Annotated in this window: 48 protein-coding genes and 1 pseudogene (1 of these 49 running past the window's edge); 26 read left to right on the plus strand and 23 right to left on the minus strand. The window is 65.2% G+C overall.

The genetic code is table 11. The annotated features are described in order from the left end of the window. On the plus strand, positions 1–42 hold the 3' portion of the coding sequence (locus tag J2W49_RS09695; RefSeq protein ID WP_310314959.1) for an LTA synthase family protein. 1953 nt of this gene lie to the left of the window's left edge; only the last 42 of its 1995 coding nucleotides appear in the window; the start codon falls outside the window, past its left edge; it ends in the stop codon at positions 40–42. A gap of 27 nt (positions 43–69) precedes the next feature. On the opposite strand, the gene J2W49_RS09700 is transcribed toward J2W49_RS09695, so the two are convergent. Genes J2W49_RS09700 through def form a run of 5 tightly spaced genes read right to left on the minus strand, consistent with a single transcriptional unit; the run spans position 70 to position 3199 of the window. Continuing rightward, positions 70–405: an AzlD domain-containing protein gene (locus J2W49_RS09700; RefSeq protein WP_310314963.1), complete on the minus strand. Its 336-nt coding sequence runs from the start codon at positions 403–405 to the stop codon at positions 70–72. Beyond that, on the minus strand, positions 398–1141 hold the full coding sequence (locus J2W49_RS09705; RefSeq protein ID WP_310314965.1) for an AzlC family ABC transporter permease: 744 nt from the start codon (positions 1139–1141) through the stop codon (positions 398–400). Before J2W49_RS09705 ends, J2W49_RS09700 begins: the two co-directional genes overlap by 8 nt. Next, positions 1141–2142, minus strand: a complete 1002-nt coding sequence (gene fmt, locus J2W49_RS09710; RefSeq protein WP_310314969.1) for a methionyl-tRNA formyltransferase — start codon at positions 2140–2142, stop codon at positions 1141–1143. Before fmt ends, J2W49_RS09705 begins: the two co-directional genes overlap by 1 nt. A 41-nt stretch (positions 2143–2183) precedes the next feature. After that, complete coding sequence (locus J2W49_RS09715) at positions 2184–2681, minus strand: hypothetical protein (RefSeq protein ID WP_310314971.1); 498 nt, start codon at positions 2679–2681, stop codon at positions 2184–2186. Then, positions 2678–3199 carry a peptide deformylase gene (gene def, locus J2W49_RS09720; RefSeq protein ID WP_310314973.1) on the minus strand — a complete coding sequence of 174 codons (522 nt, stop codon included), beginning with the start codon at positions 3197–3199 and terminating at the stop codon, positions 2678–2680. The genes J2W49_RS09715 and def overlap by 4 nt, the downstream gene beginning before the upstream one ends. A gap of 289 nt (positions 3200–3488) precedes the next feature. On the opposite strand from def, the gene J2W49_RS09725 reads away from it, so the two are divergent. Beyond that, positions 3489–4832, plus strand: coding sequence for a LysM peptidoglycan-binding domain-containing protein (locus tag J2W49_RS09725; protein ID WP_310314977.1), 1344 nt, complete (start codon positions 3489–3491; stop codon positions 4830–4832). 6 nt (positions 4833–4838) lie between these two features. Continuing rightward, positions 4839–5933, plus strand: coding sequence for a DNA-processing protein DprA (dprA, locus tag J2W49_RS09730; RefSeq protein WP_310314979.1), 1095 nt, complete (start codon positions 4839–4841; stop codon positions 5931–5933). A 193-nt stretch (positions 5934–6126) separates the two neighbouring features. On the opposite strand, the gene J2W49_RS09735 is transcribed toward dprA, so the two are convergent. From J2W49_RS09735 to J2W49_RS09755, 5 genes are all read right to left on the minus strand, one after another. After that, the gene (locus J2W49_RS09735) at positions 6127–8526 is read right to left on the minus strand and encodes a DUF1631 family protein (protein WP_310314982.1); all 2400 of its coding nucleotides are present in this window, start codon (positions 8524–8526) and stop codon (positions 6127–6129) included. Positions 8527–8608: 82 nt separating this feature from the next. After that, complete coding sequence (gene secF / locus J2W49_RS09740; protein WP_310314985.1) at positions 8609–9571, minus strand: protein translocase subunit SecF; 963 nt, start codon at positions 9569–9571, stop codon at positions 8609–8611. Positions 9572–9652: 81 nt separating this feature from the next. After that, positions 9653–11539: a protein translocase subunit SecD gene (secD, locus tag J2W49_RS09745; RefSeq protein WP_310314988.1), complete on the minus strand. Its 1887-nt coding sequence runs from the start codon at positions 11537–11539 to the stop codon at positions 9653–9655. Positions 11540–11649: 110 nt separating this feature from the next. Continuing rightward, positions 11650–11973: a preprotein translocase subunit YajC gene (gene yajC / locus J2W49_RS09750; protein WP_310314990.1), complete on the minus strand. Its 324-nt coding sequence runs from the start codon at positions 11971–11973 to the stop codon at positions 11650–11652. A 130-nt stretch (positions 11974–12103) separates the two neighbouring features. Beyond that, on the minus strand, positions 12104–15691 hold the full coding sequence (locus J2W49_RS09755) for an indolepyruvate ferredoxin oxidoreductase family protein (protein ID WP_310314993.1): 3588 nt from the start codon (positions 15689–15691) through the stop codon (positions 12104–12106). A 183-nt stretch (positions 15692–15874) separates the two neighbouring features. Between J2W49_RS09755 and J2W49_RS09760 the strand changes: the two genes are divergently transcribed. From J2W49_RS09760 to J2W49_RS09790, 7 genes are all read left to right on the plus strand, one after another. Then, the gene (locus J2W49_RS09760) at positions 15875–16384 is read left to right on the plus strand and encodes an Lrp/AsnC family transcriptional regulator (RefSeq protein ID WP_310314996.1); all 510 of its coding nucleotides are present in this window, start codon (positions 15875–15877) and stop codon (positions 16382–16384) included. Positions 16385–16598: 214 nt separating this feature from the next. Next, positions 16599–17183, plus strand: coding sequence for a hypothetical protein (locus tag J2W49_RS09765; protein WP_310314998.1), 585 nt, complete (start codon positions 16599–16601; stop codon positions 17181–17183). A 176-nt stretch (positions 17184–17359) separates the two neighbouring features. Continuing rightward, positions 17360–18028, plus strand: coding sequence for a hypothetical protein (locus tag J2W49_RS09770; RefSeq protein WP_310315001.1), 669 nt, complete (start codon positions 17360–17362; stop codon positions 18026–18028). Then, on the plus strand, positions 18025–18489 hold the full coding sequence (locus J2W49_RS09775; RefSeq protein WP_310315004.1) for a hypothetical protein: 465 nt from the start codon (positions 18025–18027) through the stop codon (positions 18487–18489). Before J2W49_RS09770 ends, J2W49_RS09775 begins: the two co-directional genes overlap by 4 nt. 1 nt (position 18490) lies before the next feature. Then, positions 18491–19333, plus strand: a complete 843-nt coding sequence (locus J2W49_RS09780) for a COG1470 family protein (RefSeq protein WP_310315007.1) — start codon at positions 18491–18493, stop codon at positions 19331–19333. After that, the gene (locus tag J2W49_RS09785) at positions 19330–21306 is read left to right on the plus strand and encodes a carboxypeptidase-like regulatory domain-containing protein (RefSeq protein ID WP_310315009.1); all 1977 of its coding nucleotides are present in this window, start codon (positions 19330–19332) and stop codon (positions 21304–21306) included. The genes J2W49_RS09780 and J2W49_RS09785 overlap by 4 nt, the downstream gene beginning before the upstream one ends. Positions 21307–21414: 108 nt before the next feature. Next, positions 21415–21897 carry a hypothetical protein gene (locus tag J2W49_RS09790; RefSeq protein WP_310315011.1) on the plus strand — a complete coding sequence of 161 codons (483 nt, stop codon included), beginning with the start codon at positions 21415–21417 and terminating at the stop codon, positions 21895–21897. 52 nt (positions 21898–21949) lie between these two features. Here the strand turns inward: J2W49_RS09790 and cysQ are convergent, their stop codons facing one another. After that, positions 21950–22774, minus strand: coding sequence for a 3'(2'),5'-bisphosphate nucleotidase CysQ (cysQ, locus tag J2W49_RS09795; protein WP_310315014.1), 825 nt, complete (start codon positions 22772–22774; stop codon positions 21950–21952). Between the two features lie 347 nt (positions 22775–23121). After that, positions 23122–24417 carry a murein transglycosylase A gene (mltA, locus tag J2W49_RS09800; protein ID WP_405001006.1) on the minus strand — a complete coding sequence of 432 codons (1296 nt, stop codon included), beginning with the start codon at positions 24415–24417 and terminating at the stop codon, positions 23122–23124. On the opposite strand from mltA, the gene J2W49_RS09805 reads away from it, so the two are divergent. Continuing rightward, complete coding sequence (locus J2W49_RS09805; protein WP_310315020.1) at positions 24350–24502, plus strand: hypothetical protein; 153 nt, start codon at positions 24350–24352, stop codon at positions 24500–24502. The two genes, mltA and J2W49_RS09805, sit on opposite strands and share 68 nt — an antisense overlap. A 119-nt stretch (positions 24503–24621) precedes the next feature. Here J2W49_RS09805 and J2W49_RS09810 read toward each other — a convergent pair whose 3' ends face one another. The 4 genes from J2W49_RS09810 to J2W49_RS09825 form a co-directional block, all read right to left on the minus strand. After that, the gene (locus tag J2W49_RS09810) at positions 24622–25251 is read right to left on the minus strand and encodes a response regulator transcription factor (RefSeq protein ID WP_310315023.1); all 630 of its coding nucleotides are present in this window, start codon (positions 25249–25251) and stop codon (positions 24622–24624) included. 126 nt (positions 25252–25377) lie between these two features. Next, positions 25378–27435 carry a PAS domain S-box protein gene (locus J2W49_RS09815; protein WP_310315025.1) on the minus strand — a complete coding sequence of 686 codons (2058 nt, stop codon included), beginning with the start codon at positions 27433–27435 and terminating at the stop codon, positions 25378–25380. Between the two features lie 188 nt (positions 27436–27623). Beyond that, a complete protein-coding gene (locus J2W49_RS09820; protein WP_310315028.1) occupies positions 27624–28430 on the minus strand; it encodes a carbon-nitrogen hydrolase family protein in 807 nt (268 codons plus the stop codon). A gap of 82 nt (positions 28431–28512) precedes the next feature. After that, positions 28513–32742, minus strand: a complete 4230-nt coding sequence (locus tag J2W49_RS09825) for a YhdP family protein (protein ID WP_310315031.1) — start codon at positions 32740–32742, stop codon at positions 28513–28515. A gap of 13 nt (positions 32743–32755) precedes the next feature. Between J2W49_RS09825 and glnE the strand changes: the two genes are divergently transcribed. Continuing rightward, complete coding sequence (gene glnE / locus J2W49_RS09830) at positions 32756–35680, plus strand: bifunctional [glutamate--ammonia ligase]-adenylyl-L-tyrosine phosphorylase/[glutamate--ammonia-ligase] adenylyltransferase (RefSeq protein WP_310315213.1); 2925 nt, start codon at positions 32756–32758, stop codon at positions 35678–35680. After that, a complete protein-coding gene (locus tag J2W49_RS09835; RefSeq protein WP_310315034.1) occupies positions 35677–36318 on the plus strand; it encodes a rhomboid family intramembrane serine protease in 642 nt (213 codons plus the stop codon). Before glnE ends, J2W49_RS09835 begins: the two co-directional genes overlap by 4 nt. 181 nt (positions 36319–36499) lie before the next feature. Here J2W49_RS09835 and J2W49_RS09840 read toward each other — a convergent pair whose 3' ends face one another. Together J2W49_RS09840 and J2W49_RS09845 are read right to left on the minus strand one after the other, a co-directional pair. After that, on the minus strand, positions 36500–37348 hold the full coding sequence (locus tag J2W49_RS09840) for a ferritin family protein (RefSeq protein ID WP_310315035.1): 849 nt from the start codon (positions 37346–37348) through the stop codon (positions 36500–36502). Between the two features lie 143 nt (positions 37349–37491). Further along, positions 37492–38511, minus strand: a complete 1020-nt coding sequence (locus J2W49_RS09845) for a MerR family transcriptional regulator (RefSeq protein ID WP_310315038.1) — start codon at positions 38509–38511, stop codon at positions 37492–37494. A 470-nt stretch (positions 38512–38981) separates the two neighbouring features. Here J2W49_RS09845 and J2W49_RS09850 point away from each other — a divergent pair, with 470 nt between their 5' ends. The 8 genes and pseudogenes from J2W49_RS09850 (at position 38982) to J2W49_RS09885 (ending at position 46572) form a co-directional block, all read left to right on the plus strand. Continuing rightward, entirely contained in the window at positions 38982–40385 is a 1404-nt protein-coding gene (locus J2W49_RS09850) for an NAD(P)/FAD-dependent oxidoreductase (protein WP_310315040.1), read from the plus strand. Next, complete coding sequence (locus tag J2W49_RS09855; protein WP_310315043.1) at positions 40382–41221, plus strand: DUF1365 domain-containing protein; 840 nt, start codon at positions 40382–40384, stop codon at positions 41219–41221. Before J2W49_RS09850 ends, J2W49_RS09855 begins: the two co-directional genes overlap by 4 nt. Then, positions 41218–42459: pseudogene (locus J2W49_RS09860) on the plus strand (class I SAM-dependent methyltransferase); the annotation flags it as partial. The gene J2W49_RS09855 and the pseudogene J2W49_RS09860, both read left to right, overlap by 4 nt. A 268-nt stretch (positions 42460–42727) precedes the next feature. Beyond that, entirely contained in the window at positions 42728–43276 is a 549-nt protein-coding gene (locus J2W49_RS09865; RefSeq protein ID WP_310315045.1) for a chalcone isomerase family protein, read from the plus strand. Positions 43277–43320: 44 nt separating this feature from the next. Further along, a complete protein-coding gene (locus tag J2W49_RS09870) occupies positions 43321–44652 on the plus strand; it encodes an MFS transporter (RefSeq protein WP_310315215.1) in 1332 nt (443 codons plus the stop codon). Positions 44653–44661: 9 nt separating this feature from the next. Beyond that, positions 44662–45204, plus strand: a complete 543-nt coding sequence (locus tag J2W49_RS09875) for a DUF3833 domain-containing protein (protein WP_310315048.1) — start codon at positions 44662–44664, stop codon at positions 45202–45204. Next, a complete protein-coding gene (locus tag J2W49_RS09880; RefSeq protein WP_310315051.1) occupies positions 45201–46091 on the plus strand; it encodes an SDR family NAD(P)-dependent oxidoreductase in 891 nt (296 codons plus the stop codon). The genes J2W49_RS09875 and J2W49_RS09880 overlap by 4 nt, the downstream gene beginning before the upstream one ends. A 7-nt stretch (positions 46092–46098) precedes the next feature. Further along, entirely contained in the window at positions 46099–46572 is a 474-nt protein-coding gene (locus J2W49_RS09885; RefSeq protein ID WP_310315053.1) for a nuclear transport factor 2 family protein, read from the plus strand. Between the two features lie 264 nt (positions 46573–46836). Here the strand turns inward: J2W49_RS09885 and J2W49_RS09890 are convergent, their stop codons facing one another. Then, complete coding sequence (locus J2W49_RS09890) at positions 46837–47451, minus strand: glutathione S-transferase family protein (protein ID WP_310315056.1); 615 nt, start codon at positions 47449–47451, stop codon at positions 46837–46839. 176 nt (positions 47452–47627) lie between these two features. Here J2W49_RS09890 and purB point away from each other — a divergent pair, with 176 nt between their 5' ends. Both purB and J2W49_RS09900 read left to right on the plus strand, forming a co-directional pair. Beyond that, entirely contained in the window at positions 47628–49055 is a 1428-nt protein-coding gene (gene purB / locus J2W49_RS09895; protein ID WP_310315059.1) for an adenylosuccinate lyase, read from the plus strand. A 247-nt stretch (positions 49056–49302) separates the two neighbouring features. Next, a complete protein-coding gene (locus J2W49_RS09900; protein ID WP_310315061.1) occupies positions 49303–50070 on the plus strand; it encodes an oxygen-binding di-iron domain-containing protein in 768 nt (255 codons plus the stop codon). Positions 50071–50192: 122 nt separating this feature from the next. Here J2W49_RS09900 and J2W49_RS09905 read toward each other — a convergent pair whose 3' ends face one another. Beyond that, on the minus strand, positions 50193–50600 hold the full coding sequence (locus tag J2W49_RS09905) for a DUF3717 domain-containing protein (RefSeq protein WP_310315218.1): 408 nt from the start codon (positions 50598–50600) through the stop codon (positions 50193–50195). Between the two features lie 130 nt (positions 50601–50730). Between J2W49_RS09905 and J2W49_RS09910 the strand changes: the two genes are divergently transcribed. Both J2W49_RS09910 and J2W49_RS09915 read left to right on the plus strand, forming a co-directional pair. Further along, entirely contained in the window at positions 50731–51780 is a 1050-nt protein-coding gene (locus J2W49_RS09910; protein ID WP_310315220.1) for a DUF475 domain-containing protein, read from the plus strand. 71 nt (positions 51781–51851) lie between these two features. Next, entirely contained in the window at positions 51852–52202 is a 351-nt protein-coding gene (locus tag J2W49_RS09915; protein WP_310315065.1) for a phage holin family protein, read from the plus strand. Here the strand turns inward: J2W49_RS09915 and J2W49_RS09920 are convergent, their stop codons facing one another. After that, on the minus strand, positions 52203–53846 hold the full coding sequence (locus J2W49_RS09920; RefSeq protein ID WP_310315068.1) for a M48 family metalloprotease: 1644 nt from the start codon (positions 53844–53846) through the stop codon (positions 52203–52205). It abuts the gene before it with no gap. Positions 53847–53904: 58 nt separating this feature from the next. Here J2W49_RS09920 and moaC point away from each other — a divergent pair, with 58 nt between their 5' ends. Continuing rightward, positions 53905–54441, plus strand: coding sequence for a cyclic pyranopterin monophosphate synthase MoaC (moaC, locus tag J2W49_RS09925; RefSeq protein ID WP_310315071.1), 537 nt, complete (start codon positions 53905–53907; stop codon positions 54439–54441). A gap of 111 nt (positions 54442–54552) precedes the next feature. Here the strand turns inward: moaC and J2W49_RS09930 are convergent, their stop codons facing one another. Further along, positions 54553–56088 carry an oligosaccharide flippase family protein gene (locus tag J2W49_RS09930; RefSeq protein WP_310315074.1) on the minus strand — a complete coding sequence of 512 codons (1536 nt, stop codon included), beginning with the start codon at positions 56086–56088 and terminating at the stop codon, positions 54553–54555. Then, positions 56088–57572 (minus strand): O-antigen ligase family protein, encoded by a 1485-nt coding sequence (locus J2W49_RS09935; protein WP_310315223.1) that lies wholly within the window; start codon positions 57570–57572, stop codon positions 56088–56090. The genes J2W49_RS09930 and J2W49_RS09935 overlap by 1 nt, the downstream gene beginning before the upstream one ends. Between the last annotated feature and the right edge of the window lie 99 nt (positions 57573–57671).

The following is a 57671-nucleotide window of genomic DNA, read 5'->3' on the forward strand; positions in this document are numbered from 1 at the left end:
CAGTACGCACAGATGGCCTACCGCGATCAGTGGCATCGCTGAGGCCAGCGCAGCCCCGCGCCGTGTGAGCTACCAGCCCAGCCCGACCTTCAAAGGCAGGTACACCACCATGCCTGCCACGATGGTGCCCAGCACACCACGCCGCCAGGCGAACCAGCACAAGCCTGCTGCCACCGCATACAGGCGCGCGTCCTTCCAGGTCTGAATCAGTTCGCCCTGCGAAATCACGATCTCTGGCACCACCACCGCAGACAAGGCCGCGATGGGCGCGTATTGCAGGCCGCGCTGCGCCCAGTGCGGCAGCGTCCAGGGCCGGTCCGACAGCAGAAAGAAGCCCCGTGTGATGACGGTCACCACGCCCAGGGCGACGATGGTGAGCAAGGTCCATGGATTGAGGTCAAACATGGTGCGCACCTCCTTCAGGACGGTTGGGGCGCATTTTGTCGAGCACCAGGCAGATGGCCACGGCGCTGGCAATGGCCACCAGGATGTTGAGCTTGAGCGGCAGCGCCCAGGCCGCCACCGCAGCGGCCCCCGCCACCCCGGCCGAGACCATGCGCAGCCTGGACGTGGCCAGCGACGCCAGTACACCCAGCAGGGCCAGGATGCCGGCGAAGCCCAGTCCCCATTCGGTGGGGATGGCGTTGGTCAGGGCGATCCCCACCAGGCTGGCACCCATCCAGGCCAGGTAATTCACAGCGCAGTTGCCTGCCAGGTAGGCCTGTTGCTGCGCCAGTTCGTCGGCGGTCTGCCCGGGTTTGGGAAAGCGTCGGGCGAAGAACACATAACTCAGGTCGCCTGTGAGGTACCCTGTGACGAGGCGCTGAAAACGCGGCAAATGCATCAGATAAGGCCTCAAATGGGCCGAAAACACGACAAATCGTAAATTTACACAGAACGCCGCCGCCAGAATCACCCACAGGGGCGCTCCCGCCGCGATCATCGGCACGGCTGCGAGTTGGGCACTGCCGGCGTAGACGATCAAGGTCATCAGCACCGCCTCCAGCCCTGAGAGGCCCGACTTCACCATGGCCACGCCGGTCATCAGGCCCCAGGCGGCAATGCCCATGCCCACCGACGTCTGATCGCGCATGCCTTCCCAGAATTCGGGATGGCTGCGATGCACGGACTGGTAGAACATCAGCCTACCGCCGTGGATGTGTCGGCGGCGCTCAGCACCTGACCAGGCGCCAGCGAGAAGCCGCGCAGGAAGTCACCCACCGGCAGGCGCTTGCCGCCAGCACGCTGCAGGGCGGTGAGCACCAGCACGCCTTCGCCCGTTTGCACACGGATGCCATCGTCGGCCACCGCGAGCACCGTGCCAGGCGCGTCCGATGCGGTGCCAGGCTCTGCGCGCGCGGACCAGAGCTTGACGGCTTCACTGCCCGCCACGAAGCTGGCGCCAGGGAAAGGGTCGAAGGCGCGCACACGCCTTGCCAGGACGGTTGCAGACTGGCGCCAGTCAATGAGCGCTTCGGCTTTTTCGATCTTGTGCGCGTAGGTGACCCCTTCGGCGGGCTGCGCGACCGGGCGCAAACCGCCACAGGCCGCCAGCTCCAGCGCTTCCACGATCATCCGCCCGCCCAGCTCAGCCAGCCGGTCATGCAAGGTCGCCGTGGTTTCCTCTTCACCGATGCGCAGACGCTCGGTCAACAACATGTCACCCGTGTCCAGTCCGGCGTCCATCTGCATGATGGTCACACCGGTTTCCGCATCGCCTGCCTCAATGGCCCTGTGGATGGGCGCGGCACCGCGCCAACGCGGGAGCAGGGACGCATGGATGTTCAGGCAACCCCATTTCTGGCGTGTCTCGTTGCCGCCCATCCCATCCAGCACCCACTGCGGCAGGATCAGCCCGTAGGCGGCCACGACCATCACGTCGGCGTCAGCCTCTTCCATCATCCGGCGGGCGGCCGCGGCGTCTTCCGGGTACTTGCCGTCCAGCCGCAGGCTGCGCGGCTGCGCCACCGGGATGTGGTGTTCGAGCGCAAACTGCTTGACCGGCGACGCCTGCAGCTTCATGCCCCGGCCAGCGGGTCGGTCGGGTTGGCTAAGCACCAGGGCGATCTCAAAGCCTGCCGCGTGCAAACGCTGCAGGGCCACGCTGGCGAACACCGGCGTGCCGGCAAAGATGATTTTCATGGGTTGCAGTGTCGGTTCGCACGCTGTGCGCCCGTCCGTCGTCAGAATCGGTCGCCTACGTCGTCCAGCAGGGGTTCGTCGGTGTACACCAGCTTGCGCACCACGCCCTGGGAATCGATATGGATGTGAGCCAGGCGGGCCAGCGAAAAGGGTTCCAGGTACCTGTAGGTCCAGACGTCGCCATCAAACCGGGCAACACGCTCCACCACCGCCGGTCTGCCGAACTGGCGCAGCACATCTTCCCGGGTCCAGCGATCCACCTCGATGCGCTGCAGCCATGCGACATCCAACACCTGATCCATGCGCGCCAACCGCCCCTGGGCGTCCAGATCCAGATTGAAGACCTGCTGCCTGGATGGCTGACGCGAATACTGAAGTCTTGTGCCCTCCGGAAGCGCGTGGACCGCCGTGGGCGTGCCCAGACGCTGTTCGATGGCGACGCGCGACGTGCCCAGCGCCACGGTTTCGGGCATGCCGCTGCAAGCCGTCAGCACAAGGGCAAGCACGGTGGTGATCAGCGTCAATGCGCCACGCATCATGCGCGTACCGCCTCCCGTTGAGCCTTGACCAGCTTGCTTTTGATGCGGTTGCGCTTGAGCGGCGACAGGTATTCCACAAACACCTTGCCGATGAGGTGGTCCATTTCATGCTGGATGCACACCGCCAGCATGCCCTCGGCTTCGATCACCCGGGACTGGCCCTCGCCGTCCAGCGCCCTGACCTTCACCGCCAGCGACCGCTCCACGCCGTCATAGATGCCCGGCACCGACAGGCAACCTTCTTCGCCCTTGCGCTTTTCCGGGCTGGCCCATTCGATCTCGGGGTTGATCAGCACCATGGGCTGGTTGCGCTCTTCGCTCACGTCAATCACGATCAGGCGCTCGTGCACATCCACCTGTGTGGCCGCCAGGCCAATGCCGTTGGCGTCGTACATCGTGGCCAGCATGCGAGGAATCAGGGCCTGGATGCGTTCGTCGACCTGCGCCACCGGGCGCGCCACGGTGTGCAGGCGCGGATCGGGGTAACACAGGATGGGCAGCAGTTCAGCAGAGGTCATGGTCGAAAACAGCGACGAGCGGGGAACAACAACGGGCCGCCAGGGCCCTTCTACTGGCAAGCGTGCCGCGACCCATTCGTGGTGGCGCGGGCACGCACTTGCGCGTTTGTCGGTATTTTCGCCACTTTTAGCGGATGGCGCTGGGCGTCGCCTGCATAAACATTGCCTAATCAAAGCCTTGCGCGCAAAATCAAATGCGAATTATCAAGACCAAAGCGCTGTCACGAACAGGCCGCTCGCCCTTCCGGGGCTGGCCCTGCCGGGAGCGTGCATGCCCCAGGGGCCCTACATGCCATTGAAGATCCGTTCGAACGCCTCCTTCTCCTTGCCTCACGGCCTACGCCCCCTGGCTTGCGCCACAGCGCTGCTGGCTGCCACCCTGGCCTCCGGTGTGAGTGCCCAGAATTTCCCCATCACCCCCGGTCAACGCGCCACCGCCACCCAGGTGGCCCAGGCCGGCGTGCCCCTGTCCGAACTGGCACCCAACGCACCCGACAGCTACACCGTCAAGCGCGGTGACACCCTCTGGGCCATTTCCGGCATGTTCCTCAAGAGCCCCTGGCGCTGGCCCGAGCTCTGGGGCATGAACCTGGAAGACATCCGCAACCCGCACCTGATTTTTCCCGGCCAGGTGCTGTTCCTTGACACCAGCGACGGCACCGCCCGCCTGAGCACCCGCCGGCCCGGCGACGGCGGCACGCCCACCGTGCGGGTTTCGCCCCGTGTGCGTTCGGAAAGCCCGTCCGACTCGGCGATTCCGCCGATCTCGCTGCAGGCGATCGAGTCCTTTCTGGCCGAGCCCATCATCGTGGACCAAGGCACTTTCGCTCGCGCACCGCGCATTGTCTCTGCCACCGACAGCCGCGTGCTGATGAGCATGGGCGACCGCGCCTATGCCCGCGCCCTGTACGGCAGCAGCGAAGGCGGCGACGCCGAGCCCCTGAGCATTGGCGAAGGCAAACCACGCAACTTCCGCGTGTTCCGCAACGCCACGCCGCTCAAGGACCCGACCACCGGTGAAGTGCTGGCCTACGAGGCACAGTACGTGGGCAAGGCCTACCTGGTGCGCGAAGAGACACGCAGGGTTCCCGCGCCCGTTCCGAGCCAGCCGGCGGCACTCACCAAAGACGTCTATACCCCGCAGTTCGAGAACACCGCGCACAACGTCGAGCGCACACAAATGCCCGGCAAGCCCGCCGCCGAGGCCGGCGCGGAGATCATCCCGGCCACCATCGACATTGTTCAGGCCAAGGAAGAAGTGCGCATCGGCGACCGTCTGCTGCCCGAGCCGCCCCGCGAACTGCCCAACTACGTGCCCAGCGCACCCGCGTTCACCCTCACCGGGCAGATCGTCTCGGTCTACGGCAATGCGGTGACCTTCGCCGGCCAGAACCAGGTCGTGGCCATCAACCGCGGCATCGAACATGGTGTTGAACGCGGTCACGTGCTGGCCTTGCAGAAGGACTCGCAAGTCGTCGTCGACAAGACCGATACCGCCCGCACCCAGATTCGCCTGCCTGGCGAACGCAACGGGCTCATGATGGTGTTCCGCACCTTCGACAAGGTGTCTTACGCCCTGGTGCTGCAAATCACCGACGGGGTCAAGGTCGGCGACGCATTCGTGAACCCCTGACCCCGCATGAGTGGGGAGGAGTTGGCCGCCTGGCTGCGGCTGCTGCTCACGCCTGGCGTGGGCACCGACTCGGCACGCAAGCTGCTCGCTGCGTTTGGCCTGCCTGAAGCGATCTTCGGGCAAACCAGCAGTGCGCTCGAGGCCGTAACGGGCTCACAACGCGCACAAGCGCTGCTGACCGAGCCAGAGGAACTGCCCGCCGCCCTACAGCGGTTGCAAGACTGGCTGGCCGCAGGGCCCGATCGCCATGTGCTGACCCTGGCGGACAAGCGGTTTCCCGCCGAATTGCTGGAAATGGCCGATCCGCCGCTCATGCTGTACGTACTGGGCGACGTGAACGCGCTGCACCACCCCCAACGGTTGGCGATCGTGGGCAGCCGCAATCCGACACCCCAGGGTCAGGCCAACGCGCGCCAGTTTGCCCTGGCACTGTCACAAACAGGCGTGTGCATCGTGTCCGGCCTCGCATTGGGGGTGGACGGGGCGGCCCACGAAGGTGCACTCGAAGGCGGCAGTCCAACCATTGCGGTGGTCGGCACCGGGCTCGATCGGGTGTACCCCAAACGCCATCTGAACCTCGCCCACCGCATCGCCGCGCAAGGCGCCATCGTGAGCGAATATCCCCTGGGCACACCACCTCTCGCGGCCCATTTTCCCCAGCGCAACCGCCTGATTGCCGGCCTCTCGCAGGGCACACTGGTGGTGGAGGCTGCGGTGCAATCAGGCTCACTGATCACAGCCCGGCTCGCCGCCGAACAAGGCCGCGAGGTGTTCGCCATTCCCGGCTCCATCCATGCACCGCAGTCCAAAGGCTGCCACGCACTGATCCGCCAGGGCGCCAAACTCGTCGAATCCGCCAACGACATCCTCGAAGACCTGCGACTGCCCACCAGTCCACCACTGCCCTTTGACACGCCTGCAAGCGCACAGGAAGACACCCTGCTGGAAGCCCTGGGCCACGACCCCGTGAGCCTCGACGCCCTGCAAGCCCGCACCGGCCTCGACACCGCCACCCTGCAAGCCCGGCTACTGGAACTCGAACTCGAAGGCCACGTCGGCCGCCTGCCCGGCGGACTGCTGCAACGCATCGGCCGCAGCTAAGGCACCCAGGAGGGGAGGCTCAGCCTCCGGAGCGAAGCGCCGCATCCAAAGGCAGGTAAAGTCCGGCGCGAAGTGTCTCAATTCCAGGGGCAGCAAGGGACGGCTCCGCCGGCCCAAGATGCCGTCCCCCCTCCAAGCGCCGAAGGCGCGCAAGAGAGGGGGGAAGCCGCGTCAGCGGCGCAGGGGGGAGTACCTAATTAAGCAGACGCTCAGGATTGGCATCCAGCTTGGCCAGCGCATCGCGCGTGGCGCGAACGGTGAGGGCCTCGTCTTCGCTGGGAACCAAAAGCCCGGCCTGCAAGTAAGCGGCCACTCTCGCAGACTGGATCAGGAAGCAGCGACCGCTGTTGGTCACAAAGAGGTACAGCTGGCCCCGCTGACTGCGCCAGGCCAGCTGCACGCTGTTGAGCTTGCCGTTGTGGTCCAGTCCGAACCAGGAGCCGATCTGCAGCTCCACCGCCCAAGCCCGCATGGCTTCGCTCGGCTGGCTGCCACCCTGGTTGATCACCTCGATGTTGCTGGCGTCCACGCCGGTGATCATCTCGATGCTCTCGTTGTCGAGGTCCAGATCGCCCACCCCGCTCTCGGGCAGGAAATCTTCCAGATTGGCCAGCCGCTTGGCCAGCTTGTCCATGCTTTCTTCCGGAATGGCTTCGGTGCGGGACATGAAGGCATCGGCCAAGGTATCGCTCACCGATTTGATGTGCTGATCCTGCAAGCCAGCCGGGAAGCCCAGCAGCCCCATGCCCTGACGCAGGCGCTGCAGCAGGTTCGGCAATTGCTGGATCACGCGCGCCCGGTCGTTGCGGTTGGGCTTGGCGCTGGCTGCCCAGAGCAGTTCGCTGGCCACCTGCTTGAGCGAACTGGTTTCTTCGTGTTTGAGTCCGTATTTCACGCTGGCCACGGCCAGCACGTCGACCCAGACCTTGAACAGGAACTCGCGCACCTCTTCGCGCACCGGCACATCGTCGAGCAGCTTGCGCAGTTCGATGGTGTACTGCACCGAGAGGGTTTCCTTCTGTTCGATCTGCTGCGCCACACTGACCACACGGCTGGTGCTGTCCTGCTCGCTGAGGTAGGTCGACAGAAACTTCTGGAACTCGTCAAACACGAGCTGGAACACACGCCGGCCCGTCTCGGGGTACTGCTCGATCACCTGCACCACCCGCTTGATTTCTGCTTCAAGTGCGGCAGACCCCACGTTGGTCTCAAAACCCATCACACACGAACCCATGCGGTCGATGAGCTTGCGTGCGGGATGCTGCAGGGCACTGAAAAACTCGGGCTCAGCCAGTGCCACGCGCAGCACCGGGATCTGCAGACGGGCAAACCAGACCCTGACACTGGGCGGAATGCGCTCCTCGGCCAGGATGCTCTGGAACATCAGCGCCACGACCTCGATCGTGGCTTTTTCGGTCGAGGTGGTGGCCGCCTGCTTGAGCTCTGTCGTGCGCTGTCGCAAGGCACTGGAAGCCCGCTCCACATGGCTGGCATCCATCTGCATCGCAACACCGCCGGCGCCTGTTCCGCCATAGGCGGGATCCATGCTACCGGTTGAAGGTGTACCCACCTCCCTGCGGACCACCGCCATGCTCTGCTGCATGGCCTGCTCCAGCCTGGGCGACGGCGGGAGAAGCTGGGTGGCCTCGAAATCACCACCAATCTTGTCCATGAGCAGGCGTTTGAGCCGCCCCACCACGCCCTGGGCCCGCATGCGAGCCCGCGCCAGGGGGGTGGCACTGGTCAGCATGCGGGTTTCTTCGTGCACGCCCATCGATGATGAACCGGCACGCGAGGGCCCGAACGCCCCAGGTGCTGAGCTGCCTGCTGGGCCAAACGCGGGCGCCGACGAAAGGCTGGAGCCGAACGCGTCGCGTGGCGGCGCGTCGCCAGAGCGGCGGCCTGCCGCCGGAGGCACGGGCGCGGGAGATGACCCCGTGCGCGTGCCAGGCGCGCGCTTCACCAGCGACTGAAGATCGATTTCCTTCATGACCCCACTGGACACCAGGAATTCGTTGGCGGCCTTGTACCCCTCGTGCAGCTTGGTGGCCATGATGGGCAAGAGCGCATCCTGGATCAAGGCCCAGGCTTCGCGGGTCATCTGGGCGTCCAGCCACTGATCGACCAGAATTCGCGCTGTCACGTCGGGCAGCAACACATCGCCGCGCGGCAACTCCTGTCGCTTCTCCAGGTGCTGGATGCGCAGACGCAAGTCGTTGAGTTCGGAGGACGATTTGTCAAGCACCCGCATGGCCAACCGGGAGGCCATGATCTGGTCGTCAATCGTGCCTTCGGCCACCAGCTCCAATCTTCCCGTGCTCAAAGGGTTTCCGGAGGAACTGAGCTTGGGCAAAAGCGTGCGCTGAAGCTCTTTGCGGCTGCCGTTGAGCCAGGCGGTCTGGTGTTTCTGGAAGGCGGTCCAGGCGTCCCGCCGCTCCTGCATCTCGCGAGCCGGACCTGCCTGGTCGAGAAGAGAGGTCAGCCGCGTATCGCAGGCCCTGACCATTTCGGGAAGCGCACGGCCCACGTGAACCACGAACAGTTCACGCGCCTGTTTGGCAAGGGATGAGACGTGCTGATCAGGCGAAACCACAATAGTTTCAGTATGACACGAAAGAACACCGCCCCATCAGGGGGCCCGGCCAGGCATGACAGTTGCCCGGCCGCCATGGCCGTTATACAACAGCACCAGCGTTCGGGTCATCGGGATCGCCATCCTTGCCATCCTTGCGGGTGCCTGGCTTGACCAGATCCTCGCGAGACACGCCCAGCCACATCGCCACGGAAGCCGCCACAAAGATCGACGAATAGATGCCGAACAAGATGCCGATGGTGAGCGCCAGCGCAAAGTAGAAGAGCGTGGGGCCGCCGAAGAGGAGCATGGACAACACCATCGCTTCGGTCGAGCCGTGGGTGATGATCGTGCGGCTCATGGTGGAAGTGATGGCGTGGTCGATCACCTGCGCGGGGGTCATCTTGCGCTGGCGCCGGAAGGTCTCCCGGATGCGGTCAAAGATCACCACCGATTCGTTGACCGAATACCCCAGCACCGCCAGCACCGCTGCCAGCACCGCCAGCGAGAACTCCCACTGGAAGAAGGCGAAGAAGCCGAGGATGATGATCACGTCGTGCAGGTTGGCGATGATGGCCGCGATGGCAAACTTCCATTCAAAGCGGAACGCCAGGTAGATCACGATGCCGATCACCACCATGGCCAAGGCAAGCAAACCGTCCTCCACCAGCTCGCGGCCCACCTGCGGGCCCACGAACTCCGTGCGTCGCAACTCGACCGCCGGATTCTGGGCCTTCAATGCCGCCAACACAGTCTCGCTCTGCTGGCCTGCCGTCTGGCCTGCCAGTGCCGGCAGACGCAGCAGCACCTCTCGCGAGGTGCCGAAATTCTGTACCGGCACATCAGCGTAGCCGAGACCTTCGATGACGTGGCGCACCGCGTCCAGATCGGCCGGTTGCTCATAGGCCACTTCCATGACGGTACCGCCGGTGAACTCGACCGACAGGTTCAGTCCCCGAGTGACCAGAAAGAAAACCGCCAGCACAAAGGCGATGGTGGAGAACGCGTTGAGGGCCAACGCGTGCTTCATGAACGGGATGTCCCGGCGAATGCGGAAAAACTCCATGGTATTTATTCCTTGTCAGGAGTCTTCAGAAGAAGCGCATGTGAAGTTGCAACATAAAATTCCATGGTCTTGTTCCGTGATTCAGTTGGACTTGGTGGTCACCGAGCTGCCGGCATCGGGTTTCCAGACGGTACCGATGGAAAGGGCCTTGAGCTTGCGCTGGCGGCCATACCACATGTTGACCAGGCCACGGCTGAAGAACACGGAAGAAAACATGCTGGTGAGAATGCCCACGCAATGCACGACGGCAAAGCCGCGCACAGGGCCGGAACCAAACAGCAGCAGGGCCACGCCAGCGATCAGGGTGGTCACGTTGGAGTCCAGGATGGTCGCCCAAGCGGTCTCGTAGCCGTTCTGGATCGCTGTCTGCGGGGCGGCCCCACGGCGCAGTTCTTCCCGGATGCGTTCATTGATCAGCACGTTGGAGTCAATCGCCATACCCAGTGCCAGCGCCATGGCGGCAATGCCGGGCAGGGTGAGCGTGGCCTGCAGCATCGACAGCACCGCCACCAGCAACACCAGGTTGAACGCCAGCGCAATGCTGGAGAACACGCCAAACAGCATGTAGTAGATGCTGATGAACACGACGATCACCACAAAGCCCCACATCACGCTGTTGAAACCGCGCTCGATGTTCTCTGCACCCAGGCTGGGGCCAATGGTGCGTTCTTCGATGATTTCCATGGGCGCGGCCAGCGAACCGGCGCGCAGCAGCAAGGCGGTGTCGCTGGCCTCGACCGTGTTCATGCTGCCGGAAATCTGCACTCGGCCGCCACCGATTTCGGTGCGGATCACCGGCGCCGTGACGACCTCGCCCCGTCCCTTTTCAAACAGGATGATGGCCATGCGCTTGCCCACGTTCTCGCGGGTCACATCGCGAAAGACCCGGGCACCCTTGGCATCGAGCGTGAGGTGCACAGCGGCTTCCTGCGTCTGGCTGTCAAAGCCAGCCTGGGCGTCGGTGAGGTTTTCGCCCGTGAGCAGCACGTCGCGGCGCACGATGACGGCACGGCCCTCGCGATCAAGGTAGCGCTCTGAACCAAAAGGCACCGCACCGCCACCGCGCTCGGCCGAAAGACCGTCTGCGCTTTCGTCGACCAGGCGCACCTCCAGCGTGGCGGTGCGGCCCAGGATGTCCTTGGCTTTCGCGGTGTCCTGCACACCCGGCAACTGCACCACGATACGATCCAGGCCCTGCTGCTGGATCACCGGCTCGGCCACACCCAGCTCGTTGATGCGGTTGTGCAGGGTGGTGATGTTCTGCTTGAGGGCCTGTTCCTGCACCAGCCGCGCCGCCTCGGGCTTGATGCTGGCCTGCAGCCGGGCGCCGGCCGCGTCGGACACGTCATTCACCTGCAGATCGGCAAACTGGTCCTGAATCAGGTTGCTTGCGGCCTCCAGGGTCTGGGCGTCGGCGGCGCGCAATTCGATGGTCTGCCCATTGCGGGTGATCCCGCCATGGCGCACGCCTTTTTCGCGCAGGGCCACGCGAAGATCGCCGGCGAGCACGTCCGTGCGGCGCACCAGTGCCGCCGGCATGTCGACCTGCAGCATGAAGTGCACGCCGCCCCGGAGGTCCAGCCCCAGGTACATGGGCGAAGCGCTCAGTCCGGCCAGCCATGCCGGTGTGCGGGGCAGCAGGTTGAGCGCAACCACGTGGGATGGGTCAGCCGGATCGGTGTTCAGCGCGCGATCGATGGCGTCGCGCGCCTTGATCTGGTCGTCGGTGGTCTCAAAGCGCGCACGAACCGAATTGCCCTCGAACTGGATCATCGAGGCCGCGACGCCTTGTTCCGCCAGCACCTGTTCCACGCGAGTGGCCGTGGCGCCATCCACGCGCACCGACGACTTGGCCGCCGAGACCTGCACCGCCGGTGACTCGCCAAACAGGTTGGGCAGCGCGTAGATCAGGCCGATCAGCAGCGCGACAAATATGATCGCGTACTTCCACAGCGGGTAACGGTTCATGGTGAGGGCAGGCCGCAAAGGCCTTCAAATAGGACGACGGGGTGCTGTCGCAGGCCTTGTCCGGCACCAGACAGGCAGCGCGAGAACCGCACCCATGAAAGTGACGGGTCTCAGACGGCCTTGAGCGAGCCCTTGGGCAGCACTTGCACCACGGCAGAGCGTTGCATCTGGACTTCCACGCCATCGGTCAGTTCCACGCCGATGTAGGCCTCACCGATCTTGGACACCTTGCCCAGCAGGCCACCTGCGGTGATCACTTCATCGCCCTTGGCGAGCGCCTCGACCATGGCCTTGTGCTCTTTCTGACGTTTCATCTGGGGACGGATCATCACGAAATACAGCACCACGAACATCAATACCAGGGGCAAAAGGCCCAGCATGGTGGACTGGGTGTCGCCGCCAGCGGCTTGGGCGTAAGCAGGGGAAATGAACACGGGCAATCTCCAACAGGTTCGGTTCAATGAAAAACGCCGAAGGCCCGGGAGGGCCTTCAGGAAAACCGCCCGGGCGAACTGGTCGCAACAGGGGATTGTATGCGGCGCCCCGTCGGAGCGCCGGCAAGGTTCAGGCGGCCTGTGCGGCACCCTGTTGGGGCTGGCGCCATTGCGCCATCAGCGCGGCCCACCGGCTGCGGGTGGCCGCCAGATTGCGCTCTTTCACATGGCCAAAACCCTTGATCTGATCGGGCAATCGGGCGATGTCCAGCGCCAGTGCATGGTTGCCAGCGTCGAGCTGCTCGAGCAGCTCTTCCACGGTGGCGCGGTACTCGCCGATCAGCGCCCGCTCGGTGCGCCGTTCTTCGGTGCGGCCAAACACATCCAGCGCGGTGCCGCGCAGGAACTTAAGAGGCGCCAGCAGGCGGAAGGCAGTGAACATGTACGAACCGAACTTCTGTTTCACCAGCTCGCCCTTTTCATTCGTCTTGGCGATCAGGGGTGGCGCCAGATGGACCTTGAGCTTGTAATCGCCTTCGAACTGTTTGGCCAGGCGCGCATGGAACGCGGTGTCGCTGTGCAGTCGGGCGACCTCGTATTCATCCTTGTAGGCCATGAGCTTGAACAGGTTGCGGGCCACCGCTTCGGTCAGGCTGGATTTGCCAAACGGCGCTTCGCGCTCGCGCACGCGCTGCACAAAGGCCTGGTAGCTGGCGGCGTAGGCGGCGTTCTGGTAGCCGGTGAGGAATTCCACCCGGCGCTGAACCAGGCTGTCCACCGTTTCGCGCTTCTTGAACTGAATGATCTGGGCGCCAGAAGACGGTGAATACAGGGCTTCCACGGCCTTGGCATCGTGCGCGGCACGGCGGCCCCATTCAAAGGCGGCTTTGTTCTGCGCCACGGCCACGCCATTGAGCTCGATGGCCCGCATCAAGGCAGCCAGGCCCAGAGGCACCCAGCCCTTTTGCCATGCATAGCCCAGCATCATGGGGTTGGTGTAGATGCTGTCGCCCATCAGCGCACTGGCCGCGGCTTCAGCATCGAACACGCCCACGGCGGCTTCGCCCAGGCTCTTCTGCAGGGCATCCACGCAGGCCTGAGCCGGGTTCTGCCAGTCGGGGTTCTTGACGAACGCCGCCGTGGGCGTGGCGCTGACGTTGAGCGCCACGTGGCTGCGACCCGCACGCAGGCGCTGCCAGGTTTCCTTGTGGGCCGCCACGATGGGGTCGCAACCGATCACCAGGTCGGCCGATGCGGCGGACACGCGCGTGGTGCGGATCGCGTCCTGGTGGGCGCCGATGAGCACATGGCTCCAGGTGGCGCCACCCTTTTGCGCCAGGCCCGCCGCGTCCTGCGTGACGATGCCCTTGCCTTCGATGTGGGCGGCCATGCCCAGCAACTGGCCGATGGTGATGACGCCGGTGCCGCCGACGCCGGCGACGATGATGCCCCAGGCTTCATCGGCCAGCGCGGGCAGTCTCGGCTCGGGCAGTGCGCCGCCGGTCCACTGTGGCGCACCGGATTTTTTGTCCTTCTTGCGCAGTTGGCCACCTTCCACCGTGACGAAACTCGGACAGAAGCCTTTGACGCACGAAAAATCCTTGTTGCAACTGCTCTGGTTGATGGTGCGCTTGCGGCCGAACTCGGTGTCCAGCGGTTCGACCGACAGGCAGTTGCTCTGCACGCTGCAGTCGCCGCAGCCTTCGCATACCAGCTCGTTGATCACCACGCGCTCGGCCGGGTCCACCAGGGTGCCGCGCTTGCGGCGCCGGCGTTTTTCAGTGGCGCAGGTCTGGTCGTAGATGATGACGGTGGTGCCCTTGATCTCGCGGAACTCGCGCTGCACGGCGTCGAGCGTGTCGCGGTGCTGGATCGCGATGCCACTGGGCAGGCCGCTCACCGAAGCGTATTTCTCCGGTTCGTCGGTCACGATGGTGATCTTGACCGCGCCCTCGGCGCGCATGCTCTGCGCGATCTGCACCACGCTGTGGCCCTCAGGGCGCTCGCCCACCTGCTGGCCACCGGTCATGGCCACGGCGTCGTTGTAGAGGATCTTGTAGGTGATGTTCACGCCAGCGGCGATGCTCTGGCGGATCGCCAGGATGCCGCTGTGGAAGTAGGTACCGTCGCCCAGGTTGGCGAACATGTGCTGGTCGTGACTGAAGGGCTGCTGGCCCATCCACGGCACACCTTCACCACCCATCTGGGTGAAGCCCACGGTGGCGCGGTCCATCCAGATGGTCATGAAATGGCAACCGATGCCGGCCATGGCACGCGAGCCTTCGGGCACCTTGGTGCTGGTGTTGTGCGGGCAGCCGGAGCAGAACCAGGGCTGGCGTTCGGCGCCCTGCACGCCCTGAGTCAGCAGGGTCTGCATGGACTGTTCCTGCGCCGTGAGGATGGCGAGCTGGGCGTCGATGCGCGCCTGCACGTCTTCTGGCAAGCCCATCTTGCGCAGCCGACGGGCCACGGCCCGGGCGATGATGGCTGGCGACAGGTCGGCGTTGGCACGCAGCAAGGTGTGGGCGCTGGGATTGGGCATGCTCCATTCGCCGCCGGTGTGGTCGCCCTCCACCTCGTCGAACTTGCCCAATACGTTGGGGCGCACGTCGCTGCGCCAGTTGTAGAGCTCTTCCTTGAGCTGGTATTCGATGACCTGGCGCTTCTCTTCCACCACCAGGATCTCGCGCAGACCGGTGGCGAATTCGCGCGTGGTCTGCGCTTCCAGCGGCCACACCACGTTGACCTTGTGCAGGCGCAGGCCGATGCGCTGGCAGGTGGCATCGTCCAGACCCAGGTCGAGCAGGGCCTGGCGGGTGTCGTTGAAGGCCTTGCCGCTGGCGATCAGGCCGAAGCGGTCGTTCGGGCCGGCGATCACGTTGTGGTTGAGCTTGTTGGCGCGGATGTAGGCCAGGGCGGCGTACCACTTGTAGTCGAACAGCCGGGCTTCCTGCTCCAGCGCCGCGTCGGGCCAGCGGATGTGCAAGCCGCCGGGGGGCATTTCGAATTCGGGAATCACGATGTCGACGCGCTCGGGGTCGATCATCGCGGTGGCGCTGCTCTCCACGATTTCCTGGATTGTCTTCATGCCCGCCCACACGCCGCTGAAGCGGCTCATGGCGAAGGCGTGGATGCCCAGGTCGAGGATGTCCTGCACAGTGGACGGAAAAAACACCGGCAGGCCGCAGGCCTTGAAGATGTGGTCGCTCTGGTGGGCGGCGGTGGAGCTCTTGGCCACGTGGTCGTCGCCGGCCACCGCGATCACGCCGCCCCAGGGCGTAGTGCCGGCCATGTTGGCATGCTTGAACACGTCGGAGCAGCGGTCCACGCCCGGGCCCTTGCCGTACCAGATGCCGAACACGCCGTCGAACTTGTTGCTGCCCGGTGGCGCGAAACCCAGTTGCTGGGTGCCCCACAGGGCGGTGGCGGCCAGTTCTTCGTTCACGCCCGGCTGGAACACGATGTTCTGCGCCTTCAGGTGGGGCTCAGCCTTTTGCAGCGCCTGGTCGTAGCCACCCAGGGGCGATCCCCGGTAGCCACTGATGAAGCCCGCGGTGTTCTTGCCCACGAGGGCATCGCGTTGGCGCTGCAGCATGGGCAGCTTCACCAGGGCCTGCACACCGCTCATGAAGGCGCGGCCGTGGTCCAGGGTGTATTTGTCGTCCAGGCTGACGGATTCCAGGGCCTGGCGGATGTGTTCGGGCAGCGGGGCGTTCATGGTTTTTGTCTCCAAAGAGTGGGCGCCGCTTCGTGGGCTGTGGTATTGCAGCAGCCTGCGCCGGATCGGCACATGCTGCCTTGAGTTTGACGCACAGTGTATGACCCGAGCGGCGACAGGTGTTTGCTTTTCATGCCCATTTTTGCGGTCAAATAGAAAGCTTCTTGCTCAAAAGCGTCAATCATGGAAACACTGGACAAGTTCGACATCGCCATCCTGCACGAACTGCAGTCGGATGGGCGCCTGACCAACGCCGAACTCGCCCAGCGCGTCGGACTGTCGGCAGCGCCTTGCTGGCGGCGGGTGCGCGCGCTGGAAGAAGCGGGTTTCATCACCGGCTACCGCGCCGAGCTCAACCGCGAAAAGATCGGCCTGGGCGTGTTGGCCTTTGTGCGGCTCGACGCGCAGCGCAACAGTGGCGACGTGACCCGCGAACTGGAAGCCGCGATCCGGGGCATTCCGGAGATCGTGTCCTGCCACTACATCAGTGGGTCGGGCACCTTCGAGCTGCAGGTGGTCAGCCGCGATCTGAACCACTTCAGCGCTTTTGCGCGCGAGGTGCTGCTCAACCTGCCCAACGTGAAAGACCTGCACACCAGCTTCTCGCTCGGCGAGGTCAAGTCGCCGAGCGCACTGCCGCTGTCTCACCTGACTACCAAAAGCCTAGGCACGGCAGCTCGCATGAGAACTTGAGGCTTTTATGCAACCGTCCGTCACCAAACCTGCACCGTTTACACAAAAGCCTTCAGCAAGTCGTTGAATGTGTGCAGTTTTACCGGTTTACAGCTTGTTGCTTTTGGGGGCTTTCCGTACCATCGCGTCCGTCAGAGCCCCACGCAAGGGGCATGCAAAAGTACTCGGTCAGCTTACCGACCAGAGTGTTGTCCCCAGCAAAGAAGGAACCGTCGTGAAAAAATCCCTGTTTGTCCATTCCGCCGTGGCACTGGCCATGGCCGCTCCTCTGCTGGCCCAGGCAGAGTCCGAACTGATCTCCGGCAGTGGTTCCGCCACCGCCAACTTGGATCTGCGCGTGGTGATTCCCCGCGTGCTGTTCCTGGGCGTGGGCACCGGTTCCGGCACGCCACTGGCCACCAACGCCGCCATTGACGCCCTGACCTTTGACTATTCGACCAACCCTCTGGATGTAGGCACAGGCGCTGCAGCCGGGACGATCACCAACACCGGGCCAACCCCCGCTGGCGCCAGCATTCCGGTGCGCGTGTTCGGCAACAACGGTCAGGTCACCATCACCGCCACCAACCCGGCGGTCCTGACCAGCGGCAGCGACACCATTCCGTTCAGCGAACTGTCGGTGGCATCCAGCAACGCGGCCTTGGCCGCGCCCGCGTTTGGTGGCGGTACCAGCTCGCCCACGTTGGCCGGCCGGGTCACCAACCAGACGGCGACCTGGACTTACTCCTACGCCAACGCCACGGTGCCTTCCGCGGGTACCTATGCAGGCCGCGTGACCTACACCGCCACCATGCCCTGAGCGGCCTCCGCCGTCGGCTGATCCTTGTAGCACGGCGCATCCGGTGGGCCCCGCCTACCGGTCACCCAGGGAGGGTGCAAGCCACTGCAGCCGGCACCCACTGATTCCGCAACGGGTGGCGGGGCTGCGAACACCGCGCCCATCCGTCCCGCCCTGGTCTTCCCTTGCCCTCCCGCATGTCCGCTCCTAAGACATCTCCCACCTCGCGATCAAGACGCCACCTGGTACAGGTGTGCGTGGCGTTGTGCTGCCTGGGGGAATGGGCGGCGGCTCACGCCTGGTCGCTGACGGTCACCGGGGGCTCGCGCCGCCTTTACCTGCACGTGGGCAATGGCGCCCTCGCGGGGAGCTCCGGCAGGCTTGACGGCGCGGTGGGAAGCAGCGGGCCGGTCAACCTGGTGCAGGTGGCGGTTCCGGTGGCCGCCCTGGGCAACGGCGTGGACCAGGCCATGACCAGCAACAGCACCGAGAACATCAGCCGGTACGGCGACGGCTACAACACCTGCCCCGATCCGGCCAGGCAGGTCATGGTGGGGGCAGGCTACCGCCGCAACGGCAGCGCACCCGCCAGCGCCACGCTCAGCGTGTCCTCGCCGGCCGACCTCATCAACGCCAGCGGCGACACGATCCCGATTTCCGAGATCCGCTGGACCGTCTCGGCCCCGGGCAGTGGCAACCCGAACGTGATTCCGGCCGGCACCTTCAGCGCCGGCTCACAGACCCTGGCCACGGTGCCGGGCAACACCTACATCGAGAACTGTCACAGCTTCTTCTACGCCAACAGCGCCATCCGGGCCGCAGGCACCTACAACGCCCGCGCCACCTACACCCTGACGGCACCATGAAAGCCACCGCCCTGGGTCTGCTGCTCTCTGCGCTGGCGCTGCTGGCAACGGCGCCGGCCGGCGCCAATCCGCAACGCCTGGACGATTCGCTCAGCCACACCGTACCGCCCAACGTGCAGATGCAATGGCTGCCGATCCCCCGGGACCTGCGTGGCACCGCCGCCATGGAGGCCTGGGTGACGGTGAACATCCGCATCGACACCAGCGAGTGGGTGGGGCGCAGCGGGCGGGTCTACATGGTGCTGTCGCGCGACGAGGTGTCGCCGGTAGAGGCCGTGTGGACCACTCAGGGCCGACTGCAGGCGGGCCGGGTGGTCTCGGGCGAGCGTGCCCTGGTGTATGCCGGCGTGCTGCGCGGCGCCACCCTGGAAGACCAGATGCAGGTGCGCTTGCGCTCCAACGCCGATTGGCAGAGCCAGACCCGACGGCTGAACTTCCACTTCGAATTCGACGCCGACTGACGTGTTTTCCATTTCTACCCCTTCCCACCGTTTGCCTTACCGCCTGCACAGGCGTTCACCCGTTTGCGGGCTGTTGCCTTTGTTGGCCGCCCTGCCGCTGGTCTGGAGCGGCATCAGCCACGCCCAGGGTTTTGCCGCCTACATCACACCCCCGCGCTTCGAGATCCAGGCCAAGGCCGGCGTCAGCACGCGCCAGGTGTTCGAGATCCAGCATGTGGGCCAGCTCAAGGGCGGCTACCGCATCTACACCAACGACTGGACCTTCCAGCCCGACAACTCGGTGAGCTTCAGCGATGCGCTGGCGCCTGATAGCTGCCGCCCCTGGGTGGCGATCGAGCGGCGCGAGCTCACGCTGGAGGCGGGTGCACGCTACCGCTTCCGTTTCGAAATCACCCCCCCACCCGGCACACCGCCGCGGGAATGCCGCTTCGCCATCATGGTCGAAGGCATTGACCCGGCCAAGAGCAGCGTGGACGTGGGTGGCCGCATTGGTGTGATCGTGTACGCTGCCATTGGTAGCGCGGCACCGGTGCTTGAAATCACTGCCACCCGCACGGTCAAAACAGCAGACGGCAAGCTAGTGGCGATGCTCGACGTACGCAACAACGGCAACGCGCATGGGCGGCTGGAAGGTTTCGTCAATGGCACGGATGCCGGTGGTCAGCGCCTGGAGCTGACGCCGTCCGACGTGCCGATCATGCCGGGCGAGACGCGCGGCGTGTCCCTCTCGCCCGTGGGGGAAGAGGACAAACCAGCCCCCGACGTGCGTTTTCCGCTGGCTGTCAAAGGCACGCTCGAATGGGGTAAGAACCGCCTCCCACTGGACGCGAGCTTCGCTCCATGACCCGGGTATGCCGGCTGCACCCGGTCGCGTTTGCGATCCTGTTGGCCGGGTGGGCGCCCGCCCAGGCACAAGACGTGTCGCAGCCTGCCGGCGCGTACGTGGATCAGGTGATCGAGGACCTGGAGCCCGAGGTGCTGGACGACGCGCAGACCTACGACTACGACAAGACGGGCTGGCCGCGGTTCCTGAAACTGGAGGCCCGCCTGGGCACCCAGCCGTTCGACGAGCAGCGTTCGGCCAAACTGGGTTTTTCGGCCTATGGCGTGCTGGAAACGCCCAACCACGGCACGCTTTCGCTCGACGGCAACCACGCTCCCGAGGACAGTGACGGCACACTCACGCTGCGCCAGACCCAGATGCCGCTGGGCGGCGGCTGGCTGGCGAATCACAGTCTGGGGTATATCGACACGCCTGCGCCCGGCATCACGCGTCTGCCTTCGCGGGTGTTCGTGCCCACCTCCATTCTGGAAGGCCTCAGTGGCGAGTGGGAGCAACCCGCCAGAGGCTGGCAGTTGCAGGCCGCCACCGGCGAACCGGGCCGGCTGGAGATCCTGCCGGCCACCGGCTTCCAGCGCCTGCCCGGTCGACGCACGGTGCTGGGCGCGCAATGGCGCCTGGGCGCCGACGCTGCGGCCGATCCGCTGGGCCTGTCACTCAAGGGCTGGACTGTGGCAGCGCAGCACGAAAATGCCAGCGGCGTGTCCAATTTCGAAACACCACGTGCCCCTGCAGACGTGGTGGACGCCGACGCCACCCTGCTGGCGTTGCGGTTTGAGGCCGACCGGTACCGCCTGAAGGCCCATGCCGTGAGTTCGAACAACAGCGCGCTGGATGGTGGCCGCAGCGGCTACTGGATCGACGGCGAGTGGGATGAAGGGCCGCGCCAGTACGGCGCCGGCCTGTACCGGCTGGAGCAGGGCCTGAACTGGGCCAACCTGCCCATGGTCAACGATGTCTCGGGCGCCTATCTGCGCGCCAGCTGGCGCACGCGGCAATGGTCGGCCGACACCTCGGTCGACTGGCTGCGATCCATCAGCGGTCGCAGCAACGACGGCTTCTACTCCACCACGGGTGCGCGATGGCGCCTCGGTCGGGACAGCAGCTTCGGCGCGGGTTTCTCCATTCTTCGATTCGATGGCGATGCCTGGACCAGCTACGGCGACCTTCGCTGGGGCAATGACTGGGGCACCAGTGGTCTGCGGCTGGAGCTCGAAGGCGGCGACAGCCGTGGTTCGGTACAGCAGATCTCGTACGACCAGGAATGGCCGGTACACCAGGGATGGGCGCTCAACACCAGCCTGGGTTTGGGCCGCGCAGGTGCGCGGGCCAGCACCAACCAGCCGGCCGAAGACCTCTGGTCGGCTGCGCTCAGCGTGAATGCGCCGCTCAGTTCGCGAGCCGGACTGCGCGGCAATCTCGCCACGGAAAACGGCAGTTCCGGCCAGCGCCGACAAAGCATCAACCTCGGTGCCAACTGGCGCATCGACCCCCGCTGGAGCCTGGAAGGCAGCTATGTGCGCACCACGGGTCGGAGCCGCACCCGCTTCACGCTGGACCCCTTGGCACCGCCCGAGACGCAGGAGAACACCAATGCCTACCGCTCGTTTTTCGTGGTGCTGCGCTACGAATGGCAGGCCGGCAGCCGCAGCGTGCCGCTGGGGGGCAGCGCGACCGATGGCGGCGGGCGCATCACCGGCACGGTGTACTTCGACGACAACCGAAGTGGCACCCAGGAAGCCAGTGAAGCCGGCGTGCCCAACGTCACCGTGTTCCTGGACAACCGCTACGCGGTGCGCACCGACAACCAGGGTCGCTTCGAATTCCCATTCGTGGCCACGGGTGCGCGAACGGTGACCGTGCGCAATGAGACCTTGCCACTGCCCTGGTCGGTGGTGAATGACGGTCAGGTCCGGGTGGACGTGCGCCTGCGCGACAGCACCTCGATCAGCCTTCCCGTGCAGCGCAGCGAGTAGGCCCTTTCGCTTACCCATCCTCAGAACTGGGGCCCTTTTGGGCTTTTTTTTTGAGGATCGCCTTGAGAACCCCTCAAGTTGCGAGGAACATGCGCCGATACAGGATGCATGAAAGCCATGGTCCGCCCTTCACTGATTGCTCTGGCCGCACTGGCACTGGGCATGCCCAGTGCCAGCATGGGGGAGAGCGTGCTGGTCAGCGGTGCAGGCGGCACCGGCAGCAGCGCTTCGGTGGACATCCGGATCATCGTTCCCCCCGTGATGCAGGTGCTGGAAAACACCCATCCCTCCCAACTGGGTGTTGCAGTGGATGGCCAATGGAATGCCCAGCAAAAACTCGTGGTGATGTCGACCATGAAGCGCGGCTTTTGTGTCACGCTGCGTCTGGCCACACCCCAGGTGGATGACTGGCAGCTGAACACCCTGCTGGAAAGTGGCGCCACTCTGGACGCCGTGGCCGACGGCTACCGCCTGTGCACAGCGCGTGCAGGCCGCTACACCCTGTTGTTGCAGCACGCGTTCGCCGCCGACAACGCCCCGTCGGGCGAAGCCCTTCGCTGGCCGGTGCGCACCGATCTGACGGCGCTTTGACCCCTCGCACCGGGCTTCAACACCATCCCATCTTGCTCAGACCCCGAGGCTCTCAGCCTCTCAAACCCCAGGCCACGAAGTCGGGATTCTCCCAGTCGGGTTTGCCGTAGCGCAAGGCCTCACCGTCCAGCGTCAGCACAGAACCGCCCGCGCCCATGAGCACGGCCTGCCCGGCGGCCGTGTCCCATTCCATGGTGCGACCCAGGCGGGGATACACATCGGCCTGGCCTGCGGCGATCTGACAGAACTTGAGCGACGAGCCCGCCACGTGCGTGTGCGCCACCAGGGTACCCAGCCCGTCGAGGAAGCTCTTCAGACGGGCGGCATCACCATGGGAGCGGCTCGCCAGCACGGTGAGTCCGGGCGCCGGTGGCCGACGGCAACTCAGCGGGTGGCGCACAGGTGGGTGGTGGTTTTTCGCCGATGCAGGGCCATCGGCTTCGCACCACCCCCCCATGCCCGGCCCCCCGGCATACAGCAAGCCCAGCGCAGGTGCCTGCACCACGCCCAGCACGGGCTGCGCCTTGTCGATGAGCGCGACATTGACGGTGAACTCGCCATTGCGCCCGACAAATTCCCGGGTCCCATCCACCGGGTCCACCAGCCAGAAGCGCTGGCCGGGTGCGACGCCGGGCTGCTGGCCAGCGCTGACCGCCTCTTCGGCGATCACCGGTACGTCGGGCGTGAGCTGTTGCAGCGCAGCGGTGATGATGGCTTCGGCGCGGCGATCGGCTTCGGTCACCGGCGAGTCATCGGACTTGCCATGCACGTCAAAGTCGGTGCGGTAGACAGCCATCACCGCCTCGCCCGCCCGGCGCACGATGGCCACCACGGCTTCAAGAAGACGTTGCCGGTCACCGATGGGGGTGTGGTGCAAAGGGTTCACCTGGTTGCTCCACCGCGCAGCGCGCGACCCACGACGCATGAGACGGTCCCATCCAGAGGCACCGCCGAGCCGGCTTTGCCGGACGGCCAGTGCCGCCACCCTTTGAAGGGGGTGACGCGAAGCGCGGCGGGGGATGTTCCAACCCGTTTCCGGAGCGAAGTGCCCCATCCAGGGATACCGAGGATCCGGCTTTGCCGGTCCTAGGTATCGCCCCCTTGAGGGGGCTGAGGGCCGCGGCTCCGAGCCTGCCTGCGCAGGCTTGGACTGCCCGAAGAAGCATCGACTCTGGCGATGCTGCGGCCTGCAAGGCACGTGAAGCGGCGCGAGGGTATTTCATTTCACCGCGGCCACAGCGCCCACATCTGCAGCGGCTGCTTGAGCGCCGCGGCGATGACGTAGGACTCATCGCTCCAGCCACCCCAACCCGTGAACAGGTCGGCACGCACGGCGCCCACGATGGCGCCACCCGTGTCCTGTGCCATGACGAGTTTCTGCAGGTTCAGGGTCGGGCCTTGCGTGGCCAGCCAGACCGGTGTGCCATAAGGAATGCTCTGGGGATCGACCGCGATGGACCGGCCGGGCGTGAGAGGAACCCCCTGGGCGCCACGCGGACCGAAGCGGGCGTCCAGTTCGCTCAATACTTCTTCGCGGAAAAACACCGTGCGCGGATTGCTCCACAGCATGTCGTTGAGGCGATGGGGGTTGCGCGCGGCCCAGGCCTTGATGGCGTCCCAGGAGGCTTCGCGGATCGCGCGCTGATCGAGCAGCCAGCGGCCCACGCTCTGGTAGGGGTGGCCGTTGTGAGCGGCATAGGCCACGCGCACCTGGCGCTGGCTGCCGTCGGCTTCGGTGATGTTGAGTCGACCGGAGCCCTGGATCTGCAGGATCAGCGCGTCGATCGGATCGCTCAGCCAGGCGATGACGCTGCCCTGCAGGGCCGCCTTCGCGGCAGGCAGGGTGTCGATGTCACGCCGGCTGTACCAGGCCTGCCCGGCCCGCAGGCCCGGAGGCGGTCCGTAAAGCGGGGTGCGGTGGGTGGCGGTGGGCACGCGCGACGCGTCCATGATGGGCTCGTAGTACCCGGTCAGCAAACCATCGGGCACGCTACCGTCGGGTTCGGTCACCCGGTAAGGCACAAATCGCCGGACCACCCAGGCCTGTTGTTCGGCAGGTGTGCTGATCGAGAGCTGCCGCACCTCGGCACACAAGGCCGCCTGGCCAGGCGCAGGACGTTCGCAGCCACGCACCCAGGCATTCCAGACCTCGTGCAGGCTGTCTTGTCCCCAGCCTGGCAGTTCGGCCCATCGCACCGGGGTCCAGCGGCTCTTGCCGCGCTGCATCGCCGGCGGCAGCGGCTCAGTGCCGTCCGCAACGGGCGCTGGTGGCACCACCGGTGTCGTTGGCGGCGGCAGGGTCACGGGTTCGGGCAAGCTCGTGCAGGCGGCCAGGCTTCCTACAATGCAGGCAGCGGCGATCCATCGCAGGGTCTGTGTTCCAGGGCTCCTGGCCACCCCGAACCATCCATCCACGCCCACCTTTGCCCTGGCGGCACCTGAAATTTGATCCATGACCCTGTTGTTGCTGGAAGCGCTTGGCGCGCTGGTTTTGCTTGTCTTCATTGTGTGGTGGACGATGTTCTCAGGGCGCAAGAAGGGTGAACTGCCGGACGAAGTGGAGCAGGAGAAGTCTGGCGAAGACCACCGGTCGCCTCGCTCATGAGATGACGCCATCCAGGACCCCGAGGGTCCGGCTCCGCTGGCCCAAGGGCGCCGGCCCACCTCCAAGCACCGAAGGCGCGACAGAGAGGGGGGAAGCCGCGCAGCGGCGCAGGGAGATGTTCATCCCAGGCGCAGCGCGTTGGCCAGTTCCACCGCCGATTTGACGCCCATCTTGTCGAACACCCTTGAGCGGTGAACCTCCACCGTGCGCACGCTGATGTTGAGTTGGTCGGCGACCAGTTTGTTGGGCAGGCCTTCCACCACCAGCCGCATGACATCGCGCTCCCGCTCGGTCAGGCTGCTCAGACGGGCCTCCATGTCGCGCTGCTGCCGCCGCTGCGCCAGCACCTGCGCCGACTGGGCCAGGGCCTGCTCGATGCGGTCGACCAGCACGTTGTCTGAAAACGGCTTCTCGCAGAAATCGAAGGCACCGCGCTTGACGGCATCAACGGCAGTCGGCACATCGGCATGGCCGGAGAGAAAAATCACCGGCATGGCGGCTTGCCAGGGCAGGGTGAGCAAATGCTCGAACAGCGCCAGCCCGCTCATGCCGGGCATGCGCACGTCCAGCAACACACAGGAAGGCGACGCAGGTGCATCGTGCCAGCTGCTGACCTCGGCCAGAAACGCGTCGGCACTGCTGTAACCCTCGCTGAGCAACCGACGCGTGCGCAGCAACCAGGACAGCGCGTCGCGCACGCCAGCGTCGTCATCGACGAGAAAAATGCGTGCGTCGGGATACTCGGTCATGGGCGGATGATAGTGGAGACCTCGGCGCGGCTCACGCGGATGCCGAGACGCCAAACCGAAAGCCGGACCCCGGTGGTACGGAGGCCGAAGGCACATGGTCGCCACCCCCTGCCTGCCACCTCGGGTTCACCCTGCCGGCAGGGTGAATCGGAACACCGTGCCGCGGGGCTGCGCTGGCTCGTGAACCAGCGCACCGCCGTGCTGTTCGATCACGGTCCGGCACAGGCTCAGACCCAGCCCCATGCCTTCGCTCTTGGTCGTGAAGAAAGGGGTGAACAGCTGTGCCTGCACTTCCTGACTCAGGCCCTCGCCGTGGTCGGTTACCGTGAACTCGACCCAGCGCTTGTGCGCCCGGCCCGCGGCCGGCTGGCGCAGCAGGGCCACGCGCAACGTCAGCACACGCAGACCGCTGTGTGAAGGCGGGTCGCCGACCGGCATGGCCTGCATGCCGTTGCGCGCCAGGTTGAGCAACACTTGCTCGACCATGGTGCGATCGCACAGCACCGACGGGCAGTCGGCTGCCACCGAGATCTGCAGCCGGATGTCCTGCTTCTTGGCCTGCAGGCTCAGCAGCGGCTGGATCGCGTCCACGAGTGCGGCGGGTGCAATGGCTTCGCGCACGTGCTCGCGGCGACGCACAAAGTCGGCCACGCTCTTGATGACACGGCCCGCGCGATCGGCCTGCTCGCCGATGCGTCGCATGGCCAGTTGCAGGTCGGCTTGGGGAAGGCCGGCCATCGGTCCATCGAGCAGATTGAGTGTGCCGGTGGCGTAGCTCGAGATGGCCGCCAGGGGCTGGTTGAGCTCGTGGCTGAGCAGCGACGCCATTTCACCCACCGTGGCCAGCCGGGCGGTCGCCTGCAGTCGCTCCTGGGAGGTGCGGTTCAGATCCTCCACCCGGCGCTGCTCGGTCATGTCCACGATGGCGCTCATGAACCCGGTCTGCACGCCCTGGGCATCGATCAGGGGCGCCTCGATGATGAGCACCGGAAAGCGCGTGCCGTCCTTGCGCTGGAACACCGACTCGTAGCCCTCGCGCGGCAGTGTCTGGCCGGCCAGCCGGATCGCCTGGCGTTGCTGGTATTCGTCGACCAGCTCAGGAGGCCACCAGGGCGCGGGCAGTCCGGTGCCGATGAGTTCCTCCGGCGAGAAACCCACCATCTGGCAGAACGCCGGGTTGACGTAGGTGACCCGCCCCTGCATATCACGCGCCCGCAGACCGGTGACCAAGGAGTTTTCCATCGCCTTGCGAAAGGCCAGGGCATCGGCCAGGTTGTGTTCGGCGCGCTGGCGCCGGCGCATGTCGCGCCCCAGCATGGCCATCACCGCCAGCAGCGCGAGGGACAGCGCCCCCACCACGGCGGTGAGCAGGTTGGGAAACAGGCCGAAAAAGCCGGACCGGCTCACGCGCGGACTCTCCAGTTGCAGCATGAGTGAATGGCCAGGCAGGTCCAGCAAGGTGCTGGCGCGCAAGACACGCCGGTCACCCTGGACCGCGCTGTGCACCGCCAGGCGGGTGCCATCGGGCTCCGTGAACGCCAGACCGTGGCCGCGCAGCATGTCCTTGTTGCCCAGTTCGTCAAGAATGCCCGGCAGCGAATAGGTGACCACCAGGAAGCCACTGGGCACGCCCGAGCGCACCACCGGCAGGCACATTTCCATGAACTCCATGCCCATGCCCTCGCGCAACGGCCAGAAGTAGCTGGGTGAAAACGCCGGTCCCGAGAGGCGGCGTGCCGCCTCGCAGGCCTGCCGCATGTCGGGCAGGGCCACTTCCCGGCTCATGGTGCCAAACGGCTCGGCCATGTAGGGTGTGTTGCGAAAGGCGATCAGCCGGGTGGCGGTGTCGCGCCATTCCAGTCGCACCATCTCGCGGTGCCGGGCCAGCACCTCGGAGGCCGGCGCCATCCAGGAATCCGGCGTGGGCACCACACTGTGCAGCGACTGCAGCGTCTGCACGTTGCGGATCAGCGCACTGCGGATGTCACTGGCCACGGCAGCGGCATCACTCTCCACCGCCGCCTGGTCCCGCGCCTCTTCGTATTCGCGCGCCAGAAACACCATCACCCCCAGCATCAGCGCCACCAGCAGCAGCAGCGCCCCCCAGAGCAGCCAGCGGCGCGAACGCAAAGGGCTGCGTGGACGCGCAGGCGAGGAAGGGTAGGGAGGAGCGACTGCAGTCACTGGATCAAATTGCACACGCTATAAAGAAAGCACATCAAACAGTTGGACACCACCAGTCCAGTGCGAGCGAGATGTCCCCATCCAGGGGCGGCAAGGGTCCGGCTCCGCCGGCCCGAGCCGCCGTCCCCCTCCAAGCCGAAGGCGCAAGAGAGGGGGAAGACGCGTCAGCGGCGCAGGGGGTGCCTTCACTAGAGCTTGCGGTGCTGCAACGAAGGCAGCTGCTCGCGCACCCCCTGGAGGTGCTGGATGTCCAGCTCGGCCAGCACCACGCCCGGTCCGGCAGACTGCATGGCCAGCACCTCGCCCCAGGGGTCGATCACCATGCTGTGCCCCCAGGTACGCCGGCCGTTTTCATGCAGGCCACCCTGCGCACTGGCGATCACATAGGCCTGGTTTTCAATGGCGCGGGCGCGCAACAACACCTCCCAGTGGGCCGAACCCGTGGTGTAGGTGAACGCCGCCGGCACCAGCAGCACATCGGCAGCCAGCACGCGGTACAGCTCGGCAAACCGGAGGTCGTAGCACACGCTCTGCCCGACACGCCATTCGTGGCCATCGCGCGAGCGCAGGTCAAAGGTGGTGGGGGTGTCGCCTGCCTGCAGAACGGCCGCCTCGTCGTAGTGCTCACGGCCGTTGTCGTAGCGAAACAGGTGGATCTTGTCGTAGCGGCTGATCTGGGTGCCTTTGGCGTTGTAGGTCAACGAGGCGTTGGCGGCATGGCCGGGGTCGTCGGTGGCCATGGGCAGCGTGCCACCCACGATGCAAAGCTTCAGGTCACGCGCAGCGTCCGACAGGAAATCTTGCACCGTGCCCAGGCCCGGTGTCTCGGCGATCACGAGCTTGTCTTCGTCCTTCTGGCCCATGAAGCAGAAGTACTCGGGCAGCACCGCCAGCTCGGCGCCAGCGCCCGCCGCCAGGCGCAACAGGCGCAAAGCTTCACTGAGGTTGGCGTCCAGGCTGATGCCGGAGACCATCTGAATGGCGGCGACTTTCATGACAGGTCCTCACAAAAAAACAGCAAGAGCGGCAGACGCATGTGGTGGGGCGCCCACCGTTGCACGCGCTCGACGGTCGAGCTTACTCGACCGTGGGCGTTTTCCGGGTATCGGGTGGGGGTGCAGCGGGCTCGGCTTTTGTCTGCTTCTCCACCTGCGGGTCGGCCCAGCTGCCCGTGATGCGGAACTCCTGCGTGGTGGCGCTCTGCAAGGGCTGGCGCAGCAGGAACTGCGCCAGGAAGGTGCCCAGTCCGACGGCCGGGTTGATGGCGGTGGCGATCAGCGCGGCGGTGCCGGCATTGATCTCGGGCACCACCACCACCTTGAGGTCCTGCTGCTCGCGGCCGATGTCGGCCGTGCCTTCCATCAGCACCGCGGCGTTGACGCCTTTCATCTGCAGGTTGTTGGTCGACAGCACCCCCTTGTCGATGCGCGCATCACCGCGCACGAAATCAAAGGCAAACCCTTCGGAAAAGACGTCGCGGAAATCGAGCGTCAGGCGCCGGGGAAGCGCTTGCAGACTGAGCACGCCGAGCAGCTTGGCCGCGCCCGGCTCCACCTGCAGGAACTGCCCGCTGGCCACGTCTGCATGCAGCTGACCCGACAGGCTGGGATAGTCCAGGGCCAGGGGGGAGCCCAGCCAGCCAATGCGGCCCTCGATCCAGCCCTTGCCCCCGCGCACCACACCTGCCCGACCAAACCGCTCCAGCAGCTTGCCCGAGTCGTCGATGTCGAGCCGGAAATTCAACGCCGTGTGCCTGGCGGCATCTGTCGTGCCCGCACCCGCTGGCGTGCCCAGCACGGCCCAGTTGCCAGTCGCGCTCAACCGGGCTTCAGGCACTTGCATGACCAGCCGGTTCAGTCGCCATTCACGCACCTTGCCGGCGCCCCCGACGTTGACGGCCTCGATTTCCACATGACCCAGGCGGCGGTTGCCCAGCACAAGGTCATTCACCGCAATGTCCAGCGCAGGCACGCTTCCGGGTTGCTGCAAGCGCTGCTCCACATCGGTGGCAGCACTGGGTGGCAGGTCCAGCCTGGCCAGACGGGCGTAAATGCTGCCTTCGCTGTTGGCGCCGGACTGGCGGTACTCCACGTAGCCGTTGAGTTCGTCGGCGTCAACGTTGGCGCGCCATTGCGTGCCCACGCGCGAGCCGCCCACGACCACCTTGTGGAAACTGCGACCATCGGCGGTGATGCGGTTGGCCCGAACGGCCAAAGTGGTGGGCAAGTAGCCCAGGCTCGCATCGCTGGCCGAACCCGCGGTGGTGGCCGTCTCGGGCGCTGGCTGCAAGGTCACACCGGTGGCGGACGCAAACGCGCGCTTCCACTGGTCGACATCGATCTGGTCCAGCGAGATGTTGGCCAGTACCCCTTGCTCTGGCAGCGGCGCCGACTCGTCTTCCCGCAAGCCGATGGCCAGGCTACCGCGCAGCACACGGGGCTCCGCCTCGCCCAGATCGCGTTCGTACTGCAAGGCCAGGATCGGCGCCGAGGGCGAACCCAGTGAGACGCTCAGGCGGTCGGTGCGCGCCTGGTCCCCAACCACCGACACCACCGCGTTTTCGAATCGAAGCGGCAGGCGCTCCGAAGCCGTCTTGTTCAGTGGCGCGGGCAGGTTCAGTGCCAGACCCTGCAGGTCGCTCGTCACGACCAGCTCGGGCTCACCGGCCCGGAACCCCAGCTGTGCGGTGTAGCTCGTGCTGCCGCTCGCCTGCTGGAACAGGCGCGAAACAAACCCCGGCCCTGTCTGCTGCAGCCCTTCGGCGCTTGCCGTGCCCTGGCCTTGAAACCGGATGGGCGAAGGCTGGTCCGTGTCGCTCTCGGGCATGCCGCCTTCGAAGCGCACCATGCCGCCATGGAGCTTGGCCTGGGCGTTGCTGATGTTGAAGCCGCGGTCGGTGAACTGCAGCAGGCCGGTCGCGCCGCCGAGCAGGGGTGAGTCCGGACTGATCTGCACGTCGTTGCCCGGAAAGCGCACCGAGCCCCTGACCTGCGCTGCGTCCACGTTGGACAGGGGCATACTCAGGTCAAAGCCCAGATCCACCACGCCATTCATCTCCGCCTGCGTCAGCGACCGTCCGGTCATGTCGTTCAGGGGCGAGGTTTTCAGTACCTCCAGCACTTCGGTCGCCGGGCCGGCGGCATGCGCCTTCACCAGCAGAGTGGCGCGCTCGGACAGATCGTCGATGCGGACCTCACCCCGGCTCAGCCGCACGGCAGACGCCCCCTGCACGCCGGCTGTGATGTCGGTGATGCGCAACGACGCACGATCCAGCACCAGCTGGCCACTCACCTTGTTCAGGGCAGGCCAGGGCGTGTCACCCTCGGACAGCAAGAAGGGCGGCACAAATGCCAGATCCACGTCCTGAAGACGGGCCGCGATCCGGAACTCACCCACGCTGCCCGGCGCATCAAAGGGCAGATCGTCGACCTCGCCACGCACCCGGAAGACCACCTGGTCGGAGGTGCCACCCAGCACCGCCTCGCGCACATAGCGCCGCGAATCGGGGCCCACGCTCAGGGGCAGGTAGCGGTGGGTGCTGGTGCCTTGCGCACGGGTGAGCGTGGCGTCGAGCGCAAGCACACCCGGAAAACGCGAACCAGCCGGGTTGCTGGCCGGGTCGCTGGTGCGCCAACGCACTTTGGCCGTGCCTTCGGCATCGGCGTTGGCCATGCGCACCTGGTCCACGTCGACCTCGATCTGCTCGCCCTTCACGCGCCACACCGCATCGGCCTGGAGCCGGGTCAGCGGCAAGTCGGTCTCTTCAAACACCCCGGGCAACTCCAGCTTGCCATCGGTCAGCTCCAGTTTCGCCTTGCCGCCTTCGCGATTGAAATCGAAGTCCACTGTCGCGCCCGCCAGACCAGGGCGTCCCGGCAAAGGATAGTCACCTTGGGAGGACCTGCGCTCACTCTGCTGACCCTTCAGGGTCAACCCGACGACGCGCCCTTTACCCCAGTAATTGCCGCCCGGCCAGGCGGTGGCGGGGGCCTCCGTTGAACCCGGGCCATTGGCCGCGGGATCAGGTTCCCAACGCGCGTGCAATCCTTCAATGCGTCCGCCCGGTTGCAGGCTGTCCAGCAGCCGGTGCGTGGTTTCCCCCAGCGGCAGGCGGGTGGCAATGGCGCTCAGTGCCGCCAGATCCACCTGGTCGGCGTTGAGCGCGGTCGACGCAGGCTTGCCGTCCGAATGCCTCGTCACGTGCGCCACGCGCACACGCCCGCCGGGCCAGACCTGCCCTTCAGCTGTGCGAAACCGCAGGTCGTCGGTGGACACCGAGAACCCGTCGGCGCTCCACTGCGCCGCCAGACCGCCCTGGATCTCGTCAAGCGCCAGCACCGGCAGGGTCGGTCCGAGCCGCACCTGCACCTGGCGCAAGGCCAGTTCGGCGCTGGCGCTGGTGACGGTGCCCCGCTTCACATCGGCCCAGGCCTTGAGCGCGCCATGTCCGCCATCGACCTCGACATTCCACTCCGACAAGTCCACATACGCGCGCAGGCGCGCCACGTCGACTCGCTGAAAGTCGGCAAAGAGGTCCCCGTCCCACCGCCGCCAGCGCGCGCGCGCCTCGTCGCGGGCGCCCTGGGCGAGCGAGAGCAAAGGTTGCCGAAAGCGCGCCACCAGACTGAAGCGGTCGCCCCATTCGGCCGGAGGCGTGGCATCCAGCCTGAAATGGTGGTTCCGGCCGCTGTTGCGCGCCACGAAATCGAGCGCAGAGAGCGCCAGCGACGGTTGGTCGCGCAAGTCGTCGGTCCAGCGCACCGTGCCCTGCCGGATCGCGAACTCCCGCTGGGAAAAAAACCAGTCTGCGGCAGCGTCATCGCCGGTATCCCGACCCGACAGGTCCAGGCCGGCCACTTCGATCCGACCCTCGCTGGTGCGACGCACATCCAGCACCGGACGGTCGATCACCACCTGTTCCACCCCGCCGCGCCAGACCGAGGCCACCGACAGCGCCACACGCACCTCGGGCAGCTCCAGGGCGGCGCGACCCTGGGTGTCGTACAGCCGGACATCGCGCAGTTCGATCACCGGCGCGAAAGCGGGCAGCAAGCCCGGTCTGGCGGCGGTGGACTGGGCGCTGATGCTGCCCACCTTGACAGGAACCCCTACCGCTTCACTCGCCCACTGCTCCAGCTCAGGGCGCCATTCACCGATTCGCGGCACAATCCACCAATGGAGCGCTCCCCAGGTCAAAGCAAACAGGCTCCACGATGCCAGCACGAGCCACAACAGCAGCCGTGCAGCCACTGAGAGAGTCTTGAGGGTTCGCGTGGCGGGTGCGATCGACGCCGGGCTTTGTTTCATGTCCACTCAAATTATGACGGCCAGCCCACCCAACGGTTCCGCAGTTGACTCCTCCGTATCCACATCCGTGAACGTTTGCCTACCGCTGGTGGTGGGCGAGCGACAGGCCAGCCATTCGCGTTTCGTGCAGCGCCTGCGCAGGCGGTACGCCGACGACCTGGCCAGCCTGCCGCCCGGTGCGCCGGTGCACGCCACCATGCAGACCTGCCTGGCCGCCCTGCGTGCAAAGGGCCTGGCCTTGCCAGCGGCGCTGCGTGTGCTGCGCCAATTGGTGCTGGAACGTCTGGCGGTGCTCGACTGCGAACAGGGTGCGCCGCTGCACGATGTCACACGCGCGGTCACCGAACTGGCCGAACTGGCGCTGGACGCCGCCTGCGAGCTGGCGTTCGCCGAACTGGACAGCCTGCACGGTGAACCGTTGGTCGGGCCTTCTGAGGACGAGGTACCGGGCCGTTCCAGACTGGACGCCGGTCCACCGCCCGGCCTGGAGCTTGCGAAGCCGCGCCGGGCGCATCTCTGGGTGGTGGGCATGGGCAAGCTGGGTGCGCGCGAACTCAATGTGTCCAGCGACATCGACCTTATCTATGTGTACGACCACGACGGCGAAACCGCCGGGAACAGCGAAGGCCGCAACCGCATCAGCAACCACGAGTACTTCGGCAAGGCGGTCAAACACATCTACAACACGGTGGGCGAAACCACCGAACACGGCAATGTGTTCCGGGTCGACCTGGCGCTCCGGCCCAACGGCAATTCCGGCCCCAGCGCGGTGTCGCTGGGTGCGCTGGAAGAGTATTTCCTGGTGCAGGGGCGGGAATGGGAGCGCTTTGCCTGGCTCAAGAGCCGGGTGATCGCACCGGCCATCGCCGTGCGCGACGGCAGCGCCAACGCCTTGCGCGGCGCCGTGCTGCCTTTTGTCTTCCGCAAGTACCTGGACTACAGCGTCTTTGATTCGCTGCGCCAGCTGCACCGCCAGATCCGCGAGCACGCCTCCCGCCGTGCCGCTGGCCACCCCGGGCGCTCCAACGACGTGAAGCTCTCGCGCGGCGGCATCCGGGAAATCGAATTCACCGTGCAACTGCTCCAGGTGGTGCGCGGCGGCCAGTTCCCCGAACTGCGCACCCGCCCCACCCTGGACGCGCTCACGCGCTTGTGCCGCGCCAACCTGATGCCCCAGGCCACGGCCGACGCCCTCTCACAGGCTTACGACTTCCTGCGCCGGGTGGAGCACCGCATCCAGTACCTGGACGACCAGCAGACCCACGTGCTGCCCATGCGCGACGATGATCTCACCTGGTTGGCCGCCACCATGGGCTGCGCCAACGTGTGCGAGTTCCTGCACGCGCTCGATGCCCATCGCGAGGTGGTGGCCCAGGAGTTCGACACCCTGCTGGGTGGCCCGACCAAGGGCAACTGCAATGGCAAGAGTTGCGGCAATGGGGGACGCAGCGGCGTCGAGGGGCTGCAAAGCGTGTTGGCCAAATTGCCCGAGCGCTTCGCCGAGCGCATCGGCCAGTGGTGCGAAGACCCCCGGGTGCTGGCCATGCGCGAAGATGCCCGGCTGCGCCTGACGCGGCTGGTGGAGCGCACCGGCGCGTGGCTCGACGAAGGTCGTGTCAGCGAACTGGCGGCCCTGCGCCTGGCGGACTGGATCGAACACCTGCTGCGCCGGGAGAGCTACCTGGCGCTGCTGCAGGAACGCCCGTCGGTGCACGAGCGCCTGTTGCGCATCATTGGCGCGGCCAAATGGCCGGCCCGCTATCTGCTCAGGCACCCGGGCGTGATCGACGAACTGGCCAGCCAGCAACTGCTGGCCGAGCGATTTGACGCCGCCCAGTTTGAGGGCGAACTGGAAGCCCGGCGTGCTGCCCTGCAGTCCACGGGCGAGGACGACGAAGAAGCCTTGCTCGACCTGCTGCGCCGGGCGCACCATGCCGAGGTATTCCGCACCTTGGCGCGCGACATCGAAAAGACGCTCACCGTCGAACAGGTGGCCGACGACCTGTCGGCCCTGGCCGATTCGGTGCTGCGCGTGACCGCACGCTGGTGCTGGTCCCGGTTGAAGAACCGCCACCGCGAAGCGCCGTGCTTTGCCATCATTGGTTACGGCAAGCTCGGCGGCAAGGAATTGGGCTACGGCAGCGATCTGGACATCGTGTTCGTCTACGAAGACGTTGACGAAAATGCGTCGGAGATCTACGCCGGCTTCGTGCGCAAGATGATCAACTGGCTCACGATCAAGACCGGGGAGGGCGACCTTTTCGAGATCGACACCGCCCTGCGGCCCAACGGCAATTCCGGCCTGCTGGTCACCAGTTTCACCGCTTACGCCAATTACCAGCAGCAACGTGGCAGCAACACCGCCTGGACCTGGGAGCACCAGGCGATGACACGCGCCCGCATCGTCATGGACGACAACACCGACGGGGCTGGTCCAGGCGCCAGCGGTACCAGTCCATCGCTTCGGGAGCGCTTCGACGCGGTCCGCGAGTCGGTGATCACCGCCGAGCGCGACGCGCAGTCGCTGGCGGCCGAAATCGTCGCCATGCGCGAAAAGGTGCGTGCGGCGCATCCGGTGCGGGGCACACGGTTTGATGTCAAGCACAGCCCGGGCGGCATGGTCGACGTGGAGTTCGTGGTGCAGTTCCTGGTGCTGTCCCAGTCGCGCCTGCACACCGAACTGCGGGCCAACACCGGCAACATCAATCTGCTGGAGCGCGCCGAACGCGCGGGTCTGCTGGCACCCGGCATGGGCACGGCAGTCGCTCAGGCCTATCGACACTTGCGCCAGATCCAGCACCAGGCACGGCTGGATGAAGTATCGACCCAGGTCGACGAAAGCGCCGTCGCCGACGCAGCGCCTGCGGTTCGCGCCCTCTGGAATCACGTGTTGGGCCACGCGGCGACTGTCCCTGCGGGTCCTCGCATGGGTCCATGAGCGCCGCGGTGCGCAGTACTGGGGGTCCTCCTGTGAGCGCCTCGCGCAGCTGGCTGTTGTTGTGCGCCGTGCATGGCGTGGCCAGCATGCTGTTGTGGTGGGCCCGCGCGGACATGGTCGACGTGATGACCTGGCACACCGAGGGCTGGCAGCACCAACCCTGGACGTTATGGACCAGCGCCTGGGTGCACATGAACACACCCCATCTGATCGGCAACCAACTGGCGCTGGGCGTGCTGACGGCGTTCGCCTGGATGTTGCGACCGAACTGGCGCTGCACGCTGGCTTGGCTGCTGGTGTGGCCGCTCACGCAGGTGTCCCTGGCGTGGTGGCCTCAGATCGGCTATGCGGTCGGTCTTTCCGGACTGCTGCACGCGGGCGCCATGTTGCTGGCGGTGCAGCTTGTCCTCAAGCGCATCGTCGTTCGCAAGGGAACTCGATGGGGTGGTCTGCTCATGCTGGGCCTGCTCGTGAAGCTGGCGGTGGAGCGCGGCTGGTCGTATCCGGTGGTCTGGGACGCGGGCAACAACATGTCGGTGGTGCAGGCCGCCCACCTGAGCGGCGCGTTCTGGGGGCTGTTGCTGGGCTGGCTGGTCTGCGGTCGGCCCTGGCCACTGCGCCCGGTTGCCACTGGCTGACCCCCCGCGCCGCCTTCGGCGTCACCCCCCTGGAAGGGGGGGGCGCACCCAGTGGCCCGGCAAAGCCGGTTCCACGGGTGCCTTGGATGGGTTGCTCTCGCTCCACCTCCATTTGTGAACTCGGTGTCTGACTCCCTCGTCCCTCTGCCGGAAACAGGCTTCGCCTATGCGCGAGTAAAAATCAGGCGGCTGCGGGTGTGCCCGCAGCGGGGGCGAGCGACTTGCGGAAGCGGTTGAGTTCCTGCACCGACTTGAAGCTCTGGTCCATCAGCAGGCTCAGGTTGTGTAGGATGCGTTCGACCACCTTGGTTTCCCAGACCGTGTCGAAATCGATCTGCTTGTCCAGCCAGTGCTCCAGCCACTCGGGGTTGGGCAGGCGGCTCTGGATCGTGTCGTTGGGAAACAGGCCCTTGTTCACGTGCAGGTTGGTGGGGTGCAGCGCCTGGGCCGTGCGGCGGGCGCTGGCCATGAGCACGCCGACCTTGGCGAATGCGGTGCGGGCCTCGTCGCCAAATTTGCCGATGGCCCGCTTCATGTAGCGCAGGTAGGCGCCGCCATGGCGGGCTTCGTCCTGGCTGAGCGTGGCGTAGATCTTCTTGATGACGGGCTCGGAGTGCCATTCGCTGGCGCGGCGGTACCAGTGGTTCAGGCGGATCTCGCCGCAGAAATGCAGCATCAGCGTCTCCAGCGGCGGCGCCGGATCGAATTCGAAGCGGATGTCGTGCAGTTCCTTCTCGGTGGGCACAAGGTCCGGGCGGAAGCGTCGCAGGTACTCCATGAGCACCAGGGAGTGCTTCTGTTCTTCAAAAAACCAGATCGACATGAAGGCCGAAAAGTCCGAATCGTCGCGGTTGTCACGCAGGAACATCTCGGTGGCCGGCAGCGCCGCCCACTCGGTGATCGCGTTCATCTTGATGGTCTGGGCCTGCTCGTCACTGAGCCGGGCTGCATCGAACTGGTCCCATGGAATGTCTTTGTCCATGTCCCAACGGACGGATTCGAGTTGTTTGAAGAGTTCTGGGTAGAGCATGTCGGACTTTCGTTACAGCTGGGAGCCAACCTCGCATTTTAGGCGGTGGCGATTACGGAGGCGTGGAAATCAACAGGTTCCACAAGGCTTTGCCTCCGACAGCCTATATTGGACAAGGGTCTGGACCAGGCGTTCCACACGCCTCAAACCGGCAAGACGCGTGTCCGCCAGCGTGCAACCGCCCCCGCAATCTCTTCCAGACGGCTCAGCGGCCAGAACGCCGGCTGCGCCGTGCCGACACCGGGATGGGCGACGCGACTGGCGCGCTGAATCGCGGGACACCGGCCGCCGGCCCAGATTTCCACGCGGGCGGGCAGGCGTTCCCGCAGTTGGGCAAACGCAACGCGCACCTCACGGGGATTCTGGTTCGCCGTGCAGCTCAGCGCCACGATGTCGGCAGCGCCGGTCTGGGCCGCGCGCACGATGTCGGACAACGGCGTCTGGGTGCCCAGTGGCACGGTCTGACAGCCTTCCAGCACCATGAAACATTCCGCCATCAACAGACCCAGCCCGTGCGGCTCTCCCGGCAGCGTCGTCAACAACACCCTCGGGGAAGCGCCTGGACGCCCGCCACCGACCTGCACCATGGCATGGCGCAACACGACTTGCAGGATCTCCGTGTACAGGTGTTCCTCGAACACCGCCAGTTGACCGTCCGCCCAGGCCTGCCCCACGAGCACGTTCATCGGCGCGACCCGATCGATCACAAACCGCGCCAAGCCCCGCTCCAGCAGGGACTGGGTCAGAGCCAGACGCAGGGCATGGGCGTCCTGGGCACGAAGCAACGCCATCCACTCGCTCGCTTCAGGAAATGAGGTTGCGTGCGTCTGCACCTGGGTAGGTACTGAGCGCATGGGGACGTCATCCGGCGTCTGAATCCACTGCGGGAGTGGCTGCGTATTCGAGTCAAGGTCTGCCAGCGCTTCAACACCCAGCGACACCACCCGCCCGGGTCGATGGCCCGCATCGAGCAGACGCCGGATGGTCCGCAGCCGATGCAACTGGGCATCGTCGTACCGACGCTCACCCTGTCCATCACGGACCGGGTTGGGAAAACCGTAGCGACGCTCCCAGACCCGCAGGGTGTCCTTGGACAGCCCCGTGTCGCGTTCCACATCGGCGATGGTGTGCAGCGGAGCCGTGAAAGAGGCGGTACTTGTCATGGACAAACGTTTTTGACGTGTTTCTTCATTATGGAGCGGTGCACATGAAAACCCGATTTGTCCAAGGCAAGCCCAGCCCCAATCCCCTTGACTGTCCATGGGTATTGGCTGATTTCTCTCGACCAAATAGTGACCAATCAGTCACAATAAAACCGTTGAGTATATTTTTCTTCCAATCCGTCATGTCCCTCACCGCTTTCTTCCTGCGAACCATGAATGTCTGTCCCATGCGGCGAATTCGAGCTTGGAACTTTTCTGGCGAGGACATGCTCTCACCCCCCACGTCGGCAAAAAAGAGCTTCTTGTTGCCGGCCCCGGTTTCAGAACTGCGAAGCCTTCCGGGCAAGACCCCGGATGCAATCCCGAGGCGCATCTCCTCCTCCCTCCCTCCCTTGTTCGTCTCGGGGCGCTTCGCAGTCTTTTCTTTTTCCGCTGGTCTGACCGCATCGGTCCCAGCCAGGGTCTGAGCGATGTACGCCGACCCTCATGCCCGTGCACCGGGCGATCCTTACGCCGCCCATCCGCAACGCCGCCCACGCGTGGCCATCATCGGTTCCGGCATTGCCGGGCTGGGCGCCGCCCACACGCTGCATGGCTTGGCCAATGTGACGCTGTTCGAGGCGGGCGACTACTTCGGCGGGCACACCCACACAGTCGACATGAGCTTGCCCAGCCCCAGCGGCCAGCCTGTGACCTTCGGCGTGGACACGGGGTTTCTGGTGCTCAACGAGCGCACCTACCCCCAACTCCTGGCCTTGTTCGCGCAGTTGGACGTGCCGGTGGCCAAGTCCGACATGTCGTTCTCCGTGCAAGCGCCGGGCAGCGCCCCGGGCGGCGGAACGCTCGAATGGAGCGGATCGGACCTGTCCAGCGTGTTCGCCCAGAGGCACAACCTGGTCAACCCGCGCTTCTGGCGCATGTTGTCCGACATCGTGCGCTTCAACCGCATCACCACCCAGCTGGCCGAACGCGGCGAAGACCTGGCACCTGACAGCCCGCTGCTTCTGCCGCTGGGTGACTTCCTCAAGGAACAGCGCTTCTCGTCGGAATTCCGGGACTGGTATTTCCTCCCCATGATGGGCTGCATCTGGAGCTGCCCCACCGACCAGATGCTGGCGTTCCCGGTCGCCACCATGGTGCGCTTCTGCCACAACCATGGACTGATCCAGATCACCAACCGACCGCAGTGGTACACCGTGGCCGGCGGCGCGCGCCAGTACGTGGAAAAGATCGTCGCGCGCATCCCCGACAGCCGACTGATCACCCCCGTGTTGCAGGTGGCGCGCGACACCGAAGGCGTGCGCGTGGTCACTGCCGGTGCCATCGAGCGCTTCGATGCGGTCGTGTTCGCCTGCCACAGCGACCAGGCGCTGGCACTGCTGGGCGGCGAAGCGTCGGCCGACGAGCGAGAAGTGTTGGGCGCCATTCGCTACCAGCCCAACCGCGCCGTGCTGCACACCGACAGCACTGTGCTGCCGGCCAGCCGGCGCGCCTGGGCCGCCTGGAACTACGAGCGCTCTCCCCATGTCAGCCAGGAGGCCACGCAGGTCTGCCTGCACTACCTGCTCAACCGGCTGCAGCCCCTGCCGGTTGAGCACCCAGTGGTGGTCTCGCTCAATCCCCAGCGCGACATCGATCCGCGCCAGGTGGTGGGCAGCTACGAATACGCCCACCCGGTGTTCGATCTGGCCGCCATCCGGGCCCAGGCCCGGGTCCCTGGCCTGCAAGGCAGGCACCACAGTTTCTTTGCAGGGGCCTGGACCGGTTATGGCTTTCACGAGGACGGTCTGAAGTCGGGCATGCGAGCCGCTCAGGCCCTGATGGAAACCCATGGCCTCGTGCCATCGTTTCCCGCGAATCGGGTGGCGGCATGAAATCGGCTGTCGTGTTGCCCGCCGTCACCGCACAGATCGGCTTTGGCCAGGTGCGCCACACGCGCCACCGGCCGCAGCGCAACGCCTTTGCCTACCCCACCTACTTCCTGATGCTGCCCATGCGCAGCCTGCGCGCCAACGGTCCCGGCTACCTGGCACGCAACCGCCGCGCCGCACTGAGCTTTCACGACACCGACCATGGCGATGGCCGCAGCGACAGCCTGCAGTGGCTGGAAAACCTGCTGGGGCAGCACGGCATCGACGATGCCCAGGGCGAGATCTGGCTGCACACCTACCCGCGCGTGCTGGGCTACAGCTTCAAACCCGTGAGTTTCTGGTACTGCCACCGCGCCGACGGTACGCTGCGCGCCGTGCTGGCCGAAGTCAACAACACCTTTGGCGAGCGCCATTGTTATTTGCTGGATGCTCCGCGCTACGGCGAGCCCTGCGAAGCAGCGAAGGTATTTCATGTGTCGCCGTTCTGCCCGGTTCGCGGCCGCTACCGCTTTGTCTTCATGCGCACCTTAAGCCCATCGCCGCGCACCGTGGCGCGCATCGACTACTTCGACGCACCCGGCGCCGATGCCCTGCTCAACACCAGCGTGAGCGGTCATCTGGAGCCCCTGACCACGGCTTCGATCCGCCGTGCGCTCTGGTCGTACCCGGCCATGACCATCGGTGTCATCGCCCGCATCCACTGGCAGGCGCTGCGCCTGTGGTTCAAGCGCGCTCCCTTTTTCCGCCTGCCGCCCGCCCCGGGCGATTTTGTCACCCCGGCGCTGCGCGCCGTGCCGCCGGTCACCACTGAACCTCCTCCAGAACCCAGCCGCCCATGAACAGCACCACCGCCACCCAGAGCCCCGCCGGGTTTACCCTGCCTCGCAACACGCCGGCCGCGGCGCACACCACGCTGCAATTGCTGCAGCGTCTGAAGGTAGGCAGCCTGTCGCTGACGCTGCCTGACGGGACCGTTCAGCGCCTGGGCAGCCCCGAAGGCCCGCACGCCAGCATGAAGCTCAACAACTGGAACGTGTGCACGGCAGCGCTCAAGTCGGGCGACATCGGATTCGCTGAGACCTACATCGCCGGCGACTGGAGCACGCCGAACCTGACGGCGCTGCTCGAACTCATGATCGCCAACCGCCGCGAGGTGGAAGACGTGATCTACGGCTCCTGGCTGGGCCGGCTGGCCTATCGCGTCAAACACCTGCTCAACCGCAACTCCAGAACCAACAGCCGCAAGAACATCCACGCCCACTACGACCTCGGCAACGCGTTCTACCGGCTCTGGCTGGACGAGACCATGAACTACTCGTCGGCCTGGTTCGAACACCCTGACCAACCGCTCGAAGATGCCCAGCACGCCAAGGTGCGACGCGCGCTGCGCATGGCAGGCGTGAAGCCTGGCGACCGGGTGCTGGAGATTGGTTGCGGCTGGGGCGCGCTCGCCGAGAAAGCGGCCACCGAATTTGAGGCATCCGTCGTCGGGGTGACCTTGTCGACCGAACAACTCGCGTTTGCCAAGGAGCGCATGCGCAAGCATTGCATCCCGTTGGCCGGCGAAGTGACGGCCAACACCCGTGCCGATCTGCGTCTGCAGGACTACCGCGACATCAGCGACGCACCGTTCGACGCCATCTGCTCCATCGAGATGGTGGAGGCGGTGGGCCGCGAGTACTGGCCCACTTACTTCCAGGCAGTGAAACGCCTGCTCAAGCCGGGCGGTCGTGCCTGCATCCAGAGCATCGTGATCGACGACGCGCACTTCGACCGCTACATCAAGGGCACCGACTTCATCCAGCAATACATCTTCCCCGGAGGCTGCCTGCCATGCCCCCGCGAGTTGCGCGCACAGGCGGCCGCCGCAGGCCTGGAGGTGGTGGACGAATTCGCCTTTGGCCCCGACTACGCCCGCACCCTGGTCCTCTGGCGCGAACGTTTCATGCACGAACAGGCAGAGGTGCTGAAGCTCGGCTTCGACCAGAAGTTCTTGCGCATCTGGGAGTTCTACCTGGCGTATTGCGAGGCCGCTTTCAGCGGGGGCAGCATTGATGTTGTTCAGTATGTGTTGGAAGCACCCCCCGCGTCGCCTTCGGCGCCCCCCCCTGAAGGGGGGCGCACCTGGCGGCCCGGCAAAGCCGGTTCCTCGGGTGCCATGGACTGGGACATTTCGCGCCGGAGAGAGAGCACCCCCCGCGTCGCCTGCGGCGCCACCCCCCTCAAGGGGGGCGCACCCAGAGGCCCGGCAAAGCCGGTTCCTCGGGTGCCCTGGACTGAGACATTTCGCGCCGACGACGGCATTGACTGGGCTGTATCCGATGAAACCTCTTAGCGCCTCATTCTTGTCGACCCTTCTGATCGCCATCGCCGCGTGGATGCCGGCGTCGTTGCTCGCCAGCGCACCCGAGCCGACGGTGAGCGCTGCGTTGCAGGGCAAGTCGGGCACGGACAAAGTGCGGCTGCGGGTGTGGGGCTTCGAGGTTTACGACGCGCGCCTCTTCACGGTCAACGGGTTCAACGCCGAACAGTTCGGAGACCATCGTTTCGGGCTGGAGCTGAGCTATCTGCGCAGCTTCAAGGGAGGCGATATCGCGGAGCGATCGGTTGACGAGATGCGCAACGTGACAGAAATGGAACCTGGGCAGTCCGACCGCTGGCTCAAGGCGATGAGCACGCTGTTTCCGGACGTGCAGCGCGGAGACCGCATCACCGGCGTGCATGTGCCCGGCAGTGGCGCACGCTTCTACCTGAACGACCGCCTGCTCGGCGACATCGCCGATGAAGCGTTTTCCCGCAGCTTCTTTGGTATCTGGCTCTCGCCAAAGACCTCACAACCCCGGATGCGGGAGACGCTGATCGGCCAGACGGGCGGTGCGCCGCGCGCACCATGACACCCGGCGCCACACCGTCTGCGCAGGAACCGGCCGCGCAGTTCATGGGCACCGGCGCATGGCGCCGGGGCCTGAGCTATGGGCTGCTGGGCCTGCCGCTGGCTTTCGTGGCGCTGCCACTCTACGTGATCCTGCCCAACCACTACGCCACCGCTTTTGGCGCGCCACTGGCGTTGCTGGGGGCCGTGCTGCTCGGTGCGCGGCTGGCCGACGCGGTGCTCGATCCCTGGATTGGCCGCTGGACCGACCGGCTTTTCACCCGCTCGCACCACACCGTTCTGGGCACCAGTGCCCTGGCTGCGGTGGTACTGGCACTGGGCCTGTGGGGTCTGCTGTTTCCACCGACTGAGGTACGCGGCGCTGGCATGACCGCCCTGCTGGCATGGGCCGGCGTGCTGATGGCCATCACCTACACCGCCTACAGCATTATGGCCGTGGCGCACCAGTCGTGGGGCGCCCGCCTGGGGGGAACCGAAGCGCAGCGCAGCCGCGTGGTCGCCTGGCGGGAAGCGCTCGCCTTGCTGGGGGTGCTGATCGCTGCCGTGCTGCCCGGCACGCTCGGTCTGGGTGCCACCGTGGGCAGCTTCGCTGTGCTGCTCGCGCTGGGCTGGTGGGCATGGACACGCGCGGTGGTTCCATCGCCCGGCGCAGCGACAGCCGCTACTTCCACGACCGCCACCTCACTCCATCCGCTGCGACAGCCCGCGTTCCAGCGCCTGCTCGCCGTGTTCGTGATCAACGGCACCGCCAGTGCCATTCCCGCCACCCTGGTGCTGTTCTTTGTGCAGGACCGGCTGCAGGCGTCGCCATCGGTGGAGCCTGCGTTCCTGGCCACCTATTTCTTGTTTGCGGCCCTGTCGATTCCGCTGTGGGTGCGGCTGGTGACGCGCTTCGGCCTGGCCCGTACCTGGCTGGCCGGCATGGGGTTGTCGGTGGCGGTGTTCATCTGGGCCGCGACCCTGGGCGCGGTCGACATCGCGGCCTTTCTGATCGTGTGTGCACTCTCCGGCATGGCACTGGGCACCGACCTGGCCTTGCCCGGCGCCATGCTCGCCGGCCTGATCGGACAACTCGGCGAACGCGGCCAGCGCGAGGGCGCCTACTTTGGCTGGTGGAGTTTCGCCACAAAGCTCAACCTGGCACTGGCCGCCGGCCTGGCGCTGCCCCTGCTGGCCTGGTTCGGCTACACGCCTGGCGCGCGCGACCCGGCCGCACTGCAGACCCTGACCATCGCCTACTGCCTGCTGCCCTGCGCGCTCAAGCTGCTGGCCGGCAGCGCGCTCTACGCGCTGGTGATTCGCCCCGAAAGCCGCGCAGCAAACACCCCTGCCGCACGTCCCCATCCAGCGGCAGCCACCACCCGCACCCAGCCCTGAAAGATCCTCATGCAACGACGACTCCTCCTTCTTGGCGCCAGCGTGGTCGGTGCAGCAGCCCTCACCGGATGCGCCGGACCTTCCATCGACGACTTCGCCGGACAGAAGCCCGCGCTTGACCTGCGCACCTACTTCAACGGCACGCTGGACGCCTACGGCGTGTTCCTCGACCGCTCGGGCAAGGTCGCCCGCCGCTTCACCGTGGTGATGCGCTGCACCTGGGAGGGCGAAGAGGGTGTTCTGGACGAAGACTTCACCTATTCAGACGGCAGCACCGAGAAACGCGTGTGGCGGCTCAAGCACCTGGGCAACGGTCGCTACAGTGGTACCGCAGGTGATGTGGTCGGCACGGCCACGGGTGAAACACGCGGCAACACCTTCCGCTGGGGCTACACGCTGTCGCTGCCCGTGGACGGCAAGGTCTACGAGGTGCAGTTCGACGACTGGATGTACCTGATGGACGACCGCGTGATGCTGAACAAGGCGGTGATGAGCAAGTTCGGCGTGCGGCTCGGTGAAGTGATGCTCTCTTTCGTGAAGCGCCCGGCATGAAACCCGACACCGCCATGGATACGCCCACCGCGTTCGCCAAGACACCCGCCACGCGCCCGGTGCCAACAGGGCCGCCGGCGGCGCCAGTGCGCGGATTCTGGGGACCGTTCAATGCCCCAATCACCGACTGGCGCGGCCAGCGCGTGTGGCTCATTGGCGCCTCCAGTGGCATCGGTGCAGCCACCGCGTCGGCATTGCATGCGCGCGGTGCACAGGTGCTGGTGTCAGCACGCAAGACCGAGCCCTTGCAGACCTTCGCTGCCGCGCACCCCGGCCAGAACGGCAACGCCGCGCAGGCCTGGCCGCTGGACGTGACCGATGCGGGCGCAGTGGCCGCCGCGGCTCAGGCCATTCTGGCGCAAGGTCCGTTGGACATGGTGCTGTACTGTGCGGGCCACTACAACGAGATGCGGGCCTCCAGCATGGACCTGCACGACTTGCGCCAGCACCTGGCGATCAACTACACCGGGGCGCTCAATGTGCTGCATGCGGTGCTGCCGGCCATGACCGAACGCGGCAACGGCCACGTGAGCCTCATCAGCAGCGTGGCCGGTTTCAGGGGATTGCCCAAAGGCCTGGCCTACGGCCCGACCAAGGCCGCGCTCACCAACCTGGCCGAAACGCTCTACCTCGACCTGCAGCCACTGGGACTGAACGTGAGCGTGGTGCACCCGGGTTTTGTGCAGACACCACTGACCGCGCAGAACCAATTCAACATGCCGGCCCTGATCACGCCGGACGAAGCCGCTCAGGCCATGATTGAAGGGTGGCGACGCGGCGAATTTGACATCCACTACCCCAAGCGCTTCACGCGCTGGATGAAGCTGCTGCGTCTGCTGCCTTACCGCGCCTACTTCCCGGCGGTGCGACGTTTCACCGGGCTATAACCGCGACATGAATCACCCCAGCTCACTTGAGGCACCTGCCGCACAAATCGATTTTCGCGCCAGAGTCGCGGGCGTCAGCGGCTATTTCGAGTCGATCTCGCCTGAAACGCTTTCGGAGATTCCACGCTGGTACGCGGCCGAGGCTCGCTTCAAGGACCCGTTCAACGACGTGCATGGACTCCCCGCGATCACGCGCATCTTTGAACACATGTTCCTCAGCCTGCACGAGCCGCGCTTCGTCGTGACCCGGCAGATCGTGGACGGCCCGCACGCCTTTCTGGTGTGGGAATTCCACTTCCACTTCAAGCGCTTTGACACCATCACGCAGCAGGTCGTGCACGGCGGTTCACACCTCACCCTGACGCCCGAAGGGCTGATCAGCGAACACCGCGACTACTGGGACCCGGCCGAAGAGCTGTACGAGAAGCTGCCGGTGCTGGGTGCGTTCATGCGCTGGATCAAGCGACGCGCGACCGACTGAGCTCCCCCCGCGCCGCTTCGCGTCACCCCCCTGAGGGGGGCGGCACTGGCGGCCCGGCGAAGCCGGTTCCGCGGTGCCCTGGAACGACTCCCGCTCTGGCGCACGGGCCGTGATGATTGAAGTGGCTGCTCGCAGGACCACCACCCTGGAATGCCGAATCTCTCCGGCGCGCGGGACTTGATCCAGAGATGCGGCGGAACTGGCTTTGCCAGGCCGCTCGCGTCGCCCCCCTGGGGGGGTGACGCGAAGCGGCGCGGGGGGGACCTACTCTGGCCGGCTATCGACGAAACTCTGCCGCTGCTCCAGCTTGTCGCTCAGACGCGCCAGGTTGGGATGGGCGCTGCGCCAGTCGATGACGGGGAAGCGGAAGTCGAGGTAACCCAGGGCGCAGCCCACCGCTACGTCGGACAGGCTGAAATGAATGCCCGAGCAGAAAGGCTTGTCGCCCAGGCCCTGGCTCATGGACTTCAGGCTGGCGTCGATCTTGGCCAGTTGGCGGTCGATCCAGCCGTTGCAGCGCTGTTCATCGCTGCGCCCGGGCCAGGTGCTCTCAAGGCGGGCAAGAATGGCCGCGTCCAGCACGCCATCGGCAAGCGCTTCCCAGGTCTTGACCTCGGCGCGCTCGCGGCCTTGTGCGGGAATGAGCTTGCCCACCGGCGACAGGGTGTCCAGGTATTCGACGATCACCCGGGAGTCGAACACCGCTTCGCCGCCCTCCATGACCAGGCAAGGCACCTTGCCCAGCGGGTTGGAAGCCATGATGGTGGTATCGGCAGACCACACATCCTCCAGGATGAACTGGTAGTCGAGTTTCTTTTCGGCCATGACGACGCGAACCTTGCGCACATACGGGCTGGTGATGGCACCAATGAGTTTCATGGACGGTGGCGATGTGACAGGTTTCCCCGGGGTTGGCCATTTTATCGGTGAGATCGTTCCGTCGCGCTGACAAGGGCCACAATGCCCCGGCGTGTCTCGCCACGTCCACAACCCGTCCATCGGAGCGCCAGAATCGCCCCGGCAGTGGCGAAACCCTGGGCTTCTACAATCCCCCGATGCGTCCGACCTCCCACACTCCCACTTCCAGCGCCGCAGCGGCGTCCAACCCCTTGTCCCCTGTTTCCGCCCTCTCGCCGCTGGACGGCCGCTACGCCGGCCGGCTGGCCCAACTGCGCCCGTTCATGAGCGAACAAGGCTACATGCACCGGCGGGTGCAGGTCGAAGTCGCCTGGTTCATCGCTCTTTCAGACGCCGGTTTTGCCGAATTCAAGCCGCTTTCACCCGGCGCACGCACCTACCTGATGGGACTGGTGAAGAACTTCAGCGAAGCCGATGCCGTGGCCATCAAGGAGATCGAAAAAACCACCAACCACGACGTCAAGGCCGTCGAGTACTGGATCAAGTCGCGTTTTGAAGCGCGCCCCGAACTGGAAAGATCGTCTGAATTTGTGCATTTCGCCTGCACCAGCGAAGACATCAACAACACCAGCCACGCCCTGCAGCTCAAAGGCGCGCGCGACGCCGTGCTGCTGCCTGCGCTGGACGCGGTGATCGCCAAGCTGCGCGAGATGGCGCACACGCACGCCGCCGTGCCCATGCTCAGCCGCACACACGGCCAGACCGCCAGCCCCACCACGGTGGGCAAGGAACTGGCCAACGTGGTGGTGCGCCTGACCGCCGCGCGCGAGCGGATCGCCGGCGTGAAGCTGCTGGGCAAGATGAATGGCGCCGTGGGCAATTACAACGCTCATCTTTCCGCCTGGCCCGATTTCGACTGGGAAGCCTTCAGCCGCAACGTGATCGAGCAGCCCGAGCCGCTCGGCCTGGGCCTGACTTTCCAGCCCTACAGCATCCAGATCGAGCCGCACGACTACATGGCCGAGCTGTTCGACGCGATCGCGCGCACCAACACCATCCTGATCGACCTGGCACGCGACATCTGGGGTTATGTGAGCGTGGGCTATTTCAAGCAGAAGCTGAAAGTCGGCGAAATCGGCTCCAGCACCATGCCGCACAAGGTCAACCCGATCGACTTCGAAAACGCCGAAGGCAACCTGGGACTGGCCAATGCGCTGCTGCGCCATCTGTCCGAAAAACTGCCCATCAGCCGCTGGCAGCGCGACCTGACCGACTCCACCGTGCTGCGCAACATGGGCGTGGCCGTGGGTTATGCCGTGCTCGCCTACCACTCGCTGGGCGTGGGCCTGGGCAAGCTGGAACTCAACGAAGAAGCACTGGCCGATGACCTAGACGCCTCTTGGGAAGTGCTGGCCGAGCCGATCCAGACCGTGATGCGCCGCTTTGGCGTGTCCGGTGCCTACGAAAAGCTCAAGGAGGTTACCCGCGGCAAGACCGTGACTGCCGAGGCCCTGCACGGCCTGATCCAGAGTCTAGAGATTCCCCAGGCAGAAAAGGACCGGCTGCTGGCGATGACGCCGGGCAGCTATGTGGGCAAGGCGGCGGAGTTGGCAAAAAGGGTGTAACCCCCCGCGCCGCGCCTTCGGCGCGTCACCCCCCTGAAAGGGGGGCGCACCCAGAGGCCCTGCAAAGCCGGTTCCTCGGGTGCCCTGGACTGGAACTTCTCACGCCGACCACGCTTTAACACGCGGATTGTGTGACGGAATTGTGTTTGCGCAGTGAGCATCCAGCAGGCTGCTTGACTTGGCGCAAACGGGATACGGGGTCTCGCCTCTACAGTTTCTTCCTTGATTTCCAAGGAGAAACGCGGCCATGGCCATCGAACTTTTTAATCAGAATGGCCATGTGTGCCTCATGTTTGCCAACCTCAGCGACGAGGGTGGCGAAGCCGTGCAGGCGAACCAGTTCCTCGTGATCCATGGCGACTCCGGCGCCATCATCGACCCGGGCGGCAACATGGCATACAACGAGTTGCTGCTTACCATCGGGCGCTTCTTTCCGCCCAACAAGCTATCGAAAATTCTTGCCTCACACGCAGACCCGGACATCATCGCCTCGCTGGACCGCTGGATGACCAGCACCCAGGCCACGCTCTACATCTCGCGCCTGTGGGAACGATTCGCCCCGCACTTCTGCAAGCCGGGCAAGACCCAGGGCCGCATCATCGGGATCCCTGACCCCGGCATGCGTATTCCCCTGGGCAACACCGAACTGGTGGCGCTGCCAGCGCATTTCATGCACTCCGAGGGCAATTTCCAGTTCTGGGACCCTGTGAGCCGCATCCTGTTCTCGGGTGACCTGGGCGTGTCCATTGGCACGTCGCTCGATGCAAGCAAACCAGTGACCTCGTTGGCCACCCACATCCCCAAAATGGAAGCGTTCCACCGCCGGTACATGGTGTCGAACAAGGTGCTGCGCCTGTGGGCCAACATGGCGCGCAGCTTGCCGATAAAGATGATCGTGCCACAACACGGCGCACCCATGGCGGGGGCTGCGGTGCAGGAATTCATCGACTGGATTGGCACGGTGGATTGCGGCGTGGACCACCTGACGCAGGCGAACTACGCTGTACCCGCCTAGAAAAGGGCCCCCACGCTCCGCCGCTGGCGCGGGTCGCTGCCCCCCGAGGGGGCTGAGCCTGCCTTGGGGCGGCCCGGCGACAGGCTCGGCGGCCCCCACGCTCCGCCGCTGCGGGGGGTGCCTCACCCCTCTAGGGCGCGCTCCGCGTAGCGGTTGAACCGCCAGGCATCGCCTTCGATCGTGATGCGGCGCCAGCTCGTGCGCTTTTCACCCGGCGTCATTTCGGTCCAGCGCTGGACCTCGTCGAAGGTGCGTCCGCAGCCTTTGCAGACCGCATCACCCTGGCTGGTTGAGCAGATGGCAATGCAGGGGGTGTCGGGCATGGTTTCGAACCAGGTCATCCACGCCAGGTGTGCGGCGGGCGGCAAGGTCTTTTCATCGGCTTCGGTTTCGTGAAAGTAAACCAGCAGGGCGTAGACTTCGGCCAGGGCACGCAGCTCTTTGGCCAGTGATATGCCGTCCGGCGAAGGTGAGCGCTCACGCCAGTAGTTGATCGCGGCCTCGATGTCGGTGATGTGAATGCCTGCCATGCGTGCTTCAGAGTTGGGGAGGGCCATGATAGCCACAGACCGATCGCTGTGGCTTCTACGCACAGCCGTTCACATGCGCAACGCCTAGAATTCGCCACCCTCCCACTGCACTTGGCGACACACCATGCTGATGAAAACGTTCGGCTTTTCTTTTGCCTTCAGCGCACTCTGCCTGGCGGTCGCGGGGTGGTGGGGGCTGCAGTCTCCCATGGGGCTCTGGACGGCGCTTTGGCTGGTGTTTGTCCTGGCCATTTTGGAAATCAGCCTGTCGTTCGACAACGCGGTGGTGAATGCAGGCGTGCTCAAGGGCATGAGCCCCTTCTGGCGCCAGTTGTTCCTCACGGTGGGCATTCTGGTGGCCGTGTTCGGCATGAGGCTGGTGTTTCCCATCGTGATCGTGAGCGTCTCGGCCGGCATCGGATCGATGGAGACCATGCAGATGGCCCTGAACCAGCCACAAGCCTACTCTGACGTGTTGACGAGTGTGTACCCGGTGATTGCGGCGTTTGGCGGCACCTTTCTGCTGCTGGTGTTCCTCAATTTCATGTTCGATGTGAACAAGGAAACCCATTGGCTCGGGCCCCTGGAGGAACGCCTCACCCGCATCGCCAAGTTTGACGAAATCAGTGTCTTCATCGCACTTTCGGTGATCTTCTCCGGACTGTGGTGGTTGCCGGAAGCTGATCAGATGCGCGTGTTTGTGGCCGGTGTCTCAGGCATTCTTCTCTACCTGGCGGTCGATGCCGTGGGTGCCTTGTTCGCTGACGAGGCCCAGGGCGATGCCGCGGTCAAGACCGTTCAGCGCACCGGGTTTGCGGGCTTTCTTTATCTTGAGGTGCTGGACGCCTCTTTTTCATTCGACGGCGTGATCGGCGCTTTCGCGATCACGCGCGATGTGGTCATCATCATGCTGGGCCTGGCCATCGGCGCCATCTTCGTGCGGTCCATGACGATCTACCTTGTCAACAGGGGCACGCTGGGCGCCTACATCTACCTTGAGCATGGCGCACACTACGCGATCGGCGCGCTCGCGGTGATCATGCTGGCCGGCACGGTCTATCATGTGCCCGAAGTCATCACCGGCTTGATCGGGGTGGCCTTCATCGCGGCCTCGGTGCTTTCTTCCGTTCTGCACCGGCGCAAGCTGCCCCTGACGGAACCACCACACCCGCCCAACTGACATGAAACAACCCCCACGCTCACTTCGTTCACTGCCCCCCGAGGGCGCGCGTCAGCCCGGGCGTCACTGACATGAAACTGATCGCCAAATGGCTGCTCGCAGCCTGTGCCCTGCTGCTGGTGGCCTACATTTATCCTGGCGTTCAACTGCAGGGATACGGTTCGGCACTGATCGCTGCGGCCGTGATCGGGCTGTTCAATGTGTTGCTGCGCCCGGTGCTCGTCATCCTCACGCTGCCGGTCACCGTGGTCACCCTGGGACTGTTCCTGTTTGTGATCAACGCCCTGCTGTTCTGGGCAGCCTCGGGCTTGCTGGCCGGTTTTGGCGTCAATGGTTTCTGGGCCGCCATGCTGGGCTCGGTGATCTATTCGCTGCTGATGCTCGTGGTGGACGCGGCGATCCGTGCCATCTTTCCACGCTGATCAGCTGCCGGGCTCTTCCTTTTCGAACTCGCGCAACAGGCGTTCCACGTCGCGGCGGCGGCTGTCCACAATGGCCATGGTCATGGGATCTGCGTTTCGCACCGCCACCGGCTGAGCCTGCGCCCCCCGGTAACGCTCCAGCGCGCCGGCATAATCCAGATGCGCCACGCGCGACTCGGCTTCAGCCCGAATGGCTCGCAATGTCTGCCCCTGGGCATGGTGGACCCGGGCCAATGTCTCCCAGGCCAGTGCATCACGCGGATGAACCACCACCCAACTCTGCAGCCGTGCCTCTGCCAGCTGCGGTTCGCGCGAGGCAATGGCTGCCTGGGCACCCAGCAGCAGCAAGGCACGACTGCCACTGGCCAGCGCCTGGTCACGCATCGCCTTGTGGGGTTCGGACCAAGCAGCGCCAGCCGAAGCATCACGGCTGGGCGACAACATCAGCTCCAGCAACAAGGCGTCAACGACCCAGGCGACATCCGGCGTCACCTGCCTGCGCAGCGTCTGGGCCAATTCACGAGCCGATGCTGGCTGGCCCAGTCGCTGTGCCGACCAGGCGGCCGCGTAACGGTCGCCGGGTGAGGCCTCGGGGCCACGGCCGTTTTGCAACCAGGCGCCCATGCGGTCGGTGCCCTTTTCTGCCAACACCTTGGCGCGCGCCGCCATCAGCGGATGCAGGGCAGGGGACATCTGTGCCGCTGATCCCGAAGCCTTGGGCAGGTCGAGCAGCAGCCCACCCCTGCGATCAGGCCCCGCAGGCTCTCGCAGGGGTCCGTTCTGGGCAGCGCCTGGAGATGCGGGGGTGGTTGCCATCGGCAAACGGGCGCGCATGTCTGCGATGCGCTCGCTGTTGAGCGGGTGACTGCGCAGGTACGGAAAGCCACCATCGTCGTTCAACCGGTTGGCCTGCTGCAATTTGTCGAACATGGTCACAAAGGCCAGCCCGTCAAATCCTGCGCTTGTCATCACGCCGAAGCCAACCCGATCGGCCTCGCGCTCCATGTCGCGCGAGAAGTTCAGCTGCGTCTGTGCCGCAACCGCCTGGCTGCCAACGATGGCGGCGTTGGCCACATCGGTGTTGGCTCGCGCGGCCAGCGCACCCAGGATCAAGGCCCCGAGCATCCAGGGCGCCATCTTGTCCTGGCGGGTCAGCATGCGCGCGATGTGGCGCTGCGACACGTGGCTGAGCTCGTGCGCCATCACCGAGGCCAACTCCCCGGTGGTGTCGGTCACGGCGATCAGCCCAAGGTTCACACCCAGATAGCCCCCAGGCAGCGCAAAAGCATTGACCCGCCGATCCCTCGAAATCACCAGCTCCCAGGCCAGGCGCTCGGCCAGTTCGGGCGGCACCTCGCCGCGCGTGCGCGCGGCACCCAGCAGCGGTTGCCAGATCAGCTGCAGGTAGTCGCTCAGCACCGGATCGTCCAGGTAGTCCGGATCGCGGTAGATATCGCGCGCGATACGATCGCCCAGACGCCGCTCAGCCGCGATCGACATGCCTTGCACGTCACCCAGACTGGGCAGACCCACCGGCTGTGCACCGGCCCAGCTGCCGGGCAGAATGGCCAGCGACACCGCCAGTAAAGCAGATAGCCAGCGCGCTGATGCTGGCGTGGAGGGCGGGCAGGTAGGAACGCTCATCCCCGTATGATGCCGCCAACCCAGCGAGGTTTCCGTAAAGCACACGCAAAGTCAGGCCATGACACCATCAAATACGCCCTCCCACCCGGTTTCGGCTGATACAGACAGTACCGCCAGCGCCAGCCCCCTGACCCACTTCGACGCGCAAGGGCAGGCGCACATGGTCGACGTGGCGGCCAAGGCGCACACCCACCGCGTGGCGATGGCCGAAGGTTTCATCACCATGGAACCGGCCACCCTGGCCCTGATCCAGAGCGGAAGCGCCAAAAAGGGCGACGTGCTCGGCATTGCCCGCATCGCCGGCATCCAGGGCGCCAAGCGGACCAGTGAGCTCATCCCGCTCTGCCATCCGATCGCGCTCACCCGCGTGGCGGTCGAATTCGACGTGCTACCTGACCCGCCATCGGTGAGATGCCGCGCCACGGCCGAATGCACCGGCCAGACCGGCGTGGAAATGGAAGCCCTCACCGCCACCAGCGTGGCACTGTTGACCATCTACGACATGTGCAAGGCGGTGGACCGAGGCATGACTGTCAACGGTGTGCGGCTGTTGGAGAAGCGGGGAGGGAAAAGTGGGCACTTTGTGGCTGAGTGATCGGCATTGACGCACTGCCAAGAGCACTCGAACAGGCCACGACACTCAAACCGGTTCGGTGAGCAGGCTCCTGTGGGACCGACGTTGCCGCGATCCTGAGGTCGCGTTCTCTCAGGGATGTGGCGCTGAAAGCGATGCAGGATCTGCGTCACTTTTACCCGCACGATAGCGCAAGATGGGGAGACCAACGCGCACCAACACAGGGGAAAAAAGCAGCGTGACCAGCGAACCAAGGATCAGCAAACGAATCGAGGGGTGCTGTTCCGCCACCAAGGGCACATGCTCCACCACCAGCAGGCCCAAGCCCGAGGCCAGCAACAGCATGAACAGCATCGCCGATTCGATGCGCAAGTTGCGAAGACCCAACTGCCGGCCAAGGTACTGGTTGACCATGGCTCTTACCATTTCGCAAGTTGCAACCACAACCGCTGCGCCGGTCAGGCCCCAATCCCAGACCATCAGAGGCACCAGCAGTGACGCAAAGCAAAACAGCTTCACCGCGCCACCAACCGCCACCCACCTGGAGTGCCCGGTGGCGAGGAAGGCCGCGCCATACATGTTCTCCAGACAACCGAACCACACCCCGACCGCGAGAATGGGCAGAAAAACGCCAGCTTGCGCATAGCGATGGTCGTACGCGAGTTCGAAGAAGCTGGTGGCCCCTACGATGAGGAGCGTCGCCATGTAGGTGGACACCACCAGTACCGGCGCCCGGGTTCTTCGGAAGGCTTCATCCAGGCCCACGCCTTCGTCAAGCATCCGCGCGTACCACGGGAAAATCACCTTTGTCTGAAGGGTCCCGATCAGCGCCGACACCATCAATGCCAGGCTCGCCGCGATCGAATAGACCCCCACCTCTGCCAAAGGAAACAAGCCGGCAAACACCAGGCGGTCGATCTGCAGCGCCAGAAAGGACAGCAAGGTACTCAGGAAAATCCATTTGCCAAACGAGAAAATTTCCCGCACGGAGGCGGGGTCCAGCATGAGACGATGCGCCCGGTTGGGTAGCATCCAGTAAGAGAGAAACGTGCGCAGGCCAGCTGCCAACACGGCAGCGATGGCCAGCGCATACACCGAGCGGGTAAGCCACGCCAGCCCCACCATCACGATGGCATTGCACATCTGCACCAACAGCTCCAGCCGGGTCACCGTACCCAACTGCATCTGCCGTGCGGCACTCAACATGCGGGAGGACTGCACACCGTCGATCAGCGCAGTGAGCGCCACCAGCGGGATGAGCCAGCGCAACTCCAGCGCCATAGGATCGTTGGCGCCATAGAGGGTCGCCAAAGGCCATGCGAGCAAAGCCGCTGTCAGGCACAGCACCGCACCGCGGATCACCTGCAAGGTCCACGCAGTATTCAGGAAGTCGGGTTCGTCACCTCGGCAGTTCTGCACCACACTAGGCTGCAACCCAAGGTCAGAGAACATGGACAGGCCCTGCATCACCGCAGCAACGATGGCCATCAATGCAAACGCTTCTTCGAAGAGCAAGGCGGCCAAGGCGATGTTCGCCGCCAGACGCAATGCCTGGCCTATCCCGAATCCGGCGACGACCCAGCCCGTACCTGCGCGAGCCCGAGCCGAAAACGCGGCACGATCAGGCCCAGTGGACTCAGGCAGTGGAATTGACGCTTGGGGATCCATCAGGATGCGGACGGTTCAGGACCGCTCACGGGTTGCTTCATCAAGCCGACATAGGCAACGCAGACGCCGAGCACTGTCCAGTAGACCACGGACACAGCCAGAATACTGCTGACCGTGTAGATCACCAACATGACGGCTGCCAGGGTGGCCGACAACGCTCGGCCAAGTACCACGGCCTCAGCCCCATGTGTGACCGCCTTGCGCGTCGCGGCCCTGACTTGCTTGAACGCGAGCACAAATGCGCCCACGAAGAGCCCCAGCCCGATCAGCCCCGCATTGAGCACCACACCGACATAGGTGTTCACGATGTCGATGATGCCATCGCCTTGCACCATCACCTGGAGCTCCGGCGCACGGAGATAGTCCACCGACCCGAGCCAAAGGTTGCGTTCGATCACCGGCAAGGCGCTGGTCAGGAGGTTGGCACGGTATTCCACATTGAACTCATCGACCGTCCCCACAAATGGCAGCATGTCGAGCACGACTTTTCCCATGGGAAGCACGTTGAGCATCACCCAGGCGGCCACAATCACCAGCACCGTGGTGGTCAGCTTTTTGAGCGCACGCGGCCCCTGGATCAGATACACGACCAGCAAAAAACCAGCCCCCACCCAAGGGCCCCGGGACAAGGAACTGGCCACACCCATCAACAGCAGCCCCACGCCCAGCCACTTCAGCTTGGCAGGTTCCACATATTCCTTGAGGAAGAAGAAATAACCCAGGGCCACCATTGCCACATAGCCGAACACGATCGAGTTGCCCACAGTGGCATTGGGACGAAGAAAGGCGCCGCGGTAAAGGTATCCGCCAAATTCCATGGAATTGAGCCCCAACGCATTCAGCACCGAGAAGTACAGCTGCCAGCTCAGCACCACTTCGATCACTGCCATGGCCGTCAACATCATTGCGCTCATGGCAAATCCTGCCAGCGCATACTTGAAGCCATTCAGGCTGCGAAGACTCCTGCTGGCCACGTAATAGGGAAGAAACACATCAAGGCCTATGGTGACAATGTCGCGCAATCCACTCGTCAGGTTGGCCTCGCGAAAACGCAGCAGCGAAATCAACACCAAATAGGCCAACACCATCCAATCCACCGATGACCGACCCCACTTCAGCGTCGAAGAGCGTTGAAACAAAGCAATGGCCGCAGGCAGTAAAAGCACAAGGGCGAGCAGGCGGTACTGGTTGAGAACGAGGATGTAATTCACCAAGCCCATGCCTGGCACCTCGGTGCTGGCTGGCGGCGCCACGAACAGCAACAGGAAGTACACCCCCATGACATGGGCCTCCCTGCGCGCCATCACCAATGCGTACGCCGCAACCATGAAGACATACAGCCAATAGCTGTGCGCCAGGAACAGAGCCAGGGTCATGCACACCCAAAGCATCCGCCAGCGCGAAAATGTCTTGGCATCGACGAGCTGGACCAGAGCCGGCCGGGCAATGTAAAGGACAGTGACGCTCAATACGAGCACCACCACCAACGCACGCAGGTGTTCTGGCATCGTCAGTGGATCCCCGTAACGGGGTTTCGCATGACCATGCGGTCGACGCCCAGGCGTGAACCAGCAACCGACGTC

The organism is Hydrogenophaga palleronii (assembly GCF_031457455.1).
GTDB classification, from domain to species: domain Bacteria; phylum Pseudomonadota; class Gammaproteobacteria; order Burkholderiales; family Burkholderiaceae_C; genus Hydrogenophaga; species Hydrogenophaga palleronii_A.

What these genes read in the sequence shown, in the direction of transcription:
- J2W49_RS09700 (WP_310314963.1), bottom strand. Translation starts at nt 405, where the DNA reads ATGTTTGACCTCAATCCATGGACCTTGCTCACCATCGTCGCCCTGGGC.
- J2W49_RS09705 (WP_310314965.1), bottom strand. Translation starts at nt 1,141, where the DNA reads ATGTTCTACCAGTCCGTGCATCGCAGCCATCCCGAATTCTGGGAAGGC.
- fmt (WP_310314969.1), bottom strand. Translation starts at nt 2,142, where the DNA reads ATGAAAATCATCTTTGCCGGCACGCCGGTGTTCGCCAGCGTGGCCCTG.
- J2W49_RS09715 (WP_310314971.1), bottom strand. Translation starts at nt 2,681, where the DNA reads ATGATGCGTGGCGCATTGACGCTGATCACCACCGTGCTTGCCCTTGTG.
- def (WP_310314973.1), bottom strand. Translation starts at nt 3,199, where the DNA reads ATGACCTCTGCTGAACTGCTGCCCATCCTGTGTTACCCCGATCCGCGC.
- J2W49_RS09725 (WP_310314977.1), top strand. Translation starts at nt 3,489, where the DNA reads ATGCCATTGAAGATCCGTTCGAACGCCTCCTTCTCCTTGCCTCACGGC.
- dprA (WP_310314979.1), top strand. Translation starts at nt 4,839, where the DNA reads ATGAGTGGGGAGGAGTTGGCCGCCTGGCTGCGGCTGCTGCTCACGCCT.
- secF (WP_310314985.1), bottom strand. Translation starts at nt 9,571, where the DNA reads ATGGAGTTTTTCCGCATTCGCCGGGACATCCCGTTCATGAAGCACGCG.
- secD (WP_310314988.1), bottom strand. Translation starts at nt 11,539, where the DNA reads ATGAACCGTTACCCGCTGTGGAAGTACGCGATCATATTTGTCGCGCTG.
- J2W49_RS09755 (WP_310314993.1), bottom strand. Translation starts at nt 15,691, where the DNA reads ATGAACGCCCCGCTGCCCGAACACATCCGCCAGGCCCTGGAATCCGTC.
- J2W49_RS09760 (WP_310314996.1), top strand. Translation starts at nt 15,875, where the DNA reads ATGGAAACACTGGACAAGTTCGACATCGCCATCCTGCACGAACTGCAG.
- J2W49_RS09770 (WP_310315001.1), top strand. Translation starts at nt 17,360, where the DNA reads ATGTCCGCTCCTAAGACATCTCCCACCTCGCGATCAAGACGCCACCTG.
- J2W49_RS09775 (WP_310315004.1), top strand. Translation starts at nt 18,025, where the DNA reads ATGAAAGCCACCGCCCTGGGTCTGCTGCTCTCTGCGCTGGCGCTGCTG.
- J2W49_RS09785 (WP_310315009.1), top strand. Translation starts at nt 19,330, where the DNA reads ATGACCCGGGTATGCCGGCTGCACCCGGTCGCGTTTGCGATCCTGTTG.
- J2W49_RS09790 (WP_310315011.1), top strand. Translation starts at nt 21,415, where the DNA reads ATGAAAGCCATGGTCCGCCCTTCACTGATTGCTCTGGCCGCACTGGCA.
- J2W49_RS09805 (WP_310315020.1), top strand. Translation starts at nt 24,350, where the DNA reads ATGACCCTGTTGTTGCTGGAAGCGCTTGGCGCGCTGGTTTTGCTTGTC.
- J2W49_RS09810 (WP_310315023.1), bottom strand. Translation starts at nt 25,251, where the DNA reads ATGACCGAGTATCCCGACGCACGCATTTTTCTCGTCGATGACGACGCT.
- J2W49_RS09820 (WP_310315028.1), bottom strand. Translation starts at nt 28,430, where the DNA reads ATGAAAGTCGCCGCCATTCAGATGGTCTCCGGCATCAGCCTGGACGCC.
- J2W49_RS09825 (WP_310315031.1), bottom strand. Translation starts at nt 32,742, where the DNA reads ATGAAACAAAGCCCGGCGTCGATCGCACCCGCCACGCGAACCCTCAAG.
- glnE (WP_310315213.1), top strand. Translation starts at nt 32,756, where the DNA reads ATGACGGCCAGCCCACCCAACGGTTCCGCAGTTGACTCCTCCGTATCC.
- J2W49_RS09835 (WP_310315034.1), top strand. Translation starts at nt 35,677, where the DNA reads ATGAGCGCCGCGGTGCGCAGTACTGGGGGTCCTCCTGTGAGCGCCTCG.
- J2W49_RS09840 (WP_310315035.1), bottom strand. Translation starts at nt 37,348, where the DNA reads ATGCTCTACCCAGAACTCTTCAAACAACTCGAATCCGTCCGTTGGGAC.
- J2W49_RS09845 (WP_310315038.1), bottom strand. Translation starts at nt 38,511, where the DNA reads ATGACAAGTACCGCCTCTTTCACGGCTCCGCTGCACACCATCGCCGAT.
- J2W49_RS09850 (WP_310315040.1), top strand. Translation starts at nt 38,982, where the DNA reads ATGTACGCCGACCCTCATGCCCGTGCACCGGGCGATCCTTACGCCGCC.
- J2W49_RS09855 (WP_310315043.1), top strand. Translation starts at nt 40,382, where the DNA reads ATGAAATCGGCTGTCGTGTTGCCCGCCGTCACCGCACAGATCGGCTTT.
- J2W49_RS09870 (WP_310315215.1), top strand. Translation starts at nt 43,321, where the DNA reads ATGGGCACCGGCGCATGGCGCCGGGGCCTGAGCTATGGGCTGCTGGGC.
- J2W49_RS09875 (WP_310315048.1), top strand. Translation starts at nt 44,662, where the DNA reads ATGCAACGACGACTCCTCCTTCTTGGCGCCAGCGTGGTCGGTGCAGCA.
- J2W49_RS09880 (WP_310315051.1), top strand. Translation starts at nt 45,201, where the DNA reads ATGAAACCCGACACCGCCATGGATACGCCCACCGCGTTCGCCAAGACA.
- J2W49_RS09885 (WP_310315053.1), top strand. Translation starts at nt 46,099, where the DNA reads ATGAATCACCCCAGCTCACTTGAGGCACCTGCCGCACAAATCGATTTT.
- J2W49_RS09890 (WP_310315056.1), bottom strand. Translation starts at nt 47,451, where the DNA reads ATGAAACTCATTGGTGCCATCACCAGCCCGTATGTGCGCAAGGTTCGC.
- purB (WP_310315059.1), top strand. Translation starts at nt 47,628, where the DNA reads ATGCGTCCGACCTCCCACACTCCCACTTCCAGCGCCGCAGCGGCGTCC.
- J2W49_RS09900 (WP_310315061.1), top strand. Translation starts at nt 49,303, where the DNA reads ATGGCCATCGAACTTTTTAATCAGAATGGCCATGTGTGCCTCATGTTT.
- J2W49_RS09905 (WP_310315218.1), bottom strand. Translation starts at nt 50,600, where the DNA reads ATGGCAGGCATTCACATCACCGACATCGAGGCCGCGATCAACTACTGG.
- J2W49_RS09910 (WP_310315220.1), top strand. Translation starts at nt 50,731, where the DNA reads ATGAAAACGTTCGGCTTTTCTTTTGCCTTCAGCGCACTCTGCCTGGCG.
- J2W49_RS09915 (WP_310315065.1), top strand. Translation starts at nt 51,852, where the DNA reads ATGAAACTGATCGCCAAATGGCTGCTCGCAGCCTGTGCCCTGCTGCTG.
- J2W49_RS09920 (WP_310315068.1), bottom strand. Translation starts at nt 53,846, where the DNA reads ATGAGCGTTCCTACCTGCCCGCCCTCCACGCCAGCATCAGCGCGCTGG.
- moaC (WP_310315071.1), top strand. Translation starts at nt 53,905, where the DNA reads ATGACACCATCAAATACGCCCTCCCACCCGGTTTCGGCTGATACAGAC.
- J2W49_RS09930 (WP_310315074.1), bottom strand. Translation starts at nt 56,088, where the DNA reads ATGGATCCCCAAGCGTCAATTCCACTGCCTGAGTCCACTGGGCCTGAT.